51 protein-coding genes (2 of these 51 running past the window's edge) are annotated in these 57671 nt (G+C 70.8%); 8 read left to right on the top strand and 43 right to left on the bottom strand.

The genetic code is table 11. From position 1 onward, the window contains the following. Both LK09_RS00540 and LK09_RS00535 read right to left on the bottom strand, forming a co-directional pair. A protein-coding gene (locus tag LK09_RS00540; RefSeq protein ID WP_039394214.1) for an ABC-F family ATP-binding cassette domain-containing protein crosses the window boundary here: on the bottom strand, nt 1-1589 show its 5' portion. 100 nt of this gene lie to the left of the window's left edge; the window shows 1589 of its 1689 coding nt (coding positions 1-1589); the start codon lies at nt 1587-1589; its stop codon lies off the left edge, out of view. 68 nt (nt 1590-1657) lie between these two features. Then, a complete protein-coding gene (locus LK09_RS00535) occupies nt 1658-2275 on the bottom strand; it encodes a TetR/AcrR family transcriptional regulator (RefSeq protein WP_197060935.1) in 618 nt (205 codons plus the stop codon). Between the two features lie 93 nt (nt 2276-2368). On the opposite strand from LK09_RS00535, the gene LK09_RS00530 reads away from it, so the two are divergent. Beyond that, entirely contained in the window at nt 2369-3826 is a 1458-nt protein-coding gene (locus LK09_RS00530) for an MFS transporter (RefSeq protein ID WP_231562912.1), read from the top strand. Between the two features lie 96 nt (nt 3827-3922). Here LK09_RS00530 and guaB read toward each other — a convergent pair whose 3' ends face one another. From guaB to groES, 3 genes are all read right to left on the bottom strand, one after another. Then, nucleotides 3923-5425 carry an IMP dehydrogenase gene (gene guaB / locus LK09_RS00525; RefSeq protein WP_039394207.1) on the bottom strand — a complete coding sequence of 501 codons (1503 nt, stop codon included), beginning with the start codon at nt 5423-5425 and terminating at the stop codon, nt 3923-3925. A gap of 71 nt (nt 5426-5496) precedes the next feature. After that, nucleotides 5497-6423 carry an EamA family transporter RarD gene (rarD, locus tag LK09_RS00520; RefSeq protein WP_039394855.1) on the bottom strand — a complete coding sequence of 309 codons (927 nt, stop codon included), beginning with the start codon at nt 6421-6423 and terminating at the stop codon, nt 5497-5499. A 157-nt stretch (nt 6424-6580) separates the two neighbouring features. Then, complete coding sequence (groES, locus tag LK09_RS00515) at nt 6581-6877, bottom strand: co-chaperone GroES (RefSeq protein ID WP_039394204.1); 297 nt, start codon at nt 6875-6877, stop codon at nt 6581-6583. 154 nt (nt 6878-7031) lie between these two features. On the opposite strand from groES, the gene LK09_RS00510 reads away from it, so the two are divergent. Then, nucleotides 7032-8219 (top strand): class I SAM-dependent methyltransferase, encoded by a 1188-nt coding sequence (locus LK09_RS00510; protein WP_039394201.1) that lies wholly within the window; start codon nt 7032-7034, stop codon nt 8217-8219. Nucleotides 8220-8256: 37 nt separating this feature from the next. On the opposite strand, the gene LK09_RS20435 is transcribed toward LK09_RS00510, so the two are convergent. The 22 genes from LK09_RS20435 to LK09_RS00400 all read right to left on the bottom strand — a co-directional run bounded on the left by LK09_RS20435 (nt 8257) and on the right by LK09_RS00400 (nt 32451). Next, entirely contained in the window at nt 8257-8640 is a 384-nt protein-coding gene (locus LK09_RS20435) for a hypothetical protein (RefSeq protein ID WP_052226237.1), read from the bottom strand. Continuing rightward, nucleotides 8637-9698, bottom strand: a complete 1062-nt coding sequence (gene tsaD / locus LK09_RS00500) for a tRNA (adenosine(37)-N6)-threonylcarbamoyltransferase complex transferase subunit TsaD (RefSeq protein WP_039394197.1) — start codon at nt 9696-9698, stop codon at nt 8637-8639. The genes LK09_RS20435 and tsaD overlap by 4 nt, the downstream gene beginning before the upstream one ends. Then, nucleotides 9688-10155 (bottom strand): ribosomal protein S18-alanine N-acetyltransferase, encoded by a 468-nt coding sequence (gene rimI, locus LK09_RS00495; RefSeq protein ID WP_039394194.1) that lies wholly within the window; start codon nt 10153-10155, stop codon nt 9688-9690. Before rimI ends, tsaD begins: the two co-directional genes overlap by 11 nt. After that, the gene (gene tsaB / locus LK09_RS00490) at nt 10152-10787 is read right to left on the bottom strand and encodes a tRNA (adenosine(37)-N6)-threonylcarbamoyltransferase complex dimerization subunit type 1 TsaB (protein ID WP_039394191.1); all 636 of its coding nucleotides are present in this window, start codon (nt 10785-10787) and stop codon (nt 10152-10154) included. Before tsaB ends, rimI begins: the two co-directional genes overlap by 4 nt. A 30-nt stretch (nt 10788-10817) precedes the next feature. After that, nucleotides 10818-12089 (bottom strand): amidohydrolase, encoded by a 1272-nt coding sequence (locus tag LK09_RS00485; protein WP_039394188.1) that lies wholly within the window; start codon nt 12087-12089, stop codon nt 10818-10820. Between the two features lie 107 nt (nt 12090-12196). After that, a complete protein-coding gene (tsaE, locus tag LK09_RS00480) occupies nt 12197-12694 on the bottom strand; it encodes a tRNA (adenosine(37)-N6)-threonylcarbamoyltransferase complex ATPase subunit type 1 TsaE (protein WP_039394185.1) in 498 nt (165 codons plus the stop codon). After that, a complete protein-coding gene (gene alr / locus LK09_RS00475; protein ID WP_039394182.1) occupies nt 12691-13812 on the bottom strand; it encodes an alanine racemase in 1122 nt (373 codons plus the stop codon). Before alr ends, tsaE begins: the two co-directional genes overlap by 4 nt. Next, nucleotides 13809-14168 (bottom strand): holo-ACP synthase, encoded by a 360-nt coding sequence (locus tag LK09_RS00470; RefSeq protein WP_039394178.1) that lies wholly within the window; start codon nt 14166-14168, stop codon nt 13809-13811. The genes alr and LK09_RS00470 overlap by 4 nt, the downstream gene beginning before the upstream one ends. 258 nt (nt 14169-14426) lie before the next feature. Then, nucleotides 14427-15521 (bottom strand): hypothetical protein, encoded by a 1095-nt coding sequence (locus tag LK09_RS00465; RefSeq protein ID WP_039394175.1) that lies wholly within the window; start codon nt 15519-15521, stop codon nt 14427-14429. A 173-nt stretch (nt 15522-15694) separates the two neighbouring features. After that, a complete protein-coding gene (locus LK09_RS00460; RefSeq protein WP_052226236.1) occupies nt 15695-16582 on the bottom strand; it encodes a nucleotidyltransferase family protein in 888 nt (295 codons plus the stop codon). Between the two features lie 5 nt (nt 16583-16587). Beyond that, on the bottom strand, nt 16588-17775 hold the full coding sequence (locus tag LK09_RS00455; RefSeq protein ID WP_039394170.1) for an O-antigen ligase family protein: 1188 nt from the start codon (nt 17773-17775) through the stop codon (nt 16588-16590). Next, a complete protein-coding gene (locus LK09_RS00450; RefSeq protein ID WP_039394164.1) occupies nt 17772-19583 on the bottom strand; it encodes an ABC transporter ATP-binding protein in 1812 nt (603 codons plus the stop codon). The genes LK09_RS00455 and LK09_RS00450 overlap by 4 nt, the downstream gene beginning before the upstream one ends. After that, entirely contained in the window at nt 19580-21655 is a 2076-nt protein-coding gene (locus tag LK09_RS20430; protein ID WP_052226235.1) for a glycosyltransferase, read from the bottom strand. The genes LK09_RS00450 and LK09_RS20430 overlap by 4 nt, the downstream gene beginning before the upstream one ends. Continuing rightward, nucleotides 21652-23898 carry an N-acetylneuraminate synthase family protein gene (locus tag LK09_RS00440; RefSeq protein ID WP_039394161.1) on the bottom strand — a complete coding sequence of 749 codons (2247 nt, stop codon included), beginning with the start codon at nt 23896-23898 and terminating at the stop codon, nt 21652-21654. Before LK09_RS00440 ends, LK09_RS20430 begins: the two co-directional genes overlap by 4 nt. Next, nucleotides 23895-24584, bottom strand: coding sequence for an acylneuraminate cytidylyltransferase family protein (locus LK09_RS00435; RefSeq protein ID WP_407939133.1), 690 nt, complete (start codon nt 24582-24584; stop codon nt 23895-23897). The genes LK09_RS00440 and LK09_RS00435 overlap by 4 nt, the downstream gene beginning before the upstream one ends. An 11-nt stretch (nt 24585-24595) precedes the next feature. Continuing rightward, nucleotides 24596-25621, bottom strand: a complete 1026-nt coding sequence (locus tag LK09_RS00430) for a hypothetical protein (RefSeq protein ID WP_039394155.1) — start codon at nt 25619-25621, stop codon at nt 24596-24598. Beyond that, nucleotides 25612-26595 (bottom strand): CgeB family protein, encoded by a 984-nt coding sequence (locus LK09_RS00425; RefSeq protein WP_039394152.1) that lies wholly within the window; start codon nt 26593-26595, stop codon nt 25612-25614. The genes LK09_RS00430 and LK09_RS00425 overlap by 10 nt, the downstream gene beginning before the upstream one ends. After that, entirely contained in the window at nt 26592-27491 is a 900-nt protein-coding gene (locus LK09_RS00420) for a glycosyltransferase family 2 protein (RefSeq protein ID WP_039394149.1), read from the bottom strand. The genes LK09_RS00425 and LK09_RS00420 overlap by 4 nt, the downstream gene beginning before the upstream one ends. Further along, nucleotides 27491-28957 carry a polysaccharide biosynthesis tyrosine autokinase gene (locus LK09_RS20425; RefSeq protein ID WP_052226234.1) on the bottom strand — a complete coding sequence of 489 codons (1467 nt, stop codon included), beginning with the start codon at nt 28955-28957 and terminating at the stop codon, nt 27491-27493. The genes LK09_RS00420 and LK09_RS20425 overlap by 1 nt, the downstream gene beginning before the upstream one ends. A gap of 16 nt (nt 28958-28973) precedes the next feature. Further along, entirely contained in the window at nt 28974-29987 is a 1014-nt protein-coding gene (locus LK09_RS00410) for a glycosyltransferase family 4 protein (protein WP_197060934.1), read from the bottom strand. 20 nt (nt 29988-30007) lie between these two features. After that, on the bottom strand, nt 30008-30955 hold the full coding sequence (galE, locus tag LK09_RS00405) for a UDP-glucose 4-epimerase GalE (protein ID WP_039394140.1): 948 nt from the start codon (nt 30953-30955) through the stop codon (nt 30008-30010). Further along, entirely contained in the window at nt 30952-32451 is a 1500-nt protein-coding gene (locus LK09_RS00400; RefSeq protein WP_082007955.1) for a sugar transferase, read from the bottom strand. The genes galE and LK09_RS00400 overlap by 4 nt, the downstream gene beginning before the upstream one ends. 361 nt (nt 32452-32812) lie before the next feature. Between LK09_RS00400 and LK09_RS00395 the strand changes: the two genes are divergently transcribed. Beyond that, nucleotides 32813-35371, top strand: coding sequence for a helix-turn-helix transcriptional regulator (locus tag LK09_RS00395; protein WP_156138586.1), 2559 nt, complete (start codon nt 32813-32815; stop codon nt 35369-35371). On the opposite strand, the gene LK09_RS20420 is transcribed toward LK09_RS00395, so the two are convergent. Continuing rightward, nucleotides 35346-35672 (bottom strand): hypothetical protein, encoded by a 327-nt coding sequence (locus LK09_RS20420; protein ID WP_052226233.1) that lies wholly within the window; start codon nt 35670-35672, stop codon nt 35346-35348. The genes LK09_RS00395 and LK09_RS20420 overlap by 26 nt on opposite strands. 27 nt (nt 35673-35699) lie before the next feature. Continuing rightward, nucleotides 35700-37553, bottom strand: a complete 1854-nt coding sequence (glmS, locus tag LK09_RS00385; RefSeq protein ID WP_039394130.1) for a glutamine--fructose-6-phosphate transaminase (isomerizing) — start codon at nt 37551-37553, stop codon at nt 35700-35702. A 116-nt stretch (nt 37554-37669) separates the two neighbouring features. Between glmS and LK09_RS00380 the strand changes: the two genes are divergently transcribed. Genes LK09_RS00380 through LK09_RS00370 form a run of 3 tightly spaced genes read left to right on the top strand, consistent with a single transcriptional unit; the run spans nt 37670 to nt 40738 of the window. Further along, complete coding sequence (locus tag LK09_RS00380) at nt 37670-38641, top strand: ABC transporter ATP-binding protein (RefSeq protein WP_039394127.1); 972 nt, start codon at nt 37670-37672, stop codon at nt 38639-38641. After that, nucleotides 38638-40248: an ABC transporter permease gene (locus LK09_RS00375; protein WP_039394124.1), complete on the top strand. Its 1611-nt coding sequence runs from the start codon at nt 38638-38640 to the stop codon at nt 40246-40248. Before LK09_RS00380 ends, LK09_RS00375 begins: the two co-directional genes overlap by 4 nt. Before the next feature lie 13 nt (nt 40249-40261). Continuing rightward, nucleotides 40262-40738 carry a GbsR/MarR family transcriptional regulator gene (locus tag LK09_RS00370; protein WP_039394120.1) on the top strand — a complete coding sequence of 159 codons (477 nt, stop codon included), beginning with the start codon at nt 40262-40264 and terminating at the stop codon, nt 40736-40738. A gap of 32 nt (nt 40739-40770) precedes the next feature. On the opposite strand, the gene LK09_RS00365 is transcribed toward LK09_RS00370, so the two are convergent. From LK09_RS00365 to LK09_RS00330, 8 genes are all read right to left on the bottom strand, one after another. Next, nucleotides 40771-41139: a VOC family protein gene (locus LK09_RS00365; RefSeq protein WP_039394118.1), complete on the bottom strand. Its 369-nt coding sequence runs from the start codon at nt 41137-41139 to the stop codon at nt 40771-40773. Nucleotides 41140-41203: 64 nt separating this feature from the next. Next, nucleotides 41204-41674 carry an NUDIX domain-containing protein gene (locus LK09_RS00360; RefSeq protein ID WP_039394115.1) on the bottom strand — a complete coding sequence of 157 codons (471 nt, stop codon included), beginning with the start codon at nt 41672-41674 and terminating at the stop codon, nt 41204-41206. A gap of 1 nt (nt 41675) precedes the next feature. Then, nucleotides 41676-43796 carry an ABC transporter ATP-binding protein gene (locus LK09_RS00355; protein ID WP_052226232.1) on the bottom strand — a complete coding sequence of 707 codons (2121 nt, stop codon included), beginning with the start codon at nt 43794-43796 and terminating at the stop codon, nt 41676-41678. Continuing rightward, complete coding sequence (locus LK09_RS00350; RefSeq protein ID WP_039394111.1) at nt 43793-45526, bottom strand: ABC transporter ATP-binding protein; 1734 nt, start codon at nt 45524-45526, stop codon at nt 43793-43795. The genes LK09_RS00355 and LK09_RS00350 overlap by 4 nt, the downstream gene beginning before the upstream one ends. A 147-nt stretch (nt 45527-45673) precedes the next feature. After that, nucleotides 45674-46768: an alpha/beta hydrolase gene (locus LK09_RS00345; RefSeq protein WP_039394108.1), complete on the bottom strand. Its 1095-nt coding sequence runs from the start codon at nt 46766-46768 to the stop codon at nt 45674-45676. Continuing rightward, the gene (locus tag LK09_RS00340) at nt 46765-47631 is read right to left on the bottom strand and encodes an alpha/beta fold hydrolase (protein ID WP_039394105.1); all 867 of its coding nucleotides are present in this window, start codon (nt 47629-47631) and stop codon (nt 46765-46767) included. The genes LK09_RS00345 and LK09_RS00340 overlap by 4 nt, the downstream gene beginning before the upstream one ends. Further along, nucleotides 47628-48389 carry a 3-hydroxybutyrate dehydrogenase gene (locus LK09_RS00335; RefSeq protein WP_039394101.1) on the bottom strand — a complete coding sequence of 254 codons (762 nt, stop codon included), beginning with the start codon at nt 48387-48389 and terminating at the stop codon, nt 47628-47630. The genes LK09_RS00340 and LK09_RS00335 overlap by 4 nt, the downstream gene beginning before the upstream one ends. A 9-nt stretch (nt 48390-48398) precedes the next feature. Beyond that, nucleotides 48399-49304, bottom strand: a complete 906-nt coding sequence (locus LK09_RS00330; protein ID WP_039394099.1) for a LysR family transcriptional regulator — start codon at nt 49302-49304, stop codon at nt 48399-48401. 100 nt (nt 49305-49404) lie between these two features. On the opposite strand from LK09_RS00330, the gene LK09_RS00325 reads away from it, so the two are divergent. Continuing rightward, on the top strand, nt 49405-50496 hold the full coding sequence (locus LK09_RS00325) for a PrpF domain-containing protein (protein ID WP_039394097.1): 1092 nt from the start codon (nt 49405-49407) through the stop codon (nt 50494-50496). Between the two features lie 43 nt (nt 50497-50539). Continuing rightward, on the top strand, nt 50540-51841 hold the full coding sequence (locus tag LK09_RS00320) for an SLC13 family permease (protein WP_039394094.1): 1302 nt from the start codon (nt 50540-50542) through the stop codon (nt 51839-51841). Nucleotides 51842-51848: 7 nt separating this feature from the next. Here LK09_RS00320 and LK09_RS00315 read toward each other — a convergent pair whose 3' ends face one another. From LK09_RS00315 to LK09_RS00290, 6 genes are all read right to left on the bottom strand, one after another. Beyond that, nucleotides 51849-53492: a DUF4407 domain-containing protein gene (locus LK09_RS00315; RefSeq protein ID WP_039394092.1), complete on the bottom strand. Its 1644-nt coding sequence runs from the start codon at nt 53490-53492 to the stop codon at nt 51849-51851. A gap of 88 nt (nt 53493-53580) precedes the next feature. Beyond that, nucleotides 53581-54828, bottom strand: a complete 1248-nt coding sequence (rlmN, locus tag LK09_RS00310) for a 23S rRNA (adenine(2503)-C(2))-methyltransferase RlmN (protein ID WP_052226231.1) — start codon at nt 54826-54828, stop codon at nt 53581-53583. Next, nucleotides 54825-55307, bottom strand: a complete 483-nt coding sequence (locus LK09_RS00305) for a hypothetical protein (RefSeq protein ID WP_039394089.1) — start codon at nt 55305-55307, stop codon at nt 54825-54827. The genes rlmN and LK09_RS00305 overlap by 4 nt, the downstream gene beginning before the upstream one ends. A gap of 123 nt (nt 55308-55430) precedes the next feature. Next, nucleotides 55431-56249 (bottom strand): enoyl-CoA hydratase/isomerase family protein, encoded by an 819-nt coding sequence (locus tag LK09_RS00300; protein ID WP_052226289.1) that lies wholly within the window; start codon nt 56247-56249, stop codon nt 55431-55433. A gap of 17 nt (nt 56250-56266) precedes the next feature. After that, nucleotides 56267-57028 (bottom strand): SDR family NAD(P)-dependent oxidoreductase, encoded by a 762-nt coding sequence (locus LK09_RS00295; protein ID WP_039394086.1) that lies wholly within the window; start codon nt 57026-57028, stop codon nt 56267-56269. 154 nt (nt 57029-57182) lie between these two features. Beyond that, nucleotides 57183-57671 carry the 3' portion of a DUF222 domain-containing protein gene (locus LK09_RS00290; RefSeq protein ID WP_039394085.1) on the bottom strand. The gene runs 1059 nt beyond the window's last position, so only the last 489 of its 1548 coding nucleotides appear in the window; its start codon lies beyond the right edge, outside the window; the stop codon is at nt 57183-57185.

Raw genomic sequence — 57671 nt, 5'->3', positions numbered from 1 at the left:
GCGAACCAGCGGTCGTGCGTGACGGCGAGCACGGTGCCCTCGAAGCGCGCCAGGGCGAGCTCGAGCGCCTCGGCCGAGACGAGGTCGAGGTTGTCGGTCGGCTCGTCCAGCAGCAGCAGCGTCACGCCGGACAGCTCCAGCAGCAGGATCTGCAGTCGCGCCTGCTGCCCGCCGGACAGCGAGTCGAACGTCTGCTCCGCCTGCGCCACCAGACCGTAGCGATCCAGCGCCGAGCTCGCGGCATCCCGCGGCATCCCCGGCCGCTCGCCGTCGCCGCGGTGCAGGATCTCCAGCAGGGTGCGGCCGGTGAACTCCGGATGCCGGTGCGTCTGCGCGAACCAGCCGGGCACCACCCGGGCGCCGAGAACCACCCGGCCGTCGTGGGCGACGGCATCCAGCCCCGACCCCACCGTCGTCACGTGGCCGAGGAGCGGATCCGGGTCGCTGCCGCCGGCCGCCAGCAGACGCAGGAAGTGCGACTTGCCCGACCCGTTGGAGCCGAGCACGGCGACCCGGTCTCCGAACCAGACTTCGAGGTCGAACGGGCGCATCAGGCCGGTGAGTTCCAGCTGTTCGGCGACGACCACCCGCTTGCCCGTCCGCGAGCCCCGCAGCCGCAGCTGCAGCTCCTGTTCGCGCGGACGCTCCTGCGGGGGCCCGGCGTCCTCGAAACGGCGCAGCCGTGTCTGGGCCGCACGGTATCGCGACGCGAACTCGTCACTGGCCGCCGCCTTCACGCGCAGGGTCGCGACGAGGTTCTTGAGCTTCGCGTGCTGCTCGTCCCAGCGCCGGCGCAGCTCGTCGAGGCGCTCCATGCGGTCCTCGCGCGCCTGGTGGTACGTGCGGAACCCGCCGCCGTGCACCCAGGCGGAGCTTCCCGCGCCGCCGACCTCGAGCGTCACGATGCGGTCTGCCGCGCGCGCCAGGAGCTCCCGGTCGTGCGAGACCAGCAGCACCGTCTTGGACGTCGCGCGCAGCTGGTCCTCCAGCCAGCGCTTGGCCGGGACGTCGAGGTAGTTGTCGGGCTCGTCCAGCAGCAGCACCTCGTCGGGACCGCGCAGCAGCGCCTCCAGGGCGAGCCGCTTCTGCTCACCGCCCGACAGCGTCTCCAGGTCCCGGAACCGGGCGCGCTCGTACGGGATGCCGAGGGCGGCGACCGTGCAGGCGTCCCACACGGTCTCGTGCTCGTAGCCGCCCGCGTCGGCGTAGTCGGCGAGGGCCGCCGCGTACCGCATCTGGGAGTCGGTGTCGTCGTGCTCGATGATGGCGGTCTCGGCCGCATCCAGCTCCTCGGCGGCGGCGCGCACGCGCTCGGGGGCGACGGAGACGAGGAGGTCGTGCACGGTCTGGCCGGGCCGGGAGTGACCGACGAACTGGTCCATCACGCCGAGCCCTCCGCCGATCGAGATGACGCCCGTGTCGGGAGCCTGCGCGCCGCGGATCATCCGCAGCAGGGTGGTCTTGCCGGCGCCGTTCGCGCCGATGAGCGCCGTCGTCGAGCCTTCGCCGACCCGGAACGAGACGTCGTCGAGCAGGGGTCGTCCGTCCGGCAGCGCGAACGAGACGGATGCCACGTCGATGTAACCCACGGTGGGCGTCCTTCCGCCCCGCCGTCGAACACGGAGCCGATCAGGCTATCAGAATCGCCGGGCGGGGTTCACCACGGGTCGACGCTGCGCGGGACGACGTCGAGCACCTCGGGGAGGGTCGACGGGAAGCACGACCGGAACATCTCGGTCACCGACTCGTCGTCGCCGTAGTCGTCGACCAGGCGCAGCCCGATCATGGTGTTGATCAGCATCCCCTCGGCGAGGAACGACCGGGCCTTGTCGGCGTCGAAGCCGGCCTCGTCGCGGAAGAAGCGCCACACGCGCGCGAAGCCGCGCCGGGCGATGGGGCCGATCACGGGATGACTCCCCAGCAGGTACGCGTGCGACATCGTCTGGTGCAGACCGCGCACGCGCAGCAGGTCGACGTACGCGGTGCCGATGCGCTTGTCGATCGAGGTTCCGTCGTCGGTCGCGATCGCCGCGCGGAACGACCGCAGCAGTTCGTCGGTCGCCTCGGACAGAGCCGCGAGGAAGAGGTCTTCCTTGGAGCCGAACAGGCGCACCACGTACGGCTGGCTGACCCCCGCCGCCTTCGCCACCTGATCGGTGGTCGTGCCGACGTAGCCGCGGGCGCCGAACACGGCGAGCGCGGCCTGGAGGATCTGCTCGCGGCGCTCCTCCGAGGTGAGGCGTTTCGCGGAGTCGACGCTGACCTGAGAACTCATGCTTGACATGTTATCAGTCGATTACTACATTGGTGCTCAGTGAAGTAATCATTCGATTACAACCCCTCTGAACCACCTCCCTCAGGAGCGATGATGACCACCACCCACACCGCGCGGGACACCCGGCCCTTCGCCGTCGTCGTCGCCGCGGCATCCCTGCCGATGTTCATGGCGACCCTCGACAACCTCGTCATGACCAACGCCCTCCCGGTGCTGCACGACAAGCTCGGCGCCTCCGTCGAACAGCTGCAGTGGTTCGTGAACGCGTACACGCTGACGTTCGCCTCGACCATCCTGCTGCTGTCCGCGCTCGGCGACCGGTTCGGCCGGCGCACCGTGTTCCTGCTCGGCATCGGCGTGTTCACCGCCGGCTCGATCCTCGCCGCACTCAGCACCGACCCCGGCCAGCTCATCGCCGCCCGCGCGGTGCAGGGACTCGGCGGCGCCGGCGTGATGCCGCTGTCGCTGGCACTGCTCACCGGCGCCGTGTCCACCCGGCGTCGCCCCCTCGCGATCGGGATCTGGGGCGGGGTGTCCGGCCTCGGCGTCGCGGCCGGCCCGCTCATCGGCGGTGCGATCATGAGCGGCTGGAACTGGCAGGCGATCTTCTGGATCAACGTGCCCGTCGCCGTGGTGGCCATCCCCCTCGCCCTGTACGGCCTGCGCAACGACTTCGGCGCCCGCGCCCGCATCGACGTGCTCGGCACGGTGCTGGTCGGTCTCGGCGTGCTGGCCCTGGTCCACGCGATCGTGCGCGGCAACGACGACGGCTGGGACTCGCTGGGCGTCATCGCGGAGCTCGTCGCGGGCGGCATCCTCGTCCTCGCGTTCCTGCTCTGGGAGTGGCGCACCCGGGCCCCGCTCATGCCGCTGCGGCTCTTCCGCGATCGCTCGTTCTCGGTGACGAACATCGTCGGCTTCGGGTTCTCGTTCGGCGCGATGGGAGCGGTCTTCATCCTCATCCAGTACATGCAGGTCGTGCAGGGCGCCACCCCGTTCGAGGCCGCGCTGCGCACCACGCCGTGGACGATGGCGCCGATGATCGTCGCGCCGCTGGCCGGCATCATCGCGCCGCGCGTCGGCACCCGCATCCTGATGGTGACCGGACTCCTGCTGCAGGGGGCCGCCCTGACGTGGCTCGCGCTGCAGATGTCGGTGACGACGCCGTACGCCGACATGGTCGTGCCGTTCGTGATGGCCGGCATCGGCATGGGACTCGTGTTCGCCCCGTCGGCGACCGCCCTGCTCGCGACGCTGGGCCTCGCCGACCACGCGAAGGCGTCCGGCGTGAACTCCACGCTGCGCGAGATCGGCATCGCGCTCGGCACCGCGGTGCTCACCGCCGTGTTCCTCGGCGCCGGCGGACAACTCGTGCCGGCGCTGTACGTGACGGCCGCGCAGCCCGCGGTCCTGACGGGGGCCGGGGTGCTGTTCGCCACCGCCGTCGCCGCGCTGTGGCTTCCGGCCGGGCGGAGCACGGCATCCCCTACGGCCGTTCGCGCGCCGGATGCCGCGAAACAGGTCGTCGCCGCCGAGGCGAGCCCGCGCTGACCCCGTCTCGACGGCGCGACCCGGTCTCGGCGACCGGACCGGGCGAACGCGAGAGGGCCGGTGGCGACGTGCCACCGGCCCTCTCGACGTCGCGTCCTACTTCTTGTAGTTGGGCGCCTCGACGATGATCTGCACGTCGTGCGGGTGCGACTCCTTGAGTCCGGCCGGAGTGATCCGCACGAACTTGCCGCGCGACTTGAGCTCGTCGATCGTGCGCGCGCCGACGTAGAACATCGACTGGCGCAGGCCGCCGACCAGCTGGTACGCGACCGCGGACACCGGGCCGCGGTAGGCGACCTGGCCCTCGATGCCCTCGGGGATCAGCTTGTCGTCGCTGGGCACGTCGGCCTGGAAGTAGCGGTCCTTGGAGTACGACGTCTTCTTGCCGCGGGTCTGCAGCGCACCGAGCGAGCCCATGCCGCGGTACATCTTGTACTGCTTGCCGCCCTGGAAGACGACCTCACCCGGCGACTCGTCGGTGCCGGCCAGCAGCGAACCGAGCATCACGGTGTCGGCCCCGGCGACGAGCGCCTTGGCGATGTCGCCCGAGTACTGCAGGCCGCCGTCGGCGATGACCGGGACGCCGGCCTCGCGTGCGGCGAGGGATGCCTCGTACACCGCAGTGACCTGCGGCACGCCGACGCCGGCCACGATGCGGGTGGTGCAGATGGAGCCCGGGCCGACGCCGACCTTCACGGCGTCCACGCCGGCGTCGATGAGCGCCTGGGCGCCCTCGCGGGTGGCGACGTTGCCGCCGATGACGTCGATGTGCGCGAACGACGGGTCGGCCTTGAGGCGCTTGACGATGTCGATGACGCCCGCGGACTGCCCGTTCGCGGTGTCGACGACGAGCACGTCGACGCCGGCATCCCGCAGCGCCTCGGCGCGCTGCCAGGCGTCGCCGAAGAAGCCGATGGCCGCGCCGACGCGGAGGCGACCCTGGTCGTCCTTGGTGGCCAGCGGGTACTTCTCGCTCTTGTCGAAGTCCTTGATGGTGATGAGCCCGGCCAGGCGTCCGTCGTCGTCGAGCAGCGGCAGCTTCTCGACGCGGTGCTTGGCGAACAGGGCGATGACGTCTTCGGCGGCGATGCCGACCTTGCCGGTGACGAGGTTCTCGCGGGTCATCACGTCGCGCACGATCGTGGTCTTGCGGGCCTTGCCGGTCACGAAGCGCATGTCGCGGTTGGTGATGATGCCGATGAGGCGTCCGTCGTCGTCGACGACCGGGAGGCCGGAGATGCGGTACTCCGCGCAGAGCGCGTCGACCTCGTCGATCGTGGCGTCGCCGGTCGTGGTGATCGGGTCGGTGATCATGCCTGACTCGCTGCGCTTGACCCGGTCGACCATCGCCGCCTGGTCGTGGATCGACAGGTTGCGGTGCAGGATGCCGATGCCGCCTTCGCGCGCGATGGCGATCGCCATGCGGGTCTCGGTCACGGTGTCCATGGCGCTCGACAGCAGGGGCGTGGCCACCGTGATGCGCCGGGTCAGCCGCGACGACGTGTCGGCTTCGGACGGGATGACGTCGGTGTGGCCGGGCAGCAGCAGCACGTCGTCATAGGTGAGGCCGGTGAAACCGAAGGGGTCGGGCTGGTTCATGCATCTCTCCAGATGTGCTCGTGGCACGGCTCAGCAAGGGGATGGGTCGGGAGATTCCAGACTTGATGATTCTAATTGCGGGCAGCCTTGGAAGATTCCCGATGACGGGACGTCCGCAGGGAATCGACAGTCAGCACGATGAGCGCGACCCACACCAGCGCGAAGCCGATCCATCGCGCGAACGGCATCGGCTCGTGCAGCACGAACACCCCCACGAGGAACTGCATGATCGGCGTGATGAACTGCAGCAGCCCGACGACGGTCAGCGGCACGCGGCGCGCACCCGCGGCGAACATCAGGAGCGGCACGGCCGTGACGACCCCGGCCATCAGCACCAGGAAGGTGTGCAGCGGCGGTCCGTCGGCGATCGTGAGGCCCCCGGTGACGGCGACGACGATCAGCTGGATCGCGGCGACCGGCAGCAGCCAGAGCGACTCGAGGGTGAGACCGCTGACGGCATCCACATCGGTTCCGATGCGCTTCTTGACGAGGCCGTACAGCCCGAACGACCCGGCCAGGATGAGGGCGATCCACGGAACGGCGCCGTACGCGATCACGATCACGATCACCGCGACCGCCGCGATGCCGATCGCCGCCCATTGCGTGGCGCCGATGCGCTCGCGCAGCACGAGCACGCCCAGCAGCACGGTGACGATCGGGTTGATGAAGTAGCCCAGGCTGGCCTCGATCACGTGCCCGGTGAGCGTGGCGACGAGGTACGTCTGCCAGTTGACGTAGATCAGGATGCCGGCCAGTGCCGTCCACCCGAGCAGCCGCGGCTGCTTCATGATCGCCCACAGCTTCGGCCAGGTGCGCATGATCGTGAGCAGGATCAGGCAGAAGACGAACGACAGGACGATCCGCCAGCCGACGACCTCCGACGGGCTGGTGGGCTCGAGCGCGATGAAGTAGATCGGGAACAGGCCCCACAGCACGTAGGCGCCCAGGGTGGTGAGGATGCCGACGGTGCGGTCGCGGTCGGTCCCGGCGGTGGGGATCGAGCCGGTGCCGAGCACCTCGGTGCAGTCCGGCACGGCCGTGGAACGGGGGTCGGGGCCGGGCGCGGAGGTCACCGATCCAGCCTACGCCCGCACGAAGAACGGGCCGGATGCCTCACAGGGAGGCATCCGGCCCGTTCGCGAGCGTGACGACGCGTCAGCGGACGACGACCGCCAGGACGTCGCGAGCCGACAGCACGAGGTACTCGTCGGCACCGAACTTGACCTCGGTCCCGCCGTACTTGCTGTACAGGACGCGGTCGCCGACGGCGACGTCGAGCGGAACGCGGTTGCCGTTGTCGTCGATGCGGCCGGGGCCCACGGCGACGACCTCGCCCTCCTGGGGCTTCTCCTTGGCGGTGTCGGGGATGACCAGGCCACTCGCGGTGGTCTGCTCGGCCTCGACCTGCTTGATGACGATGCGGTCCTCGAGCGGCTTGATGGAAACCGACACGGTCTACCTCTTTCGTTGGTGAGAATGAAGACTCGTTAGCACTCGGCATAGGCGAGTGCTGATCCCATCCTAAGCGGGTGGCTGGCACTCACGCAACGCGAGTGCCAATGGTTGTCGCCGAGCGTCATCGGGCGCGGCTCCGTAGGCTGGACGGATGGATGCCGCAGAGCTCGACGCCCTCTTCACCCCCGAGGCCCTGCGACTGCTGGATGCCCTGCCGCCCCTGCACTCGACGGGCGACGTCGCCCGGGCGGTCTCGCAGCTGCGGGCCGCCGGCCACTCCCCCGAACTCGTCTCGGCGGTCGTCGGGCAGGCGCGCCTGCGGGTGCGGGCCTGGGCGAAGTTCGGGGACTTCGCCGACCGGATGCTGTTCACCCGCGCCGGGCTCGAGCAGGCGACGCGGCTGCCGATCGCGGCGCGCCACGCGGGGCGGATGCGCGATGCCGGCATCGGCTCGGTCGCCGATCTCGGCTGCGGCATCGGCGGCGACGCGCTGGGCTTCGCGGGCATCGGCCTGCGGGTGCACGCGGTGGATGCCGACCCGGTCACCGCCGCCCTCGCGGCCTACAACCTGGCGCCGTTCGGCGCCGACGTCACCGTGGTGAACGGGCTCGCCGAGGACGCCCCGCTCGACGACGTCGACGCCGTGTGGCTCGACCCGGCCCGCCGCACGGCGGGGCACACCGAGACCGCCCGGGTCCAGGCCTCCGACTACACACCGGGCCTGGACTGGTGCTTCGCGCTCGCGAAGGTGATGCCCGTGGGCATCAAGCTGGGGCCGGCGTTCGACCGGGCGCTCATCCCCGACGACGTCGAGGCGCAGTGGATCAGCGCGGACGGCTCCACGATCGAGTGCGTCCTGTGGTCGGGCCGCCTCGCGCGCGAGGGCGTGCGCCGTGCGGCGCTCGTGACGCGCGGGCAGGAGGCGTGGGAGCTCACCGCCCCCGCGGATGCCGACGACGAACCGGTGCGCACCCTCGGCGCGTTCGTGCACGAGCCGGCCGGCGCCGTCATCCGCGCCCGGCTGATCGGAGAGGTCGCACGGACGCTGGATGCCGGTGTGCTCGCCCCCGGCATCGCGTACCTGACCGGCGACGCCGAGGCGACCTCGCCGTTCGCGGCATCCTTCCGGGTCCGCGAGACGCTGCCGGCCGACGTGCGATCGCTCGGTGCCGCGCTGCGCGCCCGGAGCATCGGGACGCTGGAGATCAAGAAGCGCGGGGTGGATGTCGACCCCGCCGTGCTGCGCACCAAGCTGAAGCTGCGCGGCGACGAGTCCGCGACGCTGATCCTCACGCGGGTCGGCGGCAAGCGCATCGCGCTGCTGTGCGACCGCGTGTGACGCCAAGCGGGCTGAGCCTGTCGAAGCCCAAGGGGGATCAGCCGGCGGTGGACTCGATGGCGGCGAACACCAGCCAGCCGGCGCTGTAGATCACTGAGAGCACGCCGAGCGCGAGCGCCCAGATCGCGACGAACCGGCTCTCCCACGGGCGGCGCAGGGCGACGATCGCGACGACGATCGCGGCGAGCCCGAGCGGGAATCCCCAGCCCACGAAGAACGACACCCCGAGGCCCACGATCGCGATCCCGAGCGCCCAGGATGCCAGCCGCGCCCGCTCGGCGACGGGGGGATGCACCTCGACGGGCTCCGCGCCGGGCGGGAGGACGATCTCGCCGGTCTCCTCGACGACGGGCTCCGGCTGGTCGTCCGGCACCGGGGCATCCTCCCCCGTGCCCGCGTCGCCCGCGCTCGTCTCCGTCACGCCGCGGCCACCTGGATCTCGGTGACCGGCAGCGTGGAATCCGCCCCGAACGCCAGCGTGGACGGTCCGCGGCCGGATGCGATGAGCTCGGCGGCGAGCGCGGCGATCATCGCGCCGTTGTCGGTGCACAGCTTCAGGTCCGGGATGCGCACCGTGACCCCGGCCGCCGCGGCGCGCTCGGTCGCGACGTCCCGCAGCCGCCGGTTCGCGATGACGCCGCCGCCCAGCAGCAGGCGCGGCACGTCGTAGCGGGCGCAGGCATCCAGCGCCTTGGTGACGAGCACGTCCACGACGGCCTCCCGGAAGGATGCCGCGACATCCGCCACCGGCATCTCCTCGCCTGCGGCCTCGCGCTGCTCGATCCAGCGGGCGACGGCGGTCTTCAGGCCCGAGAACGAGAAGTCGTACCGGTGCTCGGCCATGTCGGATGCCCGCGACAGCCCGCGCGGGAACCGGATCGCGGCGGGATCCCCGGACGCCGCGGCCCGGTCGATCTGCGGACCACCCGGGTAGGGCAGGCCGAGGAGGCGCGCGACCTTGTCGAAGGCCTCCCCCGCGGCGTCGTCCATCGTCTCGCCGAGGAGTTCGACATCGGTGGTGAGATCCCGCACCAGCAGCAGCGACGTGTGGCCGCCGCTGACCAGCAGCGCGACGGTCGGGTACTCCAGCGGGCCGGACTCGGCGTCCAGGATGTCGGCGGCGATGTGCCCGACGAGGTGATTGACCGCGTACAGGGGCTTTCCGAGCGACACCGCGAGCGCCTTCGCGGCCCCGACTCCGACCATCAGGGCTCCCGCGAGGCCGGGACCCGAGGTGACGGCGACGGCGTCGAGGTCGGCGAGCCCCACCTGCGCTTCGGCGAGGGCGGCTTCGATCGACGGCTGCAGCTCTTCGAGGTGGGCGCGCGCGGCGACCTCGGGCACGACCCCGCCGTAGCGGGCGTGCTCGTCCATGGAGCTCGCGATGGTGTTCGACAGCAGCATCCGTCCGCGCACGATGCCGATGCCGGTCTCGTCGCAGCTGGTCTCGATGCCGAGCACGAGGGGTTCAGCGGGCATCCGCGGCTCCGTTCTGCGTCAGGTCGAGACGCATCACGATCGCGTCGACGTCGTCGGGCTGGTAGTAGCGGGGGCGGCGGCCGATCTCCGCGAACCCGGTTTTCACGTACAGGTTCTGCGCGACCGGGTTGTCGGCCCGGACCTCCAGGAACACCTCGCGCGCGCCCCGCCGGGCGGCCTCGTCGAGCAGGGTGCCCAGCAGCAGGCGTCCGGCTCCGCGGCCGCGGAACGCCTCCGCGATCGCGATCGTCTGGATGTCGGCATCCGCGGCGCCGGCGAGCGCCCGCACCCCGCCGTAGCCGACGACGGTCCCGTCGTCTTCGAGCACGAAGTACCGGCCGTGCGGGCTCGTCAGCTCGTCGTGCATCATGCCCGCCGACCACGCGTCGGTCGGGAAGGAGGCGCGCTCGAGCGCCATGATCGCCTCGAGGTCGTCGGCGCTCGCGGGACGGATCACCGCACCACCTGCTTGGGCGGGGTGACGTCGGGGGCGCGCAGGTACAGCGGCTCGTGCGGTCCGACGGTGCGTCCGGCGGCGAGCGCGCGGGATGCCACGACGGCGAGCATCGACGCCGACACGACCGTGGTGTCCACCCGCACGGCGCCGTGCTCGGCGAGGCGGGCATCCACCTCGTCGCGGTGCGCCAGAGCGGGCTCGGTGATGCGGACGGGGAGCCCGTCGTCGTCCAGCCCGTCGTACACGGTGAACGCGAATTCGCGGCGGCGGGCGTCGGTCACCACCGCGAAGCGCGGGGTCGGGATGCCGGCGGCGGCATCCGTGACGAGCCGCGCGAACGCGGTCGCATCGTGGCTGACGACGGGGATCACCGGGATGCCGCGTCCGCCGTCGCCGCCGAGCGCGAAGGCCCGGGCCGCGGCGATCCCGACGCGCAGGCCGGTGAAGGGTCCGGGGCCCATGCCGGCCGCGACGTGCGTGACGGTCCCGGCCGCGACCACGTCGGCGATCAGTGTGCCGATGACCTCGGCATGCCCGCGCGGATCGGGGCTGGATGCCTCGGTGACGACGAGTCCGTCCGGCTCGACGAGCCCCACCGACGTGCCGAGGGAGGTGTCGATGCCGAGGATCATGGGTTCCAGGGTAGTCGGGCCTCTCCCGAATCAGACGCCGAGCAGCTCCAGCATCGCGTAGCAGGCGACCTTGGCCCCGGCCGGGATCGCGGCGAGGTCGACGTAGAACTCGGGACTGTGCGGGCCGTACGGGAACTGCTTGCCCGCGGCGACCGCCGTGGCGAACACCTCCGGGTCGGCGACCCCGATCATCATGTACGTGAATTCGATGTCGTCGTGCGGCCCCTTGAGCAGGTGCACGTCCTCGGATCCGGTGAACGGGGGGACGCTGCGCACGATCGAATCCTCGCCGAGCACGTCCGCGAGCGCATCGGCGAGGCGGGTCGCGAGGTCCGGATCGTTGACCAGCGGCGTCGAGCCGCCCTTCATCGTGTACTCCGGCATCCGGTCCTCGGTCACGCCGTAGGTGCGCGCGATGCCGTCGGTGATGTCGTGGATGCCGCGCAGCATCCGCTCCCGCACGGCCGGATCGAACCAGCGCAGGTTGAGCTTGAGGAGCGCCTCGTCGGGGATCACGTTGTTGTCGGCGCCGGCCTGCACCGCCCCGACGGTGAGCACCGCCGTCGCCGCCGGATCGATCATCCGCCCGACCACCGACTGGTACTGGACGATCGCCTGCCCCGCCATGACCACCGGATCCTGGGTGAGGTGCGGGGTCGAGCCGTGGCCGCCGTGGCCGAGGAGGCGCACGTCGAGCTGGTCGGTGCCGGCCATCAGCACACCCCCGCACGCCATGACCGTCCCCACCGGGAGCGGGACGGTGTGGAACCCGATGAACTGGTCGGGCACCGGAATCACGTCGTACAGGCCGCCGTCGACCATCGCCTTCGCCCCGGCGATGACCTCCTCCGCGGGCTGTCCGACCAGCACCGCCGTGCCGGCCCACAGCGACCGGTTCTCGGCGAGGAACTGCGCCATCGCGAGCATCCACGTCACGTGCGCGTCGTGCCCGCACTGGTGCGCGACCGGGCTCTCGGTGCCGTCGAGGCGCGTGACGCGCACGGTGCTCGCGTAGGGTCGTCCGGATGCCTCCGCGACGGCGTTCGCATCCATGTCGGCCCGGTACATCACCGTCGGCCCCGCGCCGTTCTCGAGCACGGCCGCGAGCCCGGTGCCGCCGATGCCCGTGGTCACGGTGTAGCCGAGCTCGCGGAGGCGTACAGCGGCGATGGCCGCGGTGCGCTCCTCCATGAAGCCCAGTTCCGGATGCCGGTGCAGATCGACGAACAGTTCGACGTTCGCGTCGTTCTGGGCATCGATCGCGGCGTCGATCGCGGCGACGGCGGCGGGAGTCAGAGGCATGGAGACGCTCCTTCGAGTCCGAGGGTTTCGCGGGCTGAGCTCGTCGAAGCCCAGGCCCGGCTCGCCCTTCGACAGGCTCAGGGCGCTGACTCAGCGTAACCCGGGCGTCACCGCTCCCCGCGAGTCACCGTCACCACACGCGGGGCGTCGGCATCCAGCTCCTCGTCCGGCGGGCCGCAGGCGGTGTCGGCACCGAAACCGCCGGTGGGGCGCTCGATCTCGACGTCCCACCACACCTCGGCGAGGTCGTCGGCGAGCCCGCGGCCCCACTCCACCACGACCACGGACCCCTCGACGTCCACGTCGAGGTCGTCCAGTTCGGCTGCGGATCCGAGCCGGTAGGCGTCCATGTGCACGAGGGGCACCCCGCCGACGAGCGACGGATGCGTGCGGGCGAGGACGAACGTCGGGCTCTGCACGGGGCCGCGCACGCCGAGGCCCGCGCCGATCCCCCGGGTGAGTGTGGTCTTGCCGGCTCCGAGCGGCCCGGTGAGCACCACGACGTCGCCGGCGCGCAGCATCCCGCCCATGCGCCGGCCGAGCTGCTCCATGTCGGCCGGGGAGACGATGTCGTGCCGGCCGACGAGCTCGTCGAGGCCGCTCACGACGACTCCGTCCGGCGCGGAACGCGCGGGCCGATGCGGGTCACGATCTCGTAGTTGATGGTGTCGGCGGCATCCGCCCACTCGGTCGCCGACGGCACCCCGAGAGTCGGGTCGCCGAACAGCACGACCTCGTCGCCCACCTGCACCGGGTGGTCGCCGACGTCCACGACGAACTGGTCCATCGCGATGCGTCCGGCCACGGTGAACCGCCTGCCGCCGATCAGCACCGGGCCGGCCCCGGACGCCTGCCGGGGCACCCCGTCGGCGTACCCGACCGGCACCAGTGCCAGCGTCGACTCGCGGTCGGTGCGATAGGTGTACCCGTACGAGACTCCCTGCCCCGCCGGAACCCGGCGCACGGCCGCGACGGCGGCGCGTAGCGTCATCGCGGGCCGCAGGCCCAGGTCGGCGCTGTCGCGGTCGGCGAAGGGCGACAGGCCGTACAGCCCGATGCCGATGCGCACGGCATCCAGCCGCGCCTCCGGCAGATCGATCGCGGCATGGGTGGCGGCGATGTGCCGCAGTGGCGGGGCGACGCCGAGGGATGCCGCCAGCGCCGTGGCATCCAGGAAGCGCCGCAACGCCTCGCGGTCGTCGTCGGCCGACGAGTTGGACAGGTGGCTCCACAGCCCCACGATGCGCAGGCGCCCGATCCGTTCGAGCCGGGCCGCCTCGGCCACCACCAGACGCAGATCTTCGGGCGGGATGCCGTTGCGTCCGAGCCCGGTCTCGACCTTGAGGTGCACGGCGGCGGGACGGTCGGCGATGGCCGCGGCCGCCGCACGCTGCAGCTGGTCGAACGACGAGATGCCGAGTTCGACGCCGGATGCCACGGCCTCGCCGAAGTCGGCGTCGGGAGCGTGCAGCCAGGCCAGGATCGGCGCGTCGATGCCGGCGCGGCGCAGCTGCAGGGCCTCCGGGATCTCGGCGACGCCGAGCCGGGACGCCCCGCCGTCCAGGGCGGCCAGCGCCGACCGCACGGCGCCGTGGCCGTAGCCGTCGGCCTTCACCACGGCCATGACCTCGACGCCGACGAGCCGCCGCAGATGCCGGACGTTGTCGGCGATCGCGGACGTGTCGACGACCGCCTCGCGCGGCATCCCGGACAGGCGGCTCATGCGTCGCTCCCCTCGGCGATGACCTGGGCGATCGCGGCCCCGGCGTCGTGCGACATCGACAGATGCACGGTGCGGATGCCGCGGGCCGCCACCACCTCGGCGGTCGACCCGCTGAGTTCGAACCGCGGTGCGCCTGCGTCGTTGCGGGTCACGTCGATCTCGTTCCAGTGCAGACCGTCGGAGCCGCCGAGGGCCTTGATCAGCGCCTCCTTGGCCGCGAAGCGGGCGGCGAGCGAGTGCAGCGGCATCTGCCGTTCGGCCGGCGTGAACAGCCGCTCGAGCAGCCGGGGCGTGCGGGCGACACTGCGCTCGAAGCGCTCCATGTCGACGAGGTCGACGCCGATACCGATGATCACCCGTCCAGGTTATCCGGGCATGACCCGGCACCCCCGCAGAGCAGACCGTCGCGCCTCCGGCCGTGACCGGGCCGGCGAGGGGACGGGAGGGTCGAGATCAGGCGGGAAGACCGTCATACGCGACGCCGAGAGAGCGGATCGTGAACGCGGCGCCGATCACGGCCAGGCCGACGACGATGGCGATCAGGGGCCGCGTCGCGCGTCGGCGCCGGGGCGAGCACCCAGGGGGCACTCGCCCGCTGCGCCCGAGCTCAGACCTCAGGGGCACGTCCAGGAAAGCACGACGGAGCCGTCGGCCCTGCCCGCAGGGTCGGCCGTCACGCCGCTGAGTCCGATGGTCGCACTGGTGCCGGGGGCGACGTAGCTCGTCCCGCCGCCGCCACCGCCGCCGATCAGGGCGGCACCGCTGTGCGTGTCGGTGAAGCCCCACATCGTCTCGCCGCCACCGCCGCCGCCGTAGCCGCCTCCCCCGCCGCCGCCCGAGGTGGACCAGCCATCGGGCGGCGAGCTCAGGACGGCGACTCCGCCCCCGTAGGAGGTGCCGCCGTTGCGGCCGCTGCCGGCGCCGCCCGGTTTGAACGTCGGCGGCTGCGGCCACGGACCGCTGTAGGTTCCCCCGGTTCCGCCGCGTCCGGTCGCGCCGCTCGAGCCGCCGTACGCGGATGCCTTCTGCCCGTTGGTCGAGCCGAAGCCCCAGCTGCCGCCCGAGGCTCCCGCGTCTCCGCCGCGCGGGCGTGCGCCGATCGAGATGTTGTTCCCGACGATGAAGTCACCGGAACCGCCACCGCCGCCGCCCGCGACGACCAGCGGTGAAGACCCGCGTACGATGGCCGAACCTCCGCCGCCGCCGGCGCCGCAGTTCCATTTGACGTAACTCGGGCTCTGGTCTCCCGGGGGCGCTCCCGCGCTGCCGCCGTCGCCGTAGCCTCGCCCTCCGGCGCGCTGCTCGGGCCCTGTCGAACCGCTGGTGGTTCCCGTCCCACCCTGTCCGACGTAGATGTCGAGAACTTCGCCGGGCGTCACGCTGATCGTTCCGGTGACCCTGCCGCCCTGGCCGCCGACCTGGTTGGCGGTGTCGCCTTTGACGGACCCGCCCGCGCCGCCGGTCACGACGAAGCTCAGCTCCGTCACCCCCGCGGGGACGGTGAACGGGACGCTTCGCGGAGACGAGGAGGACGGTGCACGGAAGGTCTTCGACCCCGCACCCGCGCAGGGAACGCTCGCAGCCGCGACCGGCGCCGCAACGGCGACCGCGACGACGGGGACCGACCACGCGGCCCCCTTGACCAGCGTGCGGCGAGAGAGACCACGCGGCGGGGTCGTGACGTCGTCCGCTTCTCGATCAGATCTCATGGCTGAACTCCTCGTTCGGTGCGGTGTGTCCGCGGTGTGCGTCGTGGCGGGCTTCGGAGCCCCGTCCAGGTTCCCCCGGCGCTCAGGCCACCGAACCGGACTTCGCCAAGATTGAGTACCTGACGGAGCATCATTGAGTGGTCGCAGGGCCGCCCCCGGTTTGCAAAAGCGCCTCACGGTTCGCGTTCGCCTCGGTTGCGGTAACGCCGGGCGAGCGTGCGACCGAGGGCCGCGAACGCCCTGCCGACGCGTGACAGCTGCTCTCGCGCGACCTCGGCGGCCTGCGGCTCGTGGCCGAGGCGCAGTCGCAGATGGGTTCGGTTGACCTGCAGGAGCCGCACGACCGTCCGCAGGCGTGCGCCCGCGGAATCCGCCGTGCGCATGCGCGCGATCCACTCGCCGAGACGGTCGTCGTCGTCACCGGACCAGTACTTCCACAGGGCGTAGTCCTCGCGGTCGGCGTGCAGTTCGAGCTCGCCGATCCCCGCCGCGAACGCCGTCTCTGCTCGGAGCTCGGCGGCGAGCGCACGAACCTCCCGGCGCAGATCCACCGGGCAGTTCGTCCACGTCTCCGGTCGGCTGGAGCCATGCGAGCGGGCGACGTGCATCGTCTGGATCAGGACCTGCGCGCGAGGTGAGGGGACGGCGCACGGCCAGTGCCCGATCTCGAGCGAAGTGCGCTCCTGCCAGAGGCGCTCGAACACCTCGCCAGCGGGCATCCGGAACCCGGGGACGGCGCGGTGGACGTCGACCCAGGTCCAGGCCGGATGCTCGTAGTTGGCGGCGTGGGCGAAGGGCGAGCCGTCGTCGAATCCGCTGCTGAGCGACCAGCCGCGCCCGATGAGCGCGGCGGTGAAGGCCTCGAGGTGCGCCGGACGCACCAGCACATCGGCATCCATCGAGGTGTGGATCGTGGTGCGCAAGGCGGCGTCGGTCGGGCCCTTGATGTGCAGGACGTCCGCCCCGGCCTCGTCGGCGACCGCCTGCAGGGCGGCGTGCGTCAGGTGCACGTTCGCCCAGATGGGCAGCGTTGCCGGCGGGTCGGCCGGGCTCGTGTCCATCTCCGTCAAGCACCCGCCGCCACATCCCGCTGCGCGACCCCCGGGAGGAGGTCCGCGGCGCTCTGCGAGGTCGCCGGGGGGCGTTGCGAGACGACCGCCAGATGGGCCAGCCCGACTCCGAGCACCAGGAACCCCGTCGGGCTGAAGAACGCCTCACCGAGCCGCGAGGCGCAGAAGAACACCACGAGGGTCGCTGCCGCCACGGCGCGGCTGTCCCACGCCCGGATCCCGATGACGCTCGGTCGCGCCGCCATGCCGAACCCGGCGAGCACGAAGCACAGGAGAAAGCCCACAGCAAGGATGAACCCGCCTTCGACCACGAGGTCCTGATACGAGCTGTTGAAGAACCACGTCGAGCCGTCGAGCTGAACGGTTCCCTGCGCCAGACCGAACCCGTGCCACGGGGCGTCGAGGAACTTCTCGGTCGAGGCGGCGTCGATCCGTGATCGGAGCGCGTCCGAGCCCGTGCGCCCGGCGAGGGAGCCGACGTCGTCGGCGAGGCTGTTGCTGGCCCAGATGAAGACGCCCGCCGCCACGACGCCGAGGACGATCTGGAAGGCTCGCCCGAGGTGCCGGGCCCCGAGGAGCCAGGCCACCGCGCAGAGGTAGGCCGCGGTCGATGTCCGCGACCCGGTCGCGAGCAGACCGGCTGCGCCGACCAGCAGGATGCCGGATCGCGCCCAGCGGGCCTGCGCGGTGAGCGTGGCCAGAATCGATCCGGCGGCGATCACCAGACCCGCCGCGTTCGGGTCCTGCAGATAACCGCTCAGCCGCCCGGCGTACGCATCGGGGGCGAGGCGGAGCGAGAAGAGCGCGGCGTTCGCCACGAGGCCGGCCGACAGCCCCTTGATCAACGACCCCGCATCGATCCGGCCGCTGGCGAGGAACCCGGCCATGAGCATCAGGGTGCCGATGTTGACCGTCCGACGGAGCGGATCGATGCCGGAGGCGAGCGTCCCGATCGCGGCGTAGGCCAGAAGAGCACCGGCCAGCCACGGATACCAGCCGGCCTGTGCGAGCGGACGGACGGGGCGCCGGCAGGCAGCGAGGACGACCAAGGCGAGAATCGCGAGCTGCGCGGTCGGCAGGGAGGCGACCAGTGGGATCCGAACGACGATGAGCATCCCCACCAGAAAGTCGGTGATCCGCGCCGAGTGTCCGGCGGGGACCAGAATGCCGTCCGCCGGTCTCACGGCAGCTCTCCGAGTTCGACGAGCCGGGCGAACGACGGCGTCGATGCGCGCACCTGTTCGAAGGTCCCCTGCGCGTCGACCCTGCCGTCGGCGAGGAAGACGAGGCTGTCGGCATGCCGCACCGTCGAGAGACGGTGCGCGACGATGATCACCGTCATCCGTCCGTGCAGCTCCCGCAGGGTCCGGGTGATCTCGTGCTCGGTCTCGTTGTCGAGCGCGGAGGTCGCCTCGTCGAGCACGAGCACCCGCGGGCGGCGGAACATCGCCCGCGCAAGCCCGACCCGCTGGCGCTGGCCGCCGGAAAGGCGTGTGCCCCGCTCCCCGACGATCGTGGCGAGACCCTCTGGAAGCAGGTCGACCAGTCCCTCGAGCTGCGCCATGCGCAGCACCTCCCGAAGGCGCGCGTCGACGTCGGGACCCTCCGGGACGCCGAACACGATGTTCGCCCGCAGGGTGTCGTTGAGGAGGAAGACATCCTGCGGGACGACTCCGAGACGTTCGTACCATCCCGCGGGATCCTCGAAGATCGAGATCCCGCCGCACAGGATGTCGCCGGACGTCGGTCGCAGCAGCCCCAGGACCAGATCCAGCGCCGTCGACTTCCCGGCGCCGCTCGAACCGACGATGGCGGTCGTCCGGTGCTCCTCGATGGTGAGGCAGAGGCCTTTCAGCACCGGCTCCGGCGAGTCCGGATAGCGGAACCCCACGCCGCGCAACTCGATGTCTCCCCGGTAGTCGAGCGGGCGACGCGCCGATGCCGGCTCGCGGCGGGGCGGTGACCCGAGGGACGCGACGGCGTTCGTGAGGATGCCCAGGCTCACCGTCCCCGACCGGACGGATGACACGTTGGCCGACACCCGCGTCATGATCGGAAGCCCGCGCAGTGCGGCGGCCGCGAAGACGGCGAGGACAGTCAGCGCCGAGTCGGCCGAGCCCGTCGCGAAGAGGATCGCCGCCATACCCGCGATCGCCAGCACGAAAACGACCTGCAGGAGGTACTTCGGCATCTCGGCGAGGATCGAGAAGGCACGGTTCGCCTCCGCGGATCGATCCCGGGCACCCCCGTATCCGTCGACGAACCGGTCGGCGGTCGCGGACAGGCGCGCTTCGCGGAATCCCTCGAGAACCGGGGTGATGTGCGACCACGCGTCGAGGCTCGCCGCGGCGAGATCATCCCCGACACGAAGCTGACGCGCACGGAACACCCACTGGAAGACGACCATCGCCGCCGCGAACAGTGCGATCGTGAAGACGGTGACCAGGGGTGACGTCACGAACAGCACGACCGCGATGCCGGCGAGCGTGAGGGCGTCCGACACGACCGTGATCGCGTTCAGCAGCGCGTTCCCGGAGAAGGCGGTCATCTCGGTGACGTTGCGGTAGATGTCGGCCGTGTTCCGCGCCCGGTGCGCGGCATACGACTCCCCCGCGTAACGCCGGAGGAGCTCGGTGGCCGCACGCGCCGCGATCCTGTTGGTTCGCCCGAGCTGCCACCAGCGGAACGCGATCATCAGCACGCTGCTCACGACGAACAGCACGGCCACGCACAGAGCGAACAGCGGGATGAGGACGCCGGGTTCGCGGGTCCGGAACAGGTCCGCGACGAGGCCGACGGCCGGCGACGACGTGTTCGGGTCGGACAGCAGCCGGGTGAGGGGAACCATCGCCGCGAGCCCGACCATGTCGATGAGGGCGAGCACCAGCGAGAGTCCGATGGTCGTGGCGACCCATCGGGCCGGCGGGACGTCCGCCAGCCGGAGCAGCGTCGTGAACCCCCGCAGCATCGGGGTCTCACCGAGCCCGGTCATCGCGGAGTCCTCGTCTGCCCGTCGAACTCGTAGGCCCGCGCGATGCCGGCGGCCATCCGGGCGGTCCCGGAGACGGGATCGGCCGGATCCGGGACGCCGGTGAGGATCTTCCCGGCGACGGATGCCGCGTCGGCCGTGCGCACGAGCGAGCTGCTCCCGACGATCTCGCGATTGCCGCCGACGTCCGACGCCACGATGCGCATCCCGTGTGCTCGGGCATCCAGCAGGGTGTACGAGCAGTTCTCCCACACGGAGAGCTGGACGAGCACGTCGGCGCGGTCCATCGCTTCGCGAGGATCGAGGAAGCCGGGGAAGCGGATCGAGGCGGCCACGCCGAGATGCGTGGCGAGCGCGAGCAGTTGGTGGCGCAGCGGCCCGTCGCCGGCGATCGTCAAGGTGGCATCCGGTCGAATCCCGTGCACGATCGCGAAGGCCTCGATGAGCAGGTCGATGCGCTTCTCCGGTGCCAGTCGCGACAGCGAGAGAATGCGCAGCGCGTCGGCTGGCCCGGTGCGTGTGGCGGGTCGCTCCGGCGGATCCACGCCGTTGGGCACGACCGCGATGGGCTGCACGACGTGCCACTTGGCGATCATCGCGTCGCGCGTGGCACGCGAGACGGCGATCACCCGGTCGAAGCGCCGCAACCGCACCCGGTGCACGAGCGCCATCGCATGCGCCTGCACACGCGAGTCGTGGTAGACCGAGTCCTCGCCCGCGATGCCGTGTTCGGTCGTGACTCGCCGGGTGCGCGTCGGAAGGCGCGTCCCCGCGCTGACGATGTCCGCGTAGGCGAGATGGGAGTGGACGATGTCTGCACCGAGAGCGCCGGCCACGCGGGCCAGCGCTGCCCGCGACGCGCGGAAACCGGCATCCGGACCGAACGGCGCGGCGACGACGGCGGCGCCCTGCCCGCGCAGCCGCTCCGCGAGCTCACCCTCGGGACACAGCACGACGACCCGCCACCCCGGGACACCGACGCGCGTGGCATCCAGCACGTGCCGGGCCACGCCGCCGAGACCGCCGACGGGGATCGCCCAGAGGGCGAGCCCGCCCACGGGGCCGTCGGTGGCATCCGTGCCGGTCCCGGCGGTGAGGGACCGGGTCGACTGCCAGGCGTGGTCTCGTGACCGGTGCGGATCGCGATACCCGGCACGGCCGGCGGCCTCGACGCCCAGGGCGATGACCCGCCCGCGCAGCGCCACCGGCATCCGGGCAGGCAGGCGATCGACGATGCGCCCGACGCGCCGCCACGCGCCCGGGCTGCGCAGGGCGACCGCGGCGAGGGTGACGGCGGTCTCCCACAGCCGTGCCGGCACAGTGGTCGCGATCGCCGTCTCGTGCCGCGTCCCGGGATGGGCGGCTTCGAACCCCCGCCGGCTGGCTCCGGAGACGAACGCCCGCGGCATCCGCACCTCGGCGCTCGGCGCCGGGCCCCGATGCTCGATCTCGAGCGCCGGATCGATGACGATCCGCACTCCCGCCTCATGCAGGCGGAAGCCGAACTCGCTGTCTTCGCCGTACTCGAATCGCGGGTCGAATCCGCCGACGCGGTTCCACGTCTCGCGGGTGATCGAGTTGTGCGCGGCCCAGTGCATCCACCGTTTGTCCGGGGCGCGCCCGGCGATCGCCGCCAGGGCGCGACGATTCGCCGGCACGCCGTACGCACGCGCATAGGGCGTGTCTGCGAAGACGTCTCGTGTCGCCCCGATCACGCCGAGCGCGACGGCGTCGCCCGCATGCCAGCCGACGTGGCGTCGCACCATGTCCGCTCGCGGGCTGAGGTCGTCGTCACAGCGGATGAGCACGTCGCCGGCGGCTGCCGCGTACGCGTCGTTGAGAGTTGCGACGACGCCACGGCTCTCGGGCGAGGCGATCACGCGGAGCGCGAGCCGGTCTTCGTACGCGGCCACCACCGCACGCGACCCGTCGAGCTCGCCGTCGAGGGCCACCACGACCTCCCACGGGCCGTCATAGTCCTGGACGGTGAGGCGTTCGAGGAGTTCCGGCAGGCGCTCCTCGCCGCGATATGTCGGGACGATCACCGACGCCGCGACACCGCTGCTCTGCGTCACAGCCACGCCTCCAGACGCTCGAGCGCGGTCCAGAAGCCTTCGCCTCCGTTGACGTGCCCCTGCCAGATCTCCGGGATGAACGGGACACCGGGAGCACGACGCTCCATGGCCGCCGCGAAGTCCGGCCAGTCGATGTCCCCGTCGCCCACTTGCACGCCTTCGCCGTCGACGCCGGTCGCGTCCACGAGGTGCAGGTGGATGGTGTGCGGCAGCAGCAGTTCGGTCGCGGCAGAGAAGGGGATGCCGAGGAAGTTGCTGGCGAGCTTGGTGTGCGACGCATCGAAGCACAGGGCCGTGCCCGTCTCGCGCGCGAACTCGGCAGTGTCGCCCGGATCGAGAAACAGGTTGTGGAACTGCTGCCCGCCCATGAGCCACGGGAACGGCGGCAGGGTCTGCGCGGCGATCCGCACCCCGTCGGCGTCCAGGCGCTCGAGAGCATCGGCGATGCGGGCGTACTTGGCGCTGCGCGCGGCGGAGGGCAGGTGGCGATCCTTGGTGAACCCGCCCATCGTGACGACCATCACCGGGTCCTGCTGCGCGGTGAACCAGCGCCGCAGACGACGGGTGGTGTCGATGGTGCGCTGCACCTCGGCGATCGAGCGCTCCCAGACCTCAGGGTCCGCGGACGAGAGATCCACCAGGAAGTCGCCGGCGAACAGATCCGGAAGGTGAGTGGTGAATCCCATGGAAAGCGGCTCCCGGAAGAAGTCGTCCATGTCGAGTTCGAGGTCCGCGTACGAGAAGTGGAATTCGAGGAAGTCCGGGTTGGACTGCTCGGCGAGCTCCGCGTGGTCGTGGTACCGGACCGGGAGGCCCCACGGGCGGCCGAAGGCGAACGGACGCCCGACCGGAGTCTGGTCATGCAGATCGCCGTCGAAGAAGAAGTCGCCGGCAGCGAGGCTCCGCCGCATCGTGCGCCCGAGCAGCTGCGGCAGGGCATTCGGCTGCAGCCCGCGACCGGGGCTCTTGACCGCGATGTCCGCGGCGGTCAGGGCCGTCCCCGCGGAGACCGGACGGGCTGCCACGAGCGACTTCGCCAGAGTGACCCGGTTCATCATCTCGCCGGTCGACACCGCCCTCGCGGCGCGGGTGCCGAGGGCCGCCTCGGTGTCGCGGATCTGCGCCACCATCGTGGCGAATTCGCCCGGCAGCAGCGAGACGGTGTGGTCGTTGCCCTCCATCTCGCGGTCGATCGTGAAGTGCTTCTCGATGATGCGCGCACCGCGGGCCACCGCGGCGACCGGCACGTGCCAGCCGCGCTCGTGGCCCGAGTATCCGACGACGGACCGGCCGATCTCGGCAAGCCTGTCGAGGTATGCGAGGTTGAGGTCCTTGTACGGAGCCGGGTACGTCGACTGGCAGTGCAGCAGCCCGTAGGACGCGCCCCGTTCGCGCAGCAGTGCGACCGTCTCTTTGATCTCGCTCTCGCGCGACATTCCTGTGCTGAGCACCAGTGGCAGGCCGTGGCTCGCCGCGTCGGCGATGAGCTCGTGATTGGTGAGATCCGCCGACGCGATCTTCAGGCCTGGGATGCCGTAGTCGGCGAGCGCGTCGACGCTCGGGGAGTCCCACGGGGTGCACATCACGTTGATGCCGGCGGCGCGGGCGTGGTCGAAGACCTCGAACAGCTTCTCGGCCGGCAGCGAGAAGCGGCGCAGCAGATCGAGCGTGTACTGCGCACCGAGGTCTTCACCGCCGGTCACCGCGCCGCGCTGACGGTAGAGGGCGTCCATGTCGCGCAGTTGGAACTTCACGGCATCCGCCTCCGCATCGACGGCGAGATCGACCAGATGCTTGGCGAGATCGACCGAGCCGTTGTGGTTGTTGCCGACTTCGGCGATGACGAACGCGGGGTTCCCCTCGCCGATCTCGTGCCGTCCGATCCGCAGGATGTCGGCACGGTCGATCGCGACGGCCACCACGTGGCCGCGCTCGTCCACGAGCGGCACGTGGCTGATGCCGTTCACCGTGAACGCCTCCGCGATCGCCGCCGGTGCGGTGGATGCCGGGAGCGTGCGGACGCGGTTGTTCGCGACCTCTCCTGCCGTGGCATCCGTGGGCGCCGCCGGGTTCTCGATGATCCAGCGGCGGAAGTCGCCGTCGCTGAGCGAACCCTGCAGGATGCCGTGCGCGTCGACGCAGAAGACGATCCGCTGCCGGTTCGCACTGATCTTCGCGAGGGCGGAGATGATCGAGTCCTCGGCGAAGACGAGGAACGGGGCGAGGTCGCGTTCGATGATCATTTCGGGCCTTCTCCATTCCGGTGGGCGACCAGTTCGGCGAGGATCTGCTCGGCGACGCGCAGGTCGACGACGCTGTCGATGTCGACCGCCTCGCGCTCGTCGAGCACGAACAAGCCGGTTCGTCCGCCGATGCGGTTGCCGAGGCGCTCGTACACCTCCGTGCGGGTGATATACAGCGAGCCGTTCTCGAAGTAGCGGTAGTCCGCGGGACCGAGGTCCTGGCGCCGCGGGCGCGCGGCGACGTCGTAGGTCGGGACCGCCGGATCGTCGAGTGCCCAGAAGAACGGGGTGTGCGGCACGACGCCGATCAGCGAGTCCACGCCGGTCACGGAGAACTGCTCCAGCGCGCGGTCGAGCGTCCCCGGGAGCCGCACGGGAGAGGTCGCCTGCAGGAGCATCACCGCATCGGGGCGTCGCCCCTCGGCGGTGCGGAAGTCGATCGCGTGCTGCACCACCGGCTCGGTGGGGGTGGTGTCCTGCGCCAGTTCCGCAGGCCGACGGAACGGCACGTCTGCTCCGGCATCCTGCGCGATCCGGGCCAGAACCGGATCGTCGGTCGAGACCAGGACGTCGAGTCCGGGAACGCCCAGGGCCTGCTCGATGGTCCAGACCACGAGAGGCTTGCCGGCGACGATGCGGGAGTTCTTGCCCGGGACTCCTCGCGACCCTCCCCGGACCGGGATCACGCAGAGGACCCTCACTTCGGCCCCCCTTCGGAGAGGACGCGCTCGGCGATCGCCCGCGCGGGTTCGATCCGGGGAAGGGCCGGGGCCGGCGTCGGCTCGCCGCCCCACAGGCGCAGCCCGTAGCGCTCCCAGAACTCCTGCAGCCAGGCGGGCGGGCGCACGCACGTGACCCATGCGGGGATCCCGGCGGCCGCGGCCTCCAGCACTCCGGTCGAGAAGATCGACACCACCGGGCGCGGTTCGTCCAGGAGGCTCCCCGGCTCGGCGAAGCGGATGCCGCGGGCACGCCAGCACGCGTGCGCCCACCGCGATCGCTTGTCGGTCTCCGCCGGATGCGGGCGGTACACGGCGTGATGACCGCGACAGAACGTGAACGCAGTGCCGCCGGAGATGCTGCGCGGCAACTCCGCACCATGCAGCTGGCCGAGGAAGACGGGCGCGCCATCGACCAGGTCCGCCGCGGGTCGCTGCGCGGCACTCCACAGCAGCTCGCTGCCGACGACTTCGCTCGTGACGTCAGCGCGGCCGGACCGCCAGAAGTCGGCATCCTGCTCGGAGAATGCGAGGAGATGGGCCCCGCGCGGAAGCGGAGCCATCTGCGGTGTCAGCAACCCGTGCTGCACGACGAGGAAGCGCGCGCCCAGCGCCCCGGCCCAGCGGTACGCGGCTGCCCCGGCGGGAAGGAAGTGTCCGGTCGCGACGACCGTGTGCGGGGTACCCAGCCAGACCGGCGGCGCGGAGTGGGGGTCGAGGCGCGCGACGGCCCACGTCCCGGGCAGCCGCGCCGACATGTCCTGCGGTGCCAGGACGGCGACGTGCGCGTCGCCCGTGTGCGCGAGCGGGGCCGCGAGCGAGGCCACCGCGGTCGGGGTGGACGCATCGAGGGCGAACAGGACGACCGGCGCGTAGCCGCGCAAGTGGAGCCACAGCGCGGGCGGCGCCGGACGGCGCAGCGCGTGACGTACGCTGCGCAGCCGATTGCGGCCGGCCTGCCACCGCTGCCAGGCGGCGAGGTCCTCCGGGTGCCTCAGAGCCATGCCTCCTGCACCTCCCCCATCCGGTGCACGAGGGTGTGCCGGGCCATCGTTCGTCTGCGTCCTGCGGTTCGGATGCCGGTCGCCCAGACGGGGTCTCGACGGGCGCGCTGGATGTGGTCGACGAGTTCGGCATCGCTGTGGAACACGAGCAGTTCGCGACCCGGCTCGTAGAACTCGGCGGCGTCCGTGCGGTCGATGAGCTGCAGCGCGCCCACGCCCGAGGCCTCGAAGGTACGCATCGAGAGACCGTCGTGCCCGTCGCCATGCACGTTCAGCGTTGCCAGGCTGCCCGCCATGACGCCGTAGTATTCGGCGCGGGACAGGTCGCGATGACTCGGCACGCCCGCGGATCGCAGTCGGCCCGTTCGGATGACGTCCCACGGATAGCGGGACCACTCGCGCCCGTAGGCTGCCACGGGGATGCCCCGCGCCGCGAGCATCGCGAGACTCTGCTCGCGGGCCGCGTAGCGTGCACCGACAAAGGTGATCGCACCGCTCGGACGCACACGGAAGTCGGTGAGCGAGTCGTACCCGTCGGGCAGGAACCGTGCCGGGACGCCGGCCCGGCGCAATGCCTCGACATCACGCGGACTGTAGCTGTAGACCGTCTCGACCGCCCTCAGAACGGCGGGCGCATGGTTCATCCGCTCGAGCTCGTCGTAGAGCCAGAGCGCCGTCCGCGCGCGCGACCTCGTCAGGGCATCCCACCATGCAGAACCGAGCACATCGCCCTTGACGACGAGCACCGCATCGGGGCGCACGGCCTCCAGCGCCGCGATCGCCGACTGCGTGGTGAGGCGCGCGGCTCGGGGACGGGCCACGGGCACCCGATGCGCGACGGCATTGCGAAGCCGCCGGCCGGCGTCGCCGCCGTCGTAGCGGTGCGTCGTGACGACGTGCCCGTGCGCAGCGAGGGCGGCCGCGATGGCATGCCAATAGCCGTGGAAGACCGGGCTGACGAGGAGGACCTTCATCGGGCGGCCCCCGCGCAGCGAAGAAGGGAGAGCTCCCGGCGGAACACCGCGACGGGGGCGACGTCGCGTCCGGCCGCGCGCCGCACCGCGTTCGACACCAGATTCACGGCGCTGGCCGCCGTGAGAGCGGCGCGCAGGACCCGCGGGGCCTCTCCCCACTTGCGGGCGTACCGGTGGCGGGAGCGCATCACCCAGGTGCGACGCGTCAGGTCGTCCGACGACCCGCCGCCCACGTGCGTCGCGGTCACGGTGCCAAGGAACACCGACACGACGCCGAGCGCGCGCAGCCGACGCTGCAGGTCGACCTCCTCGCAGTTCATGTGGAACCCCTCGTCGAAGCCGCCCGCATCGAGCACGAGGCTGCGCGGCAGCAGCAGCACCGCGCCGACCACCCAGTCGACGGGCGTCACGACCCCCGGAACGGCGCTCGTGTCGTGACCGACCGCGCGGTGCAGTCGCGGTCGGAACCGTGCGAGCGGAGTCAGCCACTCGATGACGTACTGGCTCGTCCGGGGAAAGATGCGCCCGGCCCACTGGCTGTCGCCGTCGGGCCCGACCAGCGCGCATCCGCAGACGGCGGGCATCCACGGCTCGGCAGCCCGGACGAGCCCGCCGACGAAACCCGGCGCCACCTCGAGGTCGCTGTTGAGCACGAGCACCCGGTCGTGCTCCGCGGCCCGCAGGCCGGTGTTCACGGCTGCACCGAAGCCGCCGTTGCGCGTCCGGCGCACCACCCGCACGCCGGGCGTGTCGGGGAACGCCTCGGGCGAGGCGTCGTCGACCAGGACGAGTTCGATCGCGGGCGCGTCGGTCTGCGCCCACAGCATGTCGATGAGGGCGAGCGCCGGGGCCGTGTCGCCGTAGTGCGGGATGACGACGGAGATCGGGCGGTTCATCACGCCTCCGCCGCCGCCGTCGTCTGCCCGCGCCGGCCCCGGCGCCCGGAACCCACGGCGGCCTCCGGCTGCGCGCCGCGTCGGGGCCCGGGGGCCGCGTCGCGCCTGATGCGCTTCGCACGGCGGCCCTTCTCGGCCTCCCGCGAGTAGTAGCTGTACCGGTAGTACTGGTAGCCGCTGTCGGAGTCGCCGAGGGGGACCTTGTTCATGACCACGCCGAGGAGATGCGCTTTGGCGGGTTCGAGGAACGTCCGTGCGGCGACGACCTCGGCCTTGCGCGTCTGGCCGACCGCAGCGACGAACACGACGCCGTCGACGAGGGCACCGACCAGCAGCGCGTCGGTCACCGGGAGCACGGGTGGCGTGTCGACGATGACCAGGCACTCGCGGCGCACCTCCGCGAGCAGCTGGCCGAGCGCCTGCGAGCCGAGCATCTCCGACGGGTTCGGCGGGATGCCGCCGGACGGCAGCACGAGGAGGTTCTCGTGCTGGGTCGCGACGACCGCGTCTCGCAACGGCAGCTGCCCGCTGAGTACCTCGCTGAGGCCGACGGTGCCGTCGATGCCGAACTTCCGGGCCATGGTCGGGCGCCGCAGGTCGGCGTCGATCAGAAGGACGCGCTCCCCGGACTCGGCGAGCACCTGAGCCAGGCGCACCGCCGTGGTCGACTTGCCTTCGCTCTGGTTGGCGCTCGTGACGGCGATGGTGCGCATCTGAGCGTCGACACTCGCGAACCGGAGGCCGGTGCGGATCTGACGATAGGACTCTTCGGCGAGAGCCTCGATGTCGGCCTTATGGCCCGTGCGCCGGGCGTCGAGCCGCGGTACTCGGCCGAGGACGCCGGTGCCCAGCAGCTCGTTCATGTCGGTGGCCGCCCGCACTCGCACGTCGAGAGCACCGCGCAGAAGCAGGAAGAGATAGCCGACGACAAGGCCGCCGAGCGCCCCGACGGGGACGATGAGCTTCCAGTTCGGGCTGCTCGGCGACGTCGGAACCGTCGCATTGTCGAGGGGCACGACCTTGAGCGCCGCGGAGCCGGCACCGGCCGACTTCTCGATGTTCGAGATGACGTCGGCGAGGGCCGTGAGCGCGCCGTTCGCGAGTCTCGCCGCGGATGCCGGGTCGTCCGACGAAGCGGTCACCTGGATCATCGTGCTGCCCCGCACGAGTCCGGCGCTGAGCGCGCCGGACAGATCGTCGGGCGCGACGCCCTCGATCGCCGCGATCTTCTCGCGCACCTGACCGCTCGTGATCAGCGGCAGGTACGACCCGGCGAGCTGGAGCGCCTTGTCCGACCCGGCGATCACCGTGGCGCTGTCGGCGGAGATGAAGCCGTTCGACGTCGCCGTGTACGTCTTCGGCGTGACGATGACGTAGCCGGTCGCCAGCAGAAGACCGGAGGCGACGGCGATGAGCAGCACACGCCAGCCACGGCGAGTCATCCGGACGAAGTCGAGGACGGTCATGGTTCGAAAACCTTCCCTATGCGCAGACGGCGGAGATCAATGACTGCACCTCGCGCGCTCCCGCTTCGCGCGAGAAGAGCATGCGCCACCGCTCCTGCTGTGCATCAAGATCGAGATGGATGATCCCCGTGGCGTAGCCGAGGATCTTCGCAGCGAGCATCTGTGCATCGCCCGCCGGGGCGACCAGGGGGTGATCGGCTCCGACGACATCGGGCAGGGCCCCGCAATCGCTCACGACGAGGGGAACCCGCGCAGCCATTGCTTCTGCGGCGACCAGACCGAATGCCTCGGGAAAGATGGAGGGGACAGCCAGGAGATCTATCTGCGAGAAGAATTCGTCGCGATCGACCCATCCGATCCGGTCGGTCATCGGCGCAATCCGCCTGAGCGCGGTCTGACATTCTCTTTGAACCCTCCGCGAAACGAATCGGGGCTCTCCGGCAAGGACAAGTCGAAATGATCCAGGATTATGTCTTTCGAGCACGCGCATGGCCTCACTCAGAACGCCGATTCCTTTGTTGATGGAAACGCGTCCGATGAATCCGACGATGAATGGTCCGCCATCCTTTCGCGCACGTTCCACCGATCCCGGGTCCGCCGTCCAATTGGAAAGGACGCGCGCCTGCGGGACTTGCGCGAGCATGGACTCCGAAGGGACGATCAGCGAGATCGCGCGCGGTCGCGCGAGTGCGGCGAGCACCCGATGCGCACGCGACAGCCACTGGTGCAGGTGAACGAGCCGATTCGGCATCCCTGCGGTCGCGACCGACGGCACCAGTCCGTTGCACCAGAGCAGCTCCGGACGTGTCCGGGAGGCCCAGCGCCGCAGGGCACGCATCCACTCCGCGCGGTTGCGCGCCGGCAGGGCGACGTACGGGATGCCACGGGCATCCGCCTCGGCGGCGACCGCGTGCGGCCGGCTGGGCGCGACGATCGTCACGCCCACACCGTCTTCGCGCAGCGCCTGGGCGATGCTGAACATCATGATCTCGCCGCCTCCGATCTCGCCGTTGTTGGTGGCGATGCTCACGTGCGGTGCGCGTCGGTCGCTCATGAAGTCGCCTCCCACGCTGAGCGCACGATGTCGGGCAGGGAGAACCGCGACCGCCACCCGACTTCGCGCGTGATCCGAGAGACGTCCGCGACCACCTCGGCAGCGTCCCCGCCCCGGCGCGGAGCGACGGTCGGCGTGACGCGTACGCCGGCGGCATCCCCCACGAGACCGATCACCTCGGCGACGGACGCACCGCGCCCGGTGCCGACGTTGAACACGCGGTGCCCCACCGCGCTCTCGCCCAGGTGGTCGAGCACCGCCACATGCGCCTCGGCGAGGTCGAGGGCGTGGACGTAGTCCCGCACGCCCGTCCCGTCGGGGGTCGGATAGTCGTCGCCGAAGATGACGGGGGATTCGGCCCGCCGTACTCGCTCGATGGCCGAAGGGAGGAGGCTCGTCCGGCCGGTGTCCGCGAGGTCCGCCCATCCGGTGCCGGCCGCGTTGAAATAGCGAAGGCTCGCAGCCCGCAGCCGGAAGGCACTCGCCGCCGACGCGGTCAGCTCCTCACCGGCGAGTTTGGTCGCGCCATACGGGTTGATGGGCCGCGCGGGATCGGTCTCACGGATCGCGCCGCCGGCGGTCTCGCCGTACACCGCGGCGGACGAGGAGAAGAGGAAGACGGCCCCGTCGGTCGCCCGGGCGGCGGTCAGCGCGTTGGCGAGCGTGCCGATGTTCTCGCGGTAGTACCGCGTCGGCCGGGTCACGGATTCTTCCACGCTCTTGCGGGCGGCGAAGTGCACGACGGCATCCGCGCCCCGGAAGGCGTTCACGAGTGCCTCGCCGTCGTGCATCAGGTCGAGTTCGTGCAGTTCGGCATCCCCCACTGGGCGACGCGTACCCGACGAGAAGTCATCGATCACCACCACCTCGTCGCCGCGGGAGAGGAGCACGCGCACGAGGTGTGATCCGAGGCATCCGGCGCCGCCGGTGACCACGATCCTCATGCGGCGCGCTCCCCCGGCGCGACGACTTCCCGGACTGTGCGTCCGAGGATCACCATGTCGCCGGGAAGGGACCAGTTCTCGACGTACGAGAGGTCGAGGCGAACGCTCTCCTCCCAAGACAGCGTCGAGCGCCCGCTGACCTGCCAGAGCCCGGTCATGCCGGGCTTGGCGAGGAAGCGCCGATGCACGTGGTCGTCGTACTTCGCCAGCTCGTCAGGCAGCGACGGGCGCGGACCCACGAGCGACATCGAGCCGCCGAGCACGTTGAACAGCTGTGGCAGTTCGTCGATGCTGTGCCTGCGCATCCAGCGCCCGAGCGGCGTGACGCGCGGATCGTCGCGTCGTTTGAAGAGCACCTCATTGGTGTCGTTCGTGCCCTTCACCTCGGCGAGCCGCGCTTCGGCGTCGACGACCATGGAGCGGAACTTGATCATGCGGAACCGCCTGCCGTTCTTGCCGACCCGCGTCTGCCGGAAGAAGGCCGGCCCGCTGACGCGAACGACGAGGCCGATCACCAGGAGCAGCGGCGACAGCAGTGCGATGAGGACGGCGGAGCCGACGATGTCGAAGGCGCGCTTGGCCGCGCACTGGCCCTTGCTGAGGTTCGGAGCCTCGACGTGGATCAGGGGCAGACCCGACACCGGGCGCGGGTGGATGCGAGGACCGGCGACATCGAGGATGCCGGGCGCGAGCACGAGCTGCTGCGGGCCGTTCTCGAGCGCCCACGAGATCTCTTTGACCTTGGAGGGCCCCAGCCCCTCGGTGCCGGCGACGATCACGGTGTCCGCCGAGGTCCGGGCCACGGCCGACGCCAGGTCGTCGATCGGACCCAGGTACGGGACGCCGGCCCGGGGCGAGATCGCGGTCGGCAGGCAGGCGCCGACGACCTCGTAGCCTGCGCCGGGCACTCGGTCGAGTTCATCGGCGAGGTCGCGCACGGACGACGCGGTTCCGATGAGGATGGCGCGCTCGAAGTACGCGCCGTGCTTGCGCTTGCCGGACAGCCAGACGCGCCAGGCCCAGCGGGACGCCTCGAGCAGCAGGATGCCGGCGGGCAGGGAGAGCAGCAGGTATCCGCGGCCGATGTCGAACTTGACGAGGAATGCGACGATCGCGAGGGCGCCGAACAGCCTGAGGCTGGCGTCGAGGACCCGGCTGTACTCTGCGTTGCCTGAACCGATCACCCCGGGCACGCGCGTGTCGGCGAGGGCGAGGGTCCACATCCACAGCGCGATGAGAACGAGCGAGAACACCCAGTACGGAATCGGCGTCACCAGGGGCGTGCGCGTGACGACGGTGTCCAGGCCGGCACCGAACCAGATCAGCTGGGTGCCGAACACGACGGTGGCGAGGACCAGCAGATCGGTGACCCACATCCGGCGAGCGAGCCGGGTCTTCCAGGTCTCTGCCGCCACCGGGCCGGCGGTCCGGGTCACGTGCACTGCGGCGGTGAAGGGCGATCCCAGGGGGTTGTTCGTCGTTTCGGTGGCAGTCATGGCTCCTTCCCGGGGACCGGGTCGTCGATCCCGGCCGGGCTCCGCGCGCTTCCGGTGCGGAGTCACACGGCGTTGCACCCGACGCTACGGATCCGATTCGTCTCACTGCGACCGAACTGCACAGAAGGAGTACTCATCGGTCGGAGTTGAGTAGTGCGAATGCGTCTATTGAGTAGTCCGGACACCTGAATTGAGTAGTCGCGGGGCATCCACTCCGGGCCGTCCTTCAATGCCACGCCCGGAATACGAGCATCACCCCCTGCGGACTCGGCGCACTCGAAAGTCACCCCTGCCGCTCACGCTCTCGACGGCCGTAGCGGCATGCGAAGATCGCTGGGGGAGGAAAGGCAAAGGGGGACACATGAATAGCCGATTGCACGCGCTCGAGGCCGCAATCGAATGGTTGCGCGACGGCGCCTCCGCGGACGTCATCGGTCGGCGCTTCAGCGGGCGCACCACCTTCATGCGCGGGATTCGGTCGCAGCTCGAGGACGAGGGCTGGCGAACCCTCTGGGTGTCGGGCAACGCCTTCCTGCAGAACTCGCCGCTGTCCTCGCTGGAACTCTCCGGGGTCATAACCGGGACCAGCCGGGGTCGCTCTGCGCTCCACTCCGCCGTGGCCGGGGTCGAGGGCCTTGCACGCCCGGAGCGCTTCGTCGTGCTCGTGGATGATTGGGACAGTCTGGACGATGCCAGCTGGGGCGTGCTCACCGCCGCACAGGAGCAAGTGGGGTTCCCCATCGTGCGGGCCACCCTGAGACGGCGCGCGCTGGCATCGTCGCCCACCGGCATCCACTTCGAACAGTCTCCGCGCACCTTCGTCGTCGATCTGCGACCGATGACGATCGACGAGCTGGAGCGCGTGCTCGTCACGCACCTCGAAGGCCCGATCGACAACGCGACGGCATCCCGGATCCTCGCCAAGTCGGGGGGCGTCGTCGGGCTCGCACTGAACATCGTGGACGCCGCGCGGGCCGAGGGCACGCTCCGGCAGACGGCCGGGCTGTGGCGCGCCGAGGCCGGCCTGTGGTCGGACTCGCTCACCCGGATCGCCGAGGCCTACATCGCGGGCATCTCGGAGGCCGAGCTCGACGTGCTCGAGACGCTCGCGCTCGTGGGCGAGCTGGATGTCGCGGAGGCGCGCGCCACCCTCGACTGGCGCGCGGTCGAATCCCTCGAGGACCGTGCGCTGATCCGCCTGTACTCGATCGGCTCGCGCCGGCTGGTGAGCGTCGTGCCACCGCTCGTCATGGAGCTCCTGCGCAATCAGACCCACTGCGCGCGACGCGACCGGGTGCTCCAGGACATCCTGAAAGACGGCATCCTCGACGGCGGCACCGGAACCGAGCGTTCGATGGCGGGACGAACGCAGGGGTGGGAGCAGCCCGATGCCCTGTTCGTGCGCTCCTTCGACGAGCACGCGCGCGGACGCCGGACGACCACGCGCGCACGCTGGCTCGCGGACCCCAGCCCGGCGACGGCCGTGCCGTTCCTGCAGGTGCTCAACGACCAGCACGCCGACCCGGACGAGATCGAGCTGGTCTTCGCGGGGACCGATGCCGCGGACGGGGACGACGAGAGCCGCGCGCAGTTCGCGATCCAGCGCGCCTGGTGGACGGCTGGCATCGACGGCGACCTGGACGCGGCTCTGACCGAGCTGGCGTCCGCGCGTGGCGGACTGGGGAGATACGGCCGGCTGGTGGACGCCGCCCGCGTCGACATAGAGTCGGCCTTCCGCGGCATTCCGGACGATGCCGAGAGCCTCCTCGCCATCGACGATGACGCCGAGCTTCCGCCGTCCGTCCGCGACAAGATCAGCGAATCGCGGCTGGCGACGTTCTTCAGCCTCGGACAGTTCGAGAAGGCCCGGACGGCGCTGCAGTTCCTCTCCGAGACCCCCCTTGGCGGCAGCGTCTACTCCCCCGGATTCCTGGCCGGCATGCTCGCGCTGTTCGACGGCGAACTCGACGCCGGCCTGGAATCCTCGATCCTCGCCTTCCATCGGGCCCGTGGCTCGCTCGACGCGGCTCGACTTCGCTCGTACGGGTACCTGTGCGCGCTCGGGCTGATGCTCTCCGGCCGCCGGAACGACGCACAGCCGTACATCGACGTCGTGCTGGCCCTCGGCCGGCCGCCGCACATTCCGCAGATCGTGCAGCTGGGGATCGCGAACGTCGGGATGCTGCTGGCCTTCCGGCGCGGCGACGCCGACGGTGCCGCCGTGATCGAGTCGCAGCGGCGCGACCTGCCCTTCACGGACGCGGGCACGCTGCCACTGGGCTCGTGGCCGGACGCACAGCGGTCCGTGGTCGCGGGCAACGTCCTCGCGAGCAGTGACGCCCTCTGGGCGAGCGGACTAGGCCAGTGGGAGCGCGGCGCCCGGGTGGGTGGACTGCTGAGCATGTTCGCCGCGCTCGAACTCGAGTACTCCGAGCAGCGCGCAGCCCGACTGACCGAGTTCGTCGGCCAAGTGGATTCCGAATTCTTCGCGGTGCAGCTCGAAGTCGTCCGCGCAGAAGCCGCGAAGAGCCCCGAGCGCCTGCGGGATGCCGCCCGGCGGCTGCAGGAGCTCGGCGTGGCCGGGCGCGCGATCACCGCGCTCCGGAAGGCGCTGAAGGCTCGCACCGGGAGCAGGTCCCGCGATCTGGATGCGGACCTCGAGCGGGCCGCTGACGAGCTGGGGATCGATGTCACGGCGTCCGATCCCTTCGACTTTCTCAGCGTCATCCCCAAGCTCAGCAAGCGTGAGATCGAGGTGGCGCAGCGGGCGGCAGAGGGGATGTCGAATCAGGAGATCGCCGACGAGCTTCTGCTCAGCGTGCGCACGGTGGAGAACCACGTCCACCGGATCATGCGCAAGACCGGCATCGAGAGCCGCACCGGGCTGGCGGAGTTCATGAAGGCCGCAAGCGGCACCTGAGCCGGTCCGGCGGGGCACCGTCCCGCTCGAGAAGCCCGGCACCCACGAGGCTTTCCAGCAACCCGGCCAGATCGACCGCGGCGAACGCCTCCTCCGCCCCGATCTCGGCGGCCGCCGCACGAAGCTCGGTGTCGTCCGAGGCTCCCTCGCTGAGGAGCACCCAGACCAGCCATGCCGATTCGCCCAGCTGGAACCGTTCGCCCGTCCGGACATTCGCAACCCAGGCGACGCGCTCTGCGCGGCCGCCCTGGCTCGCCTCGACCCAGGCGAGGCCCGGGCGCGCCCGGTATCGGGTCTCCATCGGCGCTGTGCTGACGGCCGGGGACGGCTACTCCACCGTGACGGACTTGGCCAGGTTGCGGGGCTGGTCGACGTCGAGACCCTTCGCGGTCGCGAGGCCCATTGCGAAGATGTGCAGCGGGACGACGGCCAGCAGCGGCTCGAACAGGGGTCCGGCGAGCGGGATGCGCAACACCTCGTCGGCGAACGGCAGCACGGCGGCGTCGCCCTCTTCGGCGATCACGATCACGCGGGCGCCGCGGGCACGGATCTCCTGGATGTTGGAGACCACCTTGTCGTGCAGCAGGCTCGACTCGCGCGGCGACGGCACGAGCACGAACACCGGCTGGCCGGCCTCGATGAGCGCGATGGGTCCGTGCTTGAGCTCGCCGGCGGCGAAGCCCTCCGCGTGGATGTACGAGATCTCCTTGAGCTTCAGCGCGCCCTCGAGCGCGATCGGGAAGCCCACGTGACGGCCGAGGAACAGGACGGACCGGGTGTCGGCCATCCAGTGCGCGAGCTGGGTGGTGTGCTCCTGCTCGGTGTCGAGGATGCGCTTGATCTTGCCCGGAACCGCCTCCAGCTCCCGCACGTGCTCTGCCGCCTCGACCGGGCTCAGTACGCCGCGCACGCGGCCGATGTGCAGGGCGAGCAGGTAGATCGCGGTGATCTGGGCGACGAACGCCTTGGTGGATGCCACGGCGACCTCGGGACCGGCGTGCGTGTAGACGACGGCGTCGGACTCGCGCGGGATGGTGGCGCCCTGCGTGTTGCAGATCGACAGGGTCCGGGCGCCTCGCTCGGCGGCGTACTTGACCGCCATCAGGGTGTCCATCGTCTCGCCGGACTGGCTGATCGAGACGACCAGGCTCCGCTCGTCGATCACCGGGTCGCGGTAGCGGAACTCGTGCGCCAGCTCGACGTGCACGGGAAGCCGCGTCCACTGCTCGAGCGCGTACGCGCCGACCTGGCCGGCGTACGACGCGGTGCCGCACGCGATGATGATGATGCGGTCGATCCCGGTGAACAGGTCGTCGAGGTCGGCGAGCTCGGGGATCACCACGGCGCCGTCCTGGATGCGGCCGCGCAGCGTGTTGGCGACGGCCTCGGGCTCCTCGGAGACCTCCTTGGCCATGAACGACGACCAGCCGCCCTTCTCGGCGGCCGCAGCATCCCACGTCACTTCGAACGGGGACGCCTCCACCGGGGCGCCGTCGAAGTCGGTGACGCTGACGGCGTCCGGGGTGATCGCGACGATCTGGTCCTGGCCGATCGCGAGCGCGTTGCGGGTGTGCTCGACGAACGCGGCCACGTCGGAGCCGAGGAAGTTCTCGCCGTCGCCGAGGCCGATCACCAGCGGCGAGTTGCGGCGGGCGCCCACGACGAGCCCCGGGTGGTCCTGGTGCATCGCGAGCAGGGTGAACGCGCCGTCGAGCTGCCCGACGGTGTCGCGGAACGCGGCCTGCAGGTCTTCCCCGTTCTCGTGGTACGCGCGGCCGAGCAGCACCGCGGCGACCTCGGTGTCGGTCTCGCTCTTGAACTCGTAGCCGTCGGAGAGCAGATCGGCCTTCAGCGCGGCGAAGTTCTCGATGATGCCGTTGTGGATGACCGCCAGCCGGCCGTCGTCGGCGATGTGCGGGTGGGCGTTGACGTCGGTGGGGCCGCCGTGGGTCGCCCAGCGCGTGTGGCCGATGCCGGTCGTGCCCGCCGGAAGCGGGGTGCGGGCGAGGTCGTCGCGGAGCACGGCGAGCTTTCCGGCGCGCTTGCGGCTGTCCAGCGCACCGCTCTCGTCGATGACGGCGATGCCTGCGGAGTCGTAGCCGCGGTACTCGAGACGGGCCAGACCCGAGATCAGGATGTCCTGGCTGGGCCGGGGGCCGACGTATCCGACGATTCCACACATGCATCCAATGCTACGGAAGCGGTCTTGGAAGGACGACGAACAAACTTCGTGAGGGGATCGTGAGGATTCCGTTTAGAAGTTTCACGAATTATTGAAATCGGTGTATCTTGACGTTCATGACCACAGTCATCCGCACCAGCGGACTCACCAAGCACTACGGCAGCGTGCACGCCCTCGACGGGCTGGACCTCAGCGTCGATGCAGGGCAGGTGCACGGATTCCTCGGCCCGAACGGGGCCGGCAAGACCACCACGATCCGCATCCTCCTGGGCCTCGCCCGCAAGACCGGCGGCGACGTCGAGGTGCTGGGGCAGGAGCCGTGGCGAGGCGCCGCGGAGCTGCACCGCCGCATCGCGTACGTGCCCGGCGACGTGAGCGTGTGGCCGAACCTGTCCGGCGGCGAGGCGATCGACTTCCTCGCACGCCTGCGCGCAGCGAAGACGAGGGATGCCGCCTACCGCGCCGAGCGCGACCGCCTGATGGCCGCGTTCCAGTTCGACCCGCGCAAGAAGGGCCGCGCGTATTCGAAGGGCAACCGGCAGAAGGTGGCGCTCATCGCCGCGCTGTGCGTGCCCGCCGACCTGTACATCTTCGACGAGCCGACCAGCGGCCTCGACCCCCTCATGGAGGTCGTGTTCCGCGACGAGGTGGAGCGGCTGCGCCGCGCCGGCGCCACCGTGCTGCTGTCCAGCCACATCCTCTCCGAGGTGGAGCTGCTGTGCGACCGGGTGTCGATCATCCGCGCCGGCCGCATCGTCGAGTCCGGCACCCTCGCCGAGCTGCGCCACCTCACCCGCACCGAGGTCTCGTTCGAGGGCGAGGACGAATCCGTCTTCGCCGGCATCCCGCAGGCGCACGACGGCTCGATCGCCGAGGGTCGCGCGCGGTTCACCGTGGACAGCGACGACATCCCGGCCGTGCTCCCCGCGCTCGCCCAGCGCAACGTGTCGGGTCTGCGCATCGAACCGCCGTCGCTGGAGGAGCTGTTCCTGCGCCACTACGGCGACGACCTCGCGGCGCTGCGCGCCGCCGAAGAGGAAGGCGAGTCCCGCGCGTCGCGGCGCGCGGCGGCGAAGGTGTCGAAATGATGACCCTGCTGCGGCAGCGGCTGCGCCGCGACTGGGTGCAGCTGCTCCTCTGGATGCTCGGCACCGTGCTGCTCGCCTACTCCGGCGTCGCCGGAGTCACCCAGTCCTACGGCACGCACGCCGACCGGGTCAGCGTGCTCGCGGCCGTGATGGCCAACCCGGTGATCATGATGTTCCGCGGGCTTCCGTCGGGCGCCTCCGAGGGCCAGTTCATGGCGTTCGAGATCCTGCCCTGGCTGACGATGCTGGCCGCGCTCATGAGCACCTTCCTCGCGGTGCGGCACACGCGCGGCGATGAGGAGGCCGGACGCACGGAACTGGTGGCATCCACCCCGGCGGCGCGCTCCCTGCCCACCGTCGCGACGCTGGTGCACGGCCTCGCCGCGAACGTCGTGCTGGGCCTGCTGGTGGCGGTCTCGCTCATCGGTGCCAAGCAGGATGCCGGCGGCTCCTGGCTGGTGGGGGCCGTGACGGCGACGACCGGCATCGCGTTCCTCGGCATCGGGCTCATGGCGGCGCAGCTGATGCGCACGTCGCGGGGCGCGAACTCCCTGACGATCTGGATCCTCGTGGGCACGTTCATCCTCAACGGGATCGGCAACGCGGCGGGCACCCCGAGCACCGACCTCACCCGCATCACGAGCTCGTGGATCGTGTGGCTGTCGCCGTTCGGCTGGGCCGAGCAGGCGCGCCCCTACGACACGAACCTGTGGGGGCCGGCGCTGCTCGGACTCGTGTTCGGCCTCGCCCTCGGCATCCTCGCGACCGCGCTCCAGTCGGTGCGCGACATCGGTGAGGGCTTCATCCCGGCCCGCCTCGGCCGCGTGCATGCACGCCCGGCGCTCGCGTCTTCGCAGGCACTCGTCTGGCGGCTCTCGTACGGCTCGATCATCGGCTGGGCCATCGGCGGGGCGCTCACGGGCCTGCTCGCGACGACGCTCAGCGGCGTGCTGAACCAGGTGTCCTCCGGCAACAGCGATGTCACCGCCATCCTGCAGAAGCTGGGCGGCGGATCGTCCCTGAACAACGTCGTCATCACCGTGTTCTTCACGATGCTCGGCATCCTCGGCGCGTGCGCCGCGGTGCAGACCATCGCCCGCGCACGGCAGGAGGAGGCGCACGGCACCGCCGAGCTCATCCTGTCGACGACCGTCGGCCGGGTGCGCTGGCTCAGCGGATACCTGGTGGTCGCACTGTGCGCGATCGTCATCATCTCGGGTGCGGCGATGGTCACCGGCTACCTCGGCGCCGCCGCGAACAAGGGCACGAGCGAGATGTACCGCAACATCACCGTCACCGGGCTCAGCGAGATGATCGCGGCCGCGGTCTTCGCGGTCGTCACCGCGCTGATCTTCGTGCTGATCCCCCGCGCCACGATCGCCCTCGGCTGGAGTCTGCTGCTGATCGCGATCCTGTTCGGGATGTTCGGCCCGCTGTTCGGCCTGCCGGAGTGGACGACGCACTTGTCGCCGTTCGGCGTGACGCCCGTCATCAAGGGCGACACCATCGACGTCCGGGGCCTGTGGTGGCTGGTCGGCATCGTCGCGGTCGGCTGGGTCGCCTCGCTCGGCCTGATGCGCCGCCGTGAGCTGGAACCGGCCGGATAGGCTCGAAGACACCATGGAGCACCGGGGGATCGAGTCTGCCGAGCAGGCGGCCGCGATGATGACCGCGGCGGGGATGCCGCGGATGCCCGCGCGCACGCTCATGGCCCTCATCGCAGCGCCGGCCGGCGGCTACACGGCGGCGGAGCTCGCCGACCGGCTCGGGGTGAGCGCCGGGGCGGTGTCGGGAGCGGTGCGCTATCTGCAGGATGCGCACTTCATCCGGCGCCTGCCCACCCCGGGCCACCGGCGCGACCGCTACGACCTCGTCGTGGATGCTTTCCACTCCGTGATCATCGGCAACATCCCCGTCTACCTGCAGATGGCGGACTACGTCGACCGGATCCTCGCCGAGATCTCCGACGACGAGGTCGCGACAGCGCGGGCGTCGACGATGTCCGGGTTCCTGCGGTTCATGGCGCGGCGGATGCCGGAGCTCGTCGCCGAGTGGGAGGAGCTGCGCGCGTCGGAGAGCGCGGACGCCGTCGAGTGACGGCGCCGCCCGCGCGATCGGGCTCGTCCGGGTCAGCTTCCGGTGTCGGTCATGCCCTCGTAGAGGCCGAGTGCGTTGCCGTCGGGGTCGGCGATGACCGCCCACCAGCTCGTCGGCGTGATCTCGGCCTTCGGCACCAGCACGGTGCCGCCGGCACCGGTCGCGGCGGCGACGGTCTGGTCGATCGAGTCGACCTCGACGTAGGAGCGCGGCTGGGTGAATGAGTCGTTCGCCGTCACGAGCGCGCCACCCGAGATCTGGTTGGGCGCCCGCCACATCGGGTAGCCCTCGAAGCCGGGAGCCTCCGCGATCTGCCATCCGAACAGACCGGAGTAGAAGGCCGTCGCCTTGGTGAAGTCGCTGACCGGGATCTCGACGTGAGTGATGTCGCCGTGCGCCATGATGCGCCTCCTTCAGGATGGGGACGCCCTCAGTCTCGTCCTGCTGTCGGAGACCGGCAAGGGGTCAGGCGGCGGCATCCAGCCGTGCCGCGAGGGCGTCGAGCACGGGATGCTGGCCCTTCACGAGTCGTTCTCGGGCGGCATCCAGCGGCGTCCATTCGGCGCGGTCGACCTCGGGGAAGAGCTGGATGCGCCCCGATCGCGGCGGCCACTCCAGTTCGAACTCGCCGAACGAGAACCCGGCGGCGACGAACTCCGGAGCCTCGGCCGCGAAGACGACGAGCAGTTTGCTCGACGTCACCCGGAAGGTACCGAGCTCGACGTAGGGGCCGGCCGGCGGCTCCACGCCGAGCTCCTCGCGGAACTCGCGAAGTGCTCCCTCGTACGCCTGCTCCTGCGGATCGAGTTCGCCCTTGGGAATCGACCACGCGCCGGCATCCTTGCGCGACCAGAACGGGCCGCCCATGTGGGCGATGAGCACTTCATGCTCGGGCTCCGTCCGGTAGAGCAGGATGCCGGCGCTCGTGGTGACCATGTCAGACCGTGTCGGACGCTCCGTCGTCGCCATCGGGGGCCTCCGCCTCGCCGCCGGCTGCGCCGACCAGTGCGAGCTCGGCCGGGTCGGCGAGCTCCTGCTCGGTCGCGGCCTGCTCGAACTGCGAGTTGTACAGGCGGAAGTACGCGCCCTCCGCTGCGATCAGCTCGTCGTGGGTGCCCTGTTCGACGATGTCGCCGTGCTCCATCACCAGGATGAGGTCGGCGTCGCGGATCGTCGACAGGCGGTGCGCGATCACGAACGAGGTTCGTCCGTGGCGCAGCGCCGCCATGGCGTTCTGCAGCAGCAGCTCGGTGCGGGTGTCGACCGACGAGGTGGCCTCGTCGAGGATGAGCACCGACGGCTGCGCGACGAACGCGCGGGCGATGGTGATCAGCTGCTTCTCACCGGCGGAGATGTTCGAGGCGTCCTCGTCGAGCTCCGTGTCGTAGCCGTCGGGCAGCGAGTGCACGAACCGGTCGACGTAGGTCGCCTTCGCGGCCTCCAGCACCTCGGCATCGGTCGCGCTCGCGCGCCCGTACCGGATGTTCTCGCGGATGGTCCCGGCGAACAGCCACGGGTCCTGCAGCACCATGCCGGTCTTGGCCCGCATGTCGCGACGGGTGAGGTCGGCGATGTTCTGCCCGTTGAGCAGGATGCGCCCGCCGTCCAGTTCGTAGAACCGCATGAGCAGGTTCACCAGGGTCGTCTTGCCGGCGCCGGTCGGGCCGACGATCGCGACCGTCTGACCGGGCTGCACCGTGAACGACAGGTCGGTGATGAGCGGGTGCTCCGGCGCGTACGAGAACGACACGTGCTCGAACTCGATCGTGCCGTCGCCGTCGACCGGGGCCGGGGCGTCCGCAGCATCCGGCTCCTGCTCGTCGGCGTCGAGCAGCTGGAAGACCCGCTCGGCCGACGCGGTGCCGGACTGCACGACCGCGGCCATGCCGCCCAGCTGCGACAGCGGCTGGGTGAACTGCTGCGAGTACTGGATGAACGCCTGCACGTCGCCGAGGCGCAGCTGACCGCCGGCCACCATGAGCGCGCCGAGCACCGCGATGCCGACGTAGACGAGGTTTCCGATGAAGGTCATCGTGGGCATCATGATGTTCGAGAGGAACTGCGCCTTGAACGAGGCCTCGTAGAGCTCCTCGTTCTCGGCCCGGAACGCCTCGTGCGCCCGCTTCTGCTGGCCGAAGACCTTGACGAGGGCGTGCCCCGAGAAGGACTCCTCGACGCGGGCGTTCAGGCGCCCGACCTTGCGCCACTGGATGCCGAACGCCTTCTGCGACCGCGGCCCGATGACGCCGAACAGCACCGCCATGAGCGGGAACGACACGAGCACGACGAGCGTGAGTTGCCACGAGATCGACAGCATCATGATCATCACGCCGACGACGGTGAGGATGCTCGTCAGCGCCTGCGACAGGGACTGCTGCATCATCTGGGTGATGTTGTCGATGTCGTTGGTGACGCGCGAGATCAGCTCACCGCGCTGCACCCGGTCGAAGTACGACAGCGGCAGGCGGTTGATCTTCTCTTCGACCTTGTCGCGCAGGCGCCACATGGTGCGCATCATGATGACGTTGATGACGTAGCCCTGCAGCCACATGAGGAGGGCCGACGCGAAGTACAGCGCGAGCACGATGACCAGCACGCGCGACAGCGCCAGGAAGTCGACGCCGGCGCCGGGCGTGAAGTGCTCCATCGCCGCGACCATGTTCGCCAGGTCGCCTTGACCCTGGGAGCGCAGGTACGCCTCGGTCTGCGCCTGCGTGGTGCCGGCCGGGATGTTCTTGGTCATCACCCCCTCGAAGAGGATGTTCGTCGCCTCGCCGAGCACCTTCGGCGAGATGACCGACAGCACGACGCCGGCCGCGCCCAGGATCGACGCGAAGATGAAGCCGAAGGCGTCGGGCTTGAGCAGCCCCATGAGTCGCCGGAACGACGGCCCGAACTGGTCGGCCTTGCCCGGTGCGACTCCGCCCGACCAGTCGTCGGACGAGATGCGCGCCTGCTCGGCGAGCGCGAGCTCTTCTTTCTCGGCGGCGCTCAGTTCGGCGCTAAGTTCGAGCGCCTGCTCGGCCTTGCCGGCCCGCTTGTTCTTGCGGTCGCTCATCGCGCCACCTCCGCGCCCAGCTGCGACTCCACGATCTCGCGGTACGTCTGATTGGTCTCGAGCAGTTCTTCGTGCGTGCCGATGCCGACCATGCGCCCGTCGTCGAGCACGATGATGCGGTCGGCATCCGTGATGGTCGACACGCGCTGGGCGACGACGATCTTGGTCACGTCGGGCAGCTCCCGCCACAGCGCCTGCCGCAGCCGCGCGTCGGTGGTGAGGTCGAGGGCCGAGAACGAGTCGTCGAACACCAGGATGCGCGGCCCGTGCACGATGGCGCGCGCGATGGCCAGGCGCTGGCGCTGGCCGCCGGACACGTTGGTGCCGCCCTGGGCGATCGGGGCGTCGAGCCCGCCGTCCATCTGCGCGACGAAATCGCTGCCCTGGGCGATCGTGAGGGCGTGCCAGAGTTCTTCGTCGGTGGCGTCCTCGCGCCCGAAGCGGAGGTTCGACCCCACCGTTCCGGTGAACAGGAACGGACGCTGGGGCACGAGCCCGATGGTCTTCCACAGCGCGTCGAGGTCGGCGTCGCGGACATCGACGCCGTTGACCAGCACGGCGCCCTCGGTGACGTCGAACAGGCGCGGAAGCAGCGACACGAGGGTCGTCTTGCCGGCACCCGTCGATCCGACGATGGCGACCGTCTCGCCCGGAGCCGCGCGGAAGGTCACGCCGGAGAGCACGGGCTCTTCGGCACCGGGGTAGGTGAAGGTGGCATCCCGCACTTCGATCGCGCCGGGCTCCGGGAACGCGGAGACGGGGCTCGCCGCCTGCTCGAGCGAGCTCTGCGCGGCCAGGACCTCGCCGATGCGCTCGGCCGACACGGCCGCTCGCGGGATCATCATCGTCATGAAGCTGGCCATCATGACGCCCATCAGGATGATCATGACGTACTGCATGAACGCGAACAGGGTGCCGATCTGCACCGTGCCCTCGTCGACCTGGATGCCGCCGAACCAGATGACCGCGACGACCGTGACGTTGAGGATCAGCATGACCGCGGGGAACAGCAGGACGAACAGCGACCCGACCTTGCGGCCGACGAGCGTGATGTCGTCGTTGGCTTCGCGGAAGCGCTGCTCTTCGATCGGCTCACGCACGAACGCGCGCACCACCCGGATGCCGGTGAGCTGCTCGCGCATGATGCGGTTGACGCCGTCGAGCTTGTGCTGGAGGCTGCGGAACAGCGGCACCATGCGGCTGATGATGAGGAACGCCACGATGATCAGCACCGGCACCGCGACCGCGATGATCCAGGCGAGGCTGAGGCTCTGCTGCAGCGCCAGCACGATGCCGCCGACGGCCAGCAGCGGTGCGCTCACCAGGAACGTCGCCGACATCATCGCCAGCATCTGCACCTGCTGCACGTCGTTGGTGTTGCGGGTGATGAGCGAACCGGGACCGAACGTGGTCACCTCGCGCTCGGAGAACCCGGAGACCCGCTCGAACACGTCGGTGCGGATGTCGCGGCCGATGCGCATCGCGACGCGCGCGGCGAAATAGGTGGCGATGATGGATGCCACGATCTGACCGAGCGAGATCGCCAGCATGACGGATCCGGTGCGCCAGATGTAGTCGACGTCACCCTTGGAGACGCCGTTGTCGATGATCTTCGCGTTGAGGCTGGGCAGGTAGAGCGAAGCCAGAGCAGACGCGAATTGGAACACCAGCACGCCGGCGATGAGCCAGCCGTACGGCTTCATATAGCGCCAGAGCAGCTTTCCGAGCACGGTTTCTCCCGGAGGTCGGTTCAAAGGAAATCACAAGCCTAACACGATATATCGCGACGCTCCATGGCCCCCTCGGGCCGGCGGGCGCCGGCCGAGTGCCATCATGCACCATGCCTCCGACATCGACCTTTCGTCGCTTCGTCTGGCTCAGCGACCGAGGGGGGATCCGTGTTCCACGGCCTCCACGTGGGCGACCAGCTCGTGGACGAAGGTCGCGGCCTCGTCGAGGTGGGGCGCGTGCCCGGCCTCCGGCAGCGCCACCTCGCGGTACGTCCCGCCGTTCGCGGCGTAGCGATCGAGCACCGCCCGCATCTGGGTGACCATCGGCTGCGGCGGGGCCACCTCTTCGCCCGGCCAGTCCGGCAGGACGCCGAGCTTGCCGAGCTGGTTGAGATCGAAGAAGGACGCGTCCGACACGATGGCGTCCTTCTCGCCGCGCACCCACAGGACCGGCGGCTTGAACGCGAGATCGACGATGCCGGACACGTCGAACAGCTGCGGCGCCATCGTGTTCAGCACCCCGCGGGTGCCGGCGGAGAAGCCGGGCCAGTTCGGCGAGGGCGCGACGTCGCCCGGATAGTTGTCGACGCCGGTCGCCGTGGTCAGCATCGACGCCACCCAGATGTCTTCGTGCTCGGCCTGCAGCTCGGGCCTTGCGACATACGCGGTGCGGAACACCGTGCGCGGCGAGGTCTGCTCGTCGGCGGAGGTGTCCCCCGCCTCGATGCGGGCGACGAAGTCGGGGTTGGCGGCCCCGCCGCCGGTGCCCGCGCCGTCCTCGTCGTTGCGGGTGCCGTCGGGCCCGTGGGTGCCGCCGAACCCGTACGGCGAGACCGGCGACTCCAGCGTGAGCGACAGCACGCGCGCCGGCGCCTCCAGCGCGAGCTGCATCACGACCCCGCCGCCCATGCTCCAGCCGACGAGGTGCACGGCCGCGAGTCCGAGCGCATCGAGCACGGAGCGCACGTCGTCGGCGAAGTCGCCGAGGCCGCGCGTGGCATCCACCGGCTTGGTCTCGCTGTCGCCGAAGCCGCGCAGGTCGACGGCGAGCGCACGCATCCCCGCCGGCAGGGCGAGCATCGTCGGCTGGAAGAAGAGCGCCGACGAGACGTTGCCGTGCACGAAGACGATCGTCGCCTCAGGGTTCGCCGGGTCGGATGCCGGCCGCTCGAGCACGCCCGCCACGTAGCGCGGCGTCTCCACACGGGACGCGGTGATGCCGTCGAAGATGGTGGGCGTCATGAGGGCTCCTTCGCTGCGGGCTGCCGGACGGCGTCGGCGACGGCCGAGGCACCGCGGTCGGCGAACAGGATCGTGTAGTGGTTCACGTCGGCGACCTCGATCACCTCGAGCTGCGGAACGAGGGCGCGGTAGCCCTCCAGCATCCCGGGCTCGTAGATCGGCTCGGCGTCGGTCAGCCCGCGCGGCGCGCGGAGCACGGTGACCGGCATCCGCAGTCCGCGAAGCGCCGCGACGTACCACTCCGGCCCGAACTGTTCCGCGCCGTCTTCGAGCATCGCCGCGGCGACCGCGGACGGATGCCGGTGCGGGGCCACTCCGTCGAGGTCGTACCGCACGTAGTCCTCGACCGCGGGCGACCAGTCCCGGGCGAAGGCGGGATGGGCCCGCCAGTAGGCGAGGTAGGCGTCCTCGTCGGCGAACTCCATCGACAGCCGCTCGGCGGCGGGACCGAGAGCGCGCGCGATGTCGATCCCGCCGGGAGGCACTGCGAGCGGGAACCCGCCGTCGACGAGCACGAGCCGCTCGACCAGGTCGGGGCGGGATGCCGCGAGCATCACGGTCACGAAGGCCCCCATCGAATGGCCGAGCACGACCCGGGATCCCCCGCCGTCATCGTCCAGCAGCTGCGCGAGGTCGGCGGCATGGCGACGCAGCCCGTACGGGGCCGGGAGGCGGTTGCTGCGACCGCGACCGCGCAGGTCGGGAGCGAGGATCCGCCGATCCGGGAGATGCGCCGCGACGGCGCCCCACGACATCCCGTTGGCGGTGATCCCATGCACCGCGAGGAGCGCCGGCCCGCCGTGCTCGTCAGGCGCGGATCCGAAGGTGGTCACCGCGAGGCCCGCGGCCGTGCCAGTGGTCATCGGGCGCTCCAGCCGCCGTCCATCACGTGCGAGGTCCCGGTCACGGCGGACGCGCTCGGTCCGCACAGCCAGAGCACGAGGTCGGCGACCTCTTCCGGCTCGAGCAGGCGCTTGATCGCGGACTCGGTGAGCATCACCTTCTCGACGACCTCGGACTCCGGGATGCCGTGCACCCGCGCCTGGTCGGCGATCTGCTTCTCCACCAGCGGGGTGCGCACGTAGCCCGGATTGACGCAGTTGCTCGTGACGCCGTGCGGCGCCCCCTCGAGTGCGATGACCTTCGACATCCCTTCGAGGGCGTGCTTGGCCGTGACGTACGCCACCTTGAACTCGCTGGCGCGCAGGCCGTGCACGGAGCTGATGTTGACCACGCGACCCCAGCCCCGTTCGTACATTCCGGGCAGGACGGCGCGGGTCAGGAGGAACGGCGCGGTGACCATGAGGTCCAGCATGCGGCGGAAGACGACCGGGTCGAACTCGACGATCGGCGCGACGGTCTGGATGCCGGCGTTGTTGACGAGGATGTCGGCGTCGAACGACCGTTCGGCGAGCGCGTCGAGGTCGGCGAGATCCACGACGAGCGCCTCGCCGCCGACCTCCGCCGCGATCCGGGCAGCCCCTTCGGCATCCCGGTCCGCGACGACGACGTGCGCCCCGGCGCCGGACAGCGCTCGCGCGCAGGCGGCGCCGATGCCGCTCGCCGCCCCGGTGATGAGAGCCGTGCGGCCCTCCAGCTGGATGCTCCGCGTTGCCGCCATGCGAGCACCCTAATGCAGGCGCGCGGCTCGCGTCACGACATCCGCGAGCGCCCGCATGCTGGGCGTCGGCGTCCGGCGCGCCGGCCACGCGAGGTGGATGCGGCGCGCGGGGATGTTCTCGGCCGGTCCGAACGCGACGATGCGCACGTCCGGCCGATGCGTGGCGATCGCCAGGCGCGGCACCATGGCGATGCCCATCCGCGCCGCGACCATCGCCTGCACCTCCTGGTAGTCGTAGGCCGCGTAGGCGATGCGCGGGACGATCCCCGCGGCGGCGCAGCTGCGGGCCAGGATCTCCGCGGCCGGGTGGCCTCCGTTGCGCGTCACCCAGTGCTCGTCGCCGAGCGACCTGACCGTGACGCCGTCCTGGAGGGCGCTTTCCGCGGGCACGAGCAGCACCGTCTCGTCGACGGTCAGCGGAGCCAGCGTCAGCGAGGTCGCGGTCTCCTCGGTCCAGTCGTAGTCCCAGAGGATCGCCATCTCGATCTCCCCCGCGTCGAGCATGTCCAGCAGTTCCGGGCGAAGGGCGGAGCGCACGGTGATATCGATGCCGGGCCACGTCCGGTGGGCGTCTTTGAGCGCGTCGGAGAGGAACGAGGCGCTCGCGGTCGGAAAGGACCCCAGCCTCACCGACCCGCGCTCGAGCGCCTCGAGCGCCTGGAGGTCGCCGACCGCCGCCTTGAGCTCGCGCCGGATGACACGCGCGCGCGTCGCGAGGACGAGGCCCGCCTCGGTGAGCCGGATGCCCCGGGGAAGACGCTCGAACAGGGGCTGGCCGACCGATCTCTCCAGTCGGGCGATGCGCTGCGAGGCGGCTGAGGGAGTCATGTTGCCTTGCACCGCGCCGGCTGTGAGCGTCCCGGCGTCGGCGATGTCCACGAGGAGGTCGAGCGAGACGAGGTCGAAGGGGATCACGCCGCGAGTTTAGCTGTGCTTAACAGCATGTGCCAGATCCGACATTTTCATTAAGCCTCGTTCTTCTTAGCGTGGGCAACGACCCGTCTGAGGAGGCGCCATGAGAGTTCCCGCCACGTTGATGCGCGGAGGAACCAGCAAGTGCTGGCTGTTCGACCGATCCGACGTTCCCGGCGATCGCCGGCTGCTCTCGGAATTGCTGATCGACCTGTTCGGGGCGGACGACCCGCATCAACTGGACGGGGTCGGGGGCGGCACGTCGGTCACGTCCAAAGCGGCCGTCGTGTCGCGGAGCACTTCGGGCGATGCGGATGTCGACTATCTGTTCGCGCAGGTCGGCATCGGGGCGCACACCGTCGAGTGGGGCAGCAACTGCGGAAACTGCGCCACCGCCGTGGCCCTCTGGGCGGTCGAGAGATACCGGCTCCCCGCCCGGCCCGACGGCACCGTCCCGGTGCGGATGCGCAACATCAATACGGGTTCCCTCGTCGTCGCGGTGGTCGGCACGTCCGAGTCGGCGCCGACCCGCGTCCCCGGAGTGCGCGGCGTCGGGACTCCCGTCGACCTGACCTTCCTCGCACCGGCCGGGTCGACGACGGGGAGCCTGTGGCCGACCGGAAAGCGGATCGAGGCGATGAGCACCTCGGGGGTGACGGTCGACGCGACCCTCGCCGATGCAGGGGCCCCCGTCGCGCTGATCCCGGCCGCCGACCTGGGGCTGCCGGATGCCGCGAGCGAGCACGAACTGCGCGATGCCGTGCCCCTGCTCCGCCGCATCCGCGCCCGGGCGGCGGTTCGGATGGGCCTGGCCCCCTCGGAGGATGCCGCCCTCGACGCCGTCCCGAAGGTCGGCGTCGTGGGCCGTGCCGTCGACTACGTCGACACCCTGGGCCAGACGGTGCGCGCCGACGAGTACGACGTCTCGGTGCGCATGCTCTCGATGAACGCCCCGCATCCGACGATCGGGCTCACCGCGGCCGTGGCCGTGGCGGTCGTGGCATCCGAACCCGGAACGGTCCTCGAGCACGTCGGGGTGCCGAGCGCGCTGAGCCGCGTGCGCATCGGCACGGCGGGTGGAGTGCTCGCCTGTGAGATCCATCGATCGCCCGCAACGCTGCGCGTCGAACTACGACGCGCCGCGAGGCGGATCGCCGACTCGCAGATCCTCACCGGCGAACCGGTGCCCGCGTGACGGCCCCCCGCTCGAAACGACCGACCAACCGTAAGGACGAACAGTGACGTTCCTGGAACTCATCCCCCTCATCGCGCTCGTGGCCATGTTCGTGATCGCGACGATCTTCCCGATCAACATCGGATTCCTCGGCTTCGTCGGCGCCTACCTCGTCGGCAGCATCGCGCTCGGCCTCAGCAGCAAGGAGATCCTCGGCTCCTTTCCGGCATCCCTGGTACTCACCATCGTGGGAGTGACCTACTTCTTCGGGATGGCCAAGGCGAACGGGACGATCGACATCCTCGTGAACGCGTGCATCAACGCGGTGCGCGGACGCCTCGCCCTGATCCCCTGGGTCTTCTTCGCCGTCGCGTCGTTCCTGACCGCGCTCGGCACCTTCAGCCCCGCGGCCGTGGCGCTCATCGCGCCCGCGTCGATGAGCTTCGCGGCCCGCACCCGGATGAGCCCGCTGGTGATGGGCATCATGACCATCAACGGCGCGCATGCGGGAGGCTTCTCCCCCATCTCAGTGTCGGCCACCCTGGTGCGCGGAATCGTCGAGGGCAAGGGCCTCTCGTTCGACCCGTGGCTGCTCTTCTTCGCCAGCTACGGGATCAACCTGCTCCTGTCGATCCTGACGATGCTTGTCTACGCGATCGCCGGGCGCATCCGTCCCCTGGCCTACACCGCCACCGGCTCGATCCGCACCGTGCCCGGCGGGGGAATGAGCGGTCCCCCGGTGGATGCCGTCGCCGTCCGCCCCGCCCGCGTCCACTACTTCACGATGGCACTGATCGTGGCGATCCTCGGCCTGGTGCTCGTGTTCCATCAGCCCATCAGTTTCGTGGCGGTCGCCGCGGGCGTGGCCCTGTCTTTCACGGACCTCTCCAAGACGCAGCAGGCGATCGCCAACATCAGTTGGACGACCGTGCTGCTGGTGTCGGGGATGATCACCTACATCGCGATCCTCGAACGGCTCGGGATCATCGACAAGCTGTCGCACATGGCGCTCCTCCTCGGCGCCCCGCTGCTCGTCGCGCTGGTGCTCTGCTACGTCATCGGGATCTCGTCCGCGTTCGCCTCCTCCACCGCGCTGCTGGCCGCGATCATCCCCCTGGCGGTTCCGCTGCTCGAACTCGGCGCCCTGCCCGTCGTCGGGGTCGTCGCCGCCCTGTCGATCTCGGCGACCGTCGTCGACGTGTCGCCGTTCTCCACCGACGGAGCACTCATCCTCGCGAACGCGCAGGACGTCGATCGCACCTCGTTCTACCGGCAGCTGCTCGTCACGGCGGGGATCGTCGTCGCCGTCGCCCCCGGCCTGTGCTGGCTGCTGCTCGTCGTCGCCCCCACCGTGGTGACGGCCTAGGGACGGGTCAGCCGGCCCCGTTGGTGCGGGCGATGTCGGCCCGGTCGTTCCAGCTGCGTGCGGTGACCCGGTCGAGCGCGACCTGCTTGCGCAGCGCCTCGGCGCGCTCGTAAAGCGACGGATCGCCGTACGAGGTGAGCACCTTCACGATCACCGGGAGCAGCTCGATCATGAAGAACAGCGCCGCGATGAGGCCGTGCGCCCACAGCAGCGTCGGCTCCTGCTGCGACAGGCGGTCCAGGCCCGTGATCTGGCTGAGCAGGCCCGTCGCGGCAGAATTGCCGCCCGCGACGGCCGCGGCCCGGTCGTTGTAGGCCGCCAGTGCCGCGTCGTAGGTCTTCTGCGCGGCCGGGAGCTGGTCCTTGGCCTCCTTCTTCGCCGTCGCGGCGTTGGCGGCGACGGATGCCGTGCCGGCCGCGTCGGCCTGCGAGAGCGTCGTGTTCGCGTCGCGCAGCTTCGCGGCCAGCGCGTCGTACGACGTCTGGGCGGAGGCCAGCTGCTGCTTGGCGGCCTGCGCGCTCGCCCCGTCGCCGGTGACGCCGGTGCAGCCCGGGACGGTGCCCTTGCCCTTGCCGGTCAGCTCGCACTGGTACAGGGCGCGGGCCTGGTCGATCACCTTCTGCTGCTGGGCGAGCTTGGTGGTGAGGCCGTCGACGGTGCTCTGTGCCGCGGCGGCGGCGGCCGAGGTCGTCGAGGTGCCCGCGACGACGCCCGTCTGCGCCTGGCTCTGCAGCGCGCTCAGGCGCTGGGAGGCGGCATCCAGCGCCTTCTTCTCCGGCCCGCCGGTGATGCCCTTCTGGTCGGCCTGGGCGTTGACGATGTTCGTGGAGTTGACCTCGCGGGCGATGTCGTTGTGGAACACCTGCAGCACGAGGGGCTCCGCCACCACGATGCCGATGAGCGCGGCCAGGATGACACGCGGGATCGCCAGGCCGATGAGCCGCCAGATGTTGTGTGTGGACTTCATCGTGGAGGTGAGGAAGCGATCCAGGTTGAAGATGATGAGCGCCCAGACGAGGGCGAGCGGCACGGCGATCCACGCCAGCACGCCGACACCGGTGATCAGCGCGAAGAACATCGAGATCGCCGAGACGAGCGCCGTGCCGGCGAGCACGAAGAACATCTGCACGAACCGCGGCGTCTCGGAGGGGACCTCGTCGAGGATCGTGCCCTCGGCGCCGCCGAGGATCGCCAGGCGCCGCCAGCCGCCGCCGCGTTTGCGGGGCTTGGTGGCACGGCGGGAGGGCTCGGCGGCGCCGGTCATCGCCGCGTACAGGGGGGATGCCTCGGGTTCCGGCTCCGGGGCGGGCTCTGTCATGGGCGTCGGGCGGGCGGACTCGAACAGCGCGTCGAGGTCGGGCTCGGAGTCGTGCCCTTCGACAGGCTCAGGGCGCGGGGGTGCGGCCTCAGGGCGCGGGGGCACCGGCTCCGGGCGCGGGGAGGCGACGGGCTCGGTGCGGAGGTCAGCGGTGTCGATGGGCCGGGTCTCCTGGTCGTCGAAGAGGTCGTCTTCGTCACGGCGACCGCCGTTCTGGGCGGCGATCACGTCTTCGAGGTACAGCGGCTGCGAGTCGGTGTCCTCGGCATCCACGTCGAACTCGATGCGACCCTCGGAGCCGAAGCGGCCGGGCCGGTGATTGGAGTAGGACATCCCTCAAGGCTGTCGGTGCCACCTGGACGAGTGGTGGGCAGACGCTTGGTGGAGCCCTTGATCGGCAGCGGACTTGCTGATCAGCGCATCAATCCTCGAGCGGGGTGGATGCCGCGACAGCTTCGTCTTCGGCCGTCGCGACCAGTTGTCCGCAGGCTCCGTCGATCTCTTTACCGCGGGTGTCGCGCAGCGTGGTCGGGATGCCCTTCGCCTCGAGCCGGCGCACGAACTCGTTCTGCGCGGCCCGCGTCGAGGCCGTCCAGATCGACCCGGGCGTCGGGTTCAGCGGGATCGGGTTGACGTGCACCCAGCCCCGGCCGCGGGCGTTCAGCTTGTCACCGAGCAGATCGGCGCGCCAGCCGTGGTCGTTCATGTCTTTGATGAGGGCGTACTCGATCGACACGCGGCGGCCGGTGCGCTCGAAGTAGCCGCGGGCGGCATCCAGCGCCTCGTCGACCTTCCAGCGCGAGTTCACCGGGATGAGCTCGTCGCGCAGCTCGTCGTCGGGGGCGTGCAGCGACAGGGCGAAGGTCACGGGGATGTCTTCGTCAGCCAGCTTCTTGATGGCGGGAACCAGACCCACGGTCGAGACCGTGATGCCGCGCGCGCTCATGCCGATGCCGTGCTTCTTGTCGGTCATCACCCGCACCGCCTGCATGACGCGCGCGTAGTTGGCCAGCGGCTCGCCCATGCCCATGAAGACGATGTTCGTGACCCGTTCTCCGTCGTGCTCGGCGGGGCCGAGCTCGCCCTGGGCGATGACGCGGTTGGCGCGGATGATCTGCTCGATGATCTCGCCGGCGGACATGTTGCGGGTGAGCCCCGCCTGCCCGGTCGCGCAGAACGGGCAGTTCATGCCGCAGCCGGCCTGGCTGGACACGCACAGCGTGATGCGTCCGGGGTACCGCATGAGCACCGACTCGACGAGGGCCCCGTCGAACAGCTTCCAGAGGAACTTGATCGTGTCGCCGCGGTCGGTCTGCAGGCGGCGCACCTCGGTGAGCAGCGGCGGCAGCATCCCGTGCACGAGCTCTTCGCGGCCCGCCGCCGGCAGGTCGGTCATCTCGGCCGGGTCGTGCGTGTAGTGGGTGAAGTAGTGCTTCTCGAGCTGCTTGGCGCGGAATCCCGGCATGCCGAGCTCGGTGACCTTCTCGACCCGCTGCTCGGGGGTCAGGTCGGCCAGATGCACCGGCGGCTTGCCGCGGCGCGGGCTCGCGAACTGCAGCAGCGGGCGCCCCTCGGCATCCTTCTGCTGGGTCCATCCCTCGGTCGCCGGGCGCACCTGACGTGCCGGCGCGGAGCGTTCCTTCGGGTTCGGCACGGTGCGTTCGCTCATGCGACCAGGCTACCGGCCGCACCCACCGGCCGGCTGGGGATGATCCATCCGCCGCGGCTGCGCGGCGGCACGGCCCGCGAGGAGGCCGCGGAGATGCCGCCGTCGGAGTCGGAGTCCTGGTCGGGCCGGTCGTCGGAGGCAGCGCTCATCGGGTGCTCGTCGGTGTCGGGCTCTTCCCATTCCGGCCCGTGGCGACGGTGGAGCGGCGGAAGCTGACTGATCGTGCGCCGGTGGATGCCGCCGGCGTGGTCGACGGACACCAGCATCCGGCGCTCTCGCTCCGCCATGCTGAGACCGGGGAAACCGAGCGTGACGATGGAGAGCGCCACCTGGGCGATGATCACGCGCCGGGGCGACCAGCCGCGGAACGCCATCGCCATCACGGCCTCGAACGGACTGCGCTCGCGCAGCTCCCATCCGCGGTCGGCGAGCCGGACGATCTCCTGGCTCAGGCACGCCGAGCGCGATTCAGGTGTCATCGGGCGTGGCACGTCCGTTCGTTCATGCAACCAGGCTACCGGGCCGCGCCGCCGCGACCTGAGGGAACACCCTCCGTCGTCGCAGGGTGATCACCCCCGCGCCGGATTCTGCTCGGCAGCCCGTCACGACCGCCGCGAGCGGGATGCCGCGGCGAAGCCGGCCACCCGGGCGCGGGCCTCGTCGGTGTCGAACAGGGCGCCGATCGTCGCCGCCTCGTCGGCCAGGTTCTCGCCGAAGGTGCGGTGCGCGCCGGTGCGGACGAGGCGCTTGGCCTCGCCGTACGCCTCCCACGCGCCGGACACCCAGCCGTCCGCGACCGCCCGCGCCCGGCCGGCGACCTCGTCACGCGGCACGACCTCGGTGACCAGGCCCCAGTCGAGGGCGGTGGCGGCATCCACCGTGACGTCCTGCAGCACCAGCTGCAGTGCCCGGCGCTGACCGATCGCCGCGGGCAGCAGCGTCGACACTCCGAGGTCGGGGCTCAGGCCGATGTTCGCGTACTTGCTGGAGAACTTCGCCGTGTCGGCGGCGACGATCCAGTCGGCGGTGAGCATCAAGCCCAGTCCGCCGCCGGCGACGGCTCCCTGCACGGCCGCGACCACCGGGACGTCGGATTCGACGATCGCCCGGATGCCGGCGTGGATCACGCCGGCCATCGCCGTGACGTCCGCCCCGGCGACCGAGCCGCCGTCGGCGCCGGCCGATCCCATCGCGATGACGTCGCCGCCGGCGCAGAACGCCGGGCCGGTGGCATCCAGCAGCACGGCCTTCACGGCCGGGTCGGAGGCCACCCACTCGCCCAGATCCCGCCACAGCTCCCCCATCGCGAAGTCCATCGCGTTGAGGGAGGCCGGCCGGTTGAACGTCAGGTGGGCGACGCCGTCCTCGAGGGCGAAGAGGATCGGGGATGCGGCATCCTGACCGGCGGCGACCGCCGGCATGTCCGCGTAGTCCTCGCTCACTTCGGTGCCATCCGGATCGCGCCGTCGAGGCGGATCGTCTCGCCGTTGAGATACCCGTTGTCGACGATCGCCATCACCATGCGGGCGTACTCGTCGGGCCGGCCGAGCCGCTGCGGGTAGGGAACCTGCTGGCCGAGCGAGTCCTGCGCGGGCTGCGGGAGCCCGGCGAGCATGGGCGTCTCCATGATCCCCGGCGCGATCGTGCACACGCGGATGCCGTAGCGGGCGAGCTCGCGGGCGATCGGCAGCGTCATGGCGTGCACGCCGCCCTTGGAAGCCGAATACGCGGGCTGCCCGATCTGGCCGTCGAACGCGGCGACGGAGGCCGTGTTCACGATGACGCCCCGGTCGCCGGAATCGGTGGACTCGGTCTTCGCGATCGCCGCGGTGGCCTGCTGGATGACGTTGAACGTGCCGACCAGATTCACCCGGATGATCCGCTCGAAGTCGCCGAGCGGAGTGGGATGCCCCTCGCGGTCGAGCACCTTCGCCGGCGGGGCGATGCCCGCGCAGTTCACGACCACCCGCAGGGGGCCGGCGGCGGATGCCTGGGCGACGGCTGCGGCCACCTGCTGCGGGTCGGTCACGTCGGCCGGGGCGAACGAGCCGCCGAGGGATGCCGCGACCTCTTCGCCGGGCGAGGACGGCAGGTCGATGATGGTCACCCGGGCGCCCGCTTCGGCCAACCGGGTCGCGGTGGCCTTGCCGAGGCCGGAGGCCCCGCCCGTCACGAGCGCCGCTGCTTCGTTGATGTCCATGCCGCCCAGGCTATCTCGCGGCACGGACTGCACCGGACGAGGGCGCACTGGAGCGGCTGCGTCCCGTGCCCCGCAACCGACAGCCACCGTTCTCCCTCGGCGCGTTGCTACCCGCCACCGCCGGCGACTACCACGATCGGTACCGCTCGACTGATCACTTCACAGCCCAGAGACGTCGCCTTCGCGCGCACCAGCGGTGAGGCTCAGAAGGGGACGGGTTCGTCGGGTCGGCTTGCGCGGGCGGCCATGGGGGACGCGCCGGGCGGGACGCCGGGCGGTCGGTCGGGGATGAACCGGACCGCTGCCGGGGGTCGGGTGCGGTAGCCGCGGCGGGTGGGTGAGGTGAAGTGGAGGATGCCGCCCGGGAGCTGCTCGACATGCCAGTCGGTGTGGTGCTTGACGGTGTGGTGGCGTTCGCACAGGCAGGCGAGGTTGCACAGGGCGGTGGGTCCGCCCTCACTGTGCGCGATGGTGTGGTCGATGTCGCACTTTTGGGCGGGGCGGCGGGGCAGCCGGGGAACCGGCAGGTCTCATCCCTGGCTTGCAGGAGGCGTCGCATGGCGGTGCAGGGGCGGCGTTTGTCGACGGTGACCGGGACCCCGGTGGTCGGGTCGGTGAAGATCCGGTACCAGTCGTCCGATCC

The sequence above is a fragment of the Microbacterium mangrovi genome (assembly GCF_000802305.1).
Lineage (GTDB): Bacteria > Actinomycetota > Actinomycetes > Actinomycetales > Microbacteriaceae > Microbacterium > Microbacterium mangrovi.
This window is presented reverse-complemented; position numbering and strand designations above follow the sequence as displayed.

Excerpts from the sequence above, each read along its gene's own strand:
- LK09_RS00395 (WP_156138586.1), top strand. The coding sequence starts at position 32,813 with ATGAATAGCCGATTGCACGCGCTCGAGGCCGCAATCGAATGGTTGCGC.
- glmS (WP_039394130.1), bottom strand. The coding sequence starts at position 37,553 with ATGTGTGGAATCGTCGGATACGTCGGCCCCCGGCCCAGCCAGGACATC.
- LK09_RS00340 (WP_039394105.1), bottom strand. The coding sequence starts at position 47,631 with ATGACCACTGGCACGGCCGCGGGCCTCGCGGTGACCACCTTCGGATCC.
- LK09_RS00335 (WP_039394101.1), bottom strand. The coding sequence starts at position 48,389 with ATGGCGGCAACGCGGAGCATCCAGCTGGAGGGCCGCACGGCTCTCATC.
- LK09_RS00370 (WP_039394120.1), top strand. The coding sequence starts at position 40,262 with ATGGAGCACCGGGGGATCGAGTCTGCCGAGCAGGCGGCCGCGATGATG.
- LK09_RS00485 (WP_039394188.1), bottom strand. The coding sequence starts at position 12,089 with ATGCCTCTGACTCCCGCCGCCGTCGCCGCGATCGACGCCGCGATCGAT.
- LK09_RS00315 (WP_039394092.1), bottom strand. The coding sequence starts at position 53,492 with ATGTCCTACTCCAATCACCGGCCCGGCCGCTTCGGCTCCGAGGGTCGC.
- alr (WP_039394182.1), bottom strand. The coding sequence starts at position 13,812 with ATGAGCCGCCTGTCCGGGATGCCGCGCGAGGCGGTCGTCGACACGTCC.
- LK09_RS00450 (WP_039394164.1), bottom strand. The coding sequence starts at position 19,583 with ATGACCGGGCTCGGTGAGACCCCGATGCTGCGGGGGTTCACGACGCTG.
- LK09_RS00355 (WP_052226232.1), bottom strand. The coding sequence starts at position 43,796 with ATGAGCGACCGCAAGAACAAGCGGGCCGGCAAGGCCGAGCAGGCGCTC.
- LK09_RS00375 (WP_039394124.1), top strand. The coding sequence starts at position 38,638 with ATGATGACCCTGCTGCGGCAGCGGCTGCGCCGCGACTGGGTGCAGCTG.
- LK09_RS00465 (WP_039394175.1), bottom strand. The coding sequence starts at position 15,521 with ATGAGATCTGATCGAGAAGCGGACGACGTCACGACCCCGCCGCGTGGT.
- LK09_RS00345 (WP_039394108.1), bottom strand. The coding sequence starts at position 46,768 with ATGACGCCCACCATCTTCGACGGCATCACCGCGTCCCGTGTGGAGACG.
- guaB (WP_039394207.1), bottom strand. The coding sequence starts at position 5,425 with ATGAACCAGCCCGACCCCTTCGGTTTCACCGGCCTCACCTATGACGAC.
- LK09_RS00430 (WP_039394155.1), bottom strand. The coding sequence starts at position 25,621 with ATGGCTCTGAGGCACCCGGAGGACCTCGCCGCCTGGCAGCGGTGGCAG.
- LK09_RS00360 (WP_039394115.1), bottom strand. The coding sequence starts at position 41,674 with ATGGTCACCACGAGCGCCGGCATCCTGCTCTACCGGACGGAGCCCGAG.
- LK09_RS00380 (WP_039394127.1), top strand. The coding sequence starts at position 37,670 with ATGACCACAGTCATCCGCACCAGCGGACTCACCAAGCACTACGGCAGC.
- tsaD (WP_039394197.1), bottom strand. The coding sequence starts at position 9,698 with ATGCCCGCTGAACCCCTCGTGCTCGGCATCGAGACCAGCTGCGACGAG.
- galE (WP_039394140.1), bottom strand. The coding sequence starts at position 30,955 with ATGAGGATCGTGGTCACCGGCGGCGCCGGATGCCTCGGATCACACCTC.
- LK09_RS00325 (WP_039394097.1), top strand. The coding sequence starts at position 49,405 with ATGAGAGTTCCCGCCACGTTGATGCGCGGAGGAACCAGCAAGTGCTGG.
- LK09_RS00420 (WP_039394149.1), bottom strand. The coding sequence starts at position 27,491 with ATGAACCGCCCGATCTCCGTCGTCATCCCGCACTACGGCGACACGGCC.
- LK09_RS00460 (WP_052226236.1), bottom strand. The coding sequence starts at position 16,582 with ATGGACACGAGCCCGGCCGACCCGCCGGCAACGCTGCCCATCTGGGCG.
- LK09_RS00530 (WP_231562912.1), top strand. The coding sequence starts at position 2,369 with ATGACCACCACCCACACCGCGCGGGACACCCGGCCCTTCGCCGTCGTC.
- LK09_RS20425 (WP_052226234.1), bottom strand. The coding sequence starts at position 28,957 with ATGACCGTCCTCGACTTCGTCCGGATGACTCGCCGTGGCTGGCGTGTG.
- LK09_RS00295 (WP_039394086.1), bottom strand. The coding sequence starts at position 57,028 with ATGGACATCAACGAAGCAGCGGCGCTCGTGACGGGCGGGGCCTCCGGC.
- LK09_RS00400 (WP_082007955.1), bottom strand. The coding sequence starts at position 32,451 with ATGACTGCCACCGAAACGACGAACAACCCCCTGGGATCGCCCTTCACC.
- rlmN (WP_052226231.1), bottom strand. The coding sequence starts at position 54,828 with ATGAGCGAACGCACCGTGCCGAACCCGAAGGAACGCTCCGCGCCGGCA.
- LK09_RS20420 (WP_052226233.1), bottom strand. The coding sequence starts at position 35,672 with ATGGAGACCCGATACCGGGCGCGCCCGGGCCTCGCCTGGGTCGAGGCG.
- LK09_RS00535 (WP_197060935.1), bottom strand. The coding sequence starts at position 2,275 with ATGAGTTCTCAGGTCAGCGTCGACTCCGCGAAACGCCTCACCTCGGAG.
- LK09_RS00425 (WP_039394152.1), bottom strand. The coding sequence starts at position 26,595 with ATGAAGGTCCTCCTCGTCAGCCCGGTCTTCCACGGCTATTGGCATGCC.
- LK09_RS00305 (WP_039394089.1), bottom strand. The coding sequence starts at position 55,307 with ATGACACCTGAATCGCGCTCGGCGTGCCTGAGCCAGGAGATCGTCCGG.
- LK09_RS00300 (WP_052226289.1), bottom strand. The coding sequence starts at position 56,249 with ATGCCGGCGGTCGCCGCCGGTCAGGATGCCGCATCCCCGATCCTCTTC.
- tsaB (WP_039394191.1), bottom strand. The coding sequence starts at position 10,787 with ATGATCCTCGGCATCGACACCTCCCTCGGCACGTCGGTGGGGCTCGTC.
- LK09_RS00440 (WP_039394161.1), bottom strand. The coding sequence starts at position 23,898 with ATGATCATCGAACGCGACCTCGCCCCGTTCCTCGTCTTCGCCGAGGAC.
- LK09_RS00365 (WP_039394118.1), bottom strand. The coding sequence starts at position 41,139 with ATGGCGCACGGCGACATCACTCACGTCGAGATCCCGGTCAGCGACTTC.
- LK09_RS00510 (WP_039394201.1), top strand. The coding sequence starts at position 7,032 with ATGGATGCCGCAGAGCTCGACGCCCTCTTCACCCCCGAGGCCCTGCGA.